General features: G+C 56.4%; 52 protein-coding genes (1 of these 52 running past the window's edge). 39 read left to right on the top strand and 13 right to left on the bottom strand.

The features are described from left to right. Positions 1–46, top strand: partial view of a phosphoribosyl-AMP cyclohydrolase gene (hisI, locus tag GOB85_RS11410; RefSeq protein ID WP_408737067.1) — the final stretch only. It extends 377 nt beyond the left edge of the window; only the last 46 of its 423 coding nucleotides appear in the window; its start codon lies beyond the left edge, outside the window; it ends in the stop codon at positions 44–46. Between the two features lie 93 nt (positions 47–139). Further along, positions 140–550, top strand: coding sequence for an acyl-CoA thioesterase (locus GOB85_RS11405; protein WP_173577577.1), 411 nt, complete (start codon positions 140–142; stop codon positions 548–550). Between the two features lie 95 nt (positions 551–645). On the opposite strand, the gene rplT is transcribed toward GOB85_RS11405, so the two are convergent. Then, the gene (gene rplT, locus GOB85_RS11400) at positions 646–1005 is read right to left on the bottom strand and encodes a 50S ribosomal protein L20 (RefSeq protein ID WP_173577578.1); all 360 of its coding nucleotides are present in this window, start codon (positions 1003–1005) and stop codon (positions 646–648) included. 14 nt (positions 1006–1019) lie between these two features. Then, a complete protein-coding gene (rpmI, locus tag GOB85_RS11395) occupies positions 1020–1223 on the bottom strand; it encodes a 50S ribosomal protein L35 (protein ID WP_173577579.1) in 204 nt (67 codons plus the stop codon). A 270-nt stretch (positions 1224–1493) separates the two neighbouring features. Here rpmI and GOB85_RS11390 point away from each other — a divergent pair, with 270 nt between their 5' ends. The 6 genes from GOB85_RS11390 (at position 1494) to GOB85_RS11365 (ending at position 11354) form a co-directional block, all read left to right on the top strand. Then, entirely contained in the window at positions 1494–2960 is a 1467-nt protein-coding gene (locus GOB85_RS11390; protein ID WP_173577580.1) for a mannitol dehydrogenase family protein, read from the top strand. Between the two features lie 500 nt (positions 2961–3460). Continuing rightward, positions 3461–4798 (top strand): c-type cytochrome, encoded by a 1338-nt coding sequence (locus tag GOB85_RS11385; protein WP_173577581.1) that lies wholly within the window; start codon positions 3461–3463, stop codon positions 4796–4798. 34 nt (positions 4799–4832) lie between these two features. Further along, positions 4833–5318 (top strand): (2Fe-2S)-binding protein, encoded by a 486-nt coding sequence (locus GOB85_RS11380; RefSeq protein WP_173577582.1) that lies wholly within the window; start codon positions 4833–4835, stop codon positions 5316–5318. Then, entirely contained in the window at positions 5311–7638 is a 2328-nt protein-coding gene (locus tag GOB85_RS11375) for a xanthine dehydrogenase family protein molybdopterin-binding subunit (protein ID WP_173577583.1), read from the top strand. The genes GOB85_RS11380 and GOB85_RS11375 overlap by 8 nt, the downstream gene beginning before the upstream one ends. 300 nt (positions 7639–7938) lie before the next feature. Beyond that, on the top strand, positions 7939–9855 hold the full coding sequence (gene htpG / locus GOB85_RS11370) for a molecular chaperone HtpG (RefSeq protein WP_173577584.1): 1917 nt from the start codon (positions 7939–7941) through the stop codon (positions 9853–9855). Positions 9856–10070: 215 nt separating this feature from the next. Next, complete coding sequence (locus tag GOB85_RS11365; RefSeq protein ID WP_173577585.1) at positions 10071–11354, top strand: hypothetical protein; 1284 nt, start codon at positions 10071–10073, stop codon at positions 11352–11354. A gap of 10 nt (positions 11355–11364) precedes the next feature. Here GOB85_RS11365 and GOB85_RS11360 read toward each other — a convergent pair whose 3' ends face one another. Both GOB85_RS11360 and GOB85_RS11355 read right to left on the bottom strand, forming a co-directional pair. Further along, positions 11365–13191: an ABC-F family ATP-binding cassette domain-containing protein gene (locus GOB85_RS11360; RefSeq protein ID WP_173577586.1), complete on the bottom strand. Its 1827-nt coding sequence runs from the start codon at positions 13189–13191 to the stop codon at positions 11365–11367. 80 nt (positions 13192–13271) lie between these two features. Further along, on the bottom strand, positions 13272–14009 hold the full coding sequence (locus tag GOB85_RS11355) for a PhyR family response regulator anti-anti-sigma factor (RefSeq protein WP_173577587.1): 738 nt from the start codon (positions 14007–14009) through the stop codon (positions 13272–13274). 180 nt (positions 14010–14189) lie between these two features. On the opposite strand from GOB85_RS11355, the gene GOB85_RS11350 reads away from it, so the two are divergent. The 12 genes from GOB85_RS11350 to glpK all read left to right on the top strand — a co-directional run bounded on the left by GOB85_RS11350 (position 14190) and on the right by glpK (position 28432). Then, positions 14190–14660, top strand: a complete 471-nt coding sequence (locus GOB85_RS11350; protein WP_408737066.1) for a sigma-70 family RNA polymerase sigma factor — start codon at positions 14190–14192, stop codon at positions 14658–14660. Positions 14661–14816: 156 nt separating this feature from the next. Continuing rightward, positions 14817–15401, top strand: coding sequence for a sigma-70 family RNA polymerase sigma factor (locus GOB85_RS11345; protein ID WP_173577589.1), 585 nt, complete (start codon positions 14817–14819; stop codon positions 15399–15401). A 39-nt stretch (positions 15402–15440) separates the two neighbouring features. Continuing rightward, on the top strand, positions 15441–15680 hold the full coding sequence (locus tag GOB85_RS11340; RefSeq protein WP_173577572.1) for a hypothetical protein: 240 nt from the start codon (positions 15441–15443) through the stop codon (positions 15678–15680). 159 nt (positions 15681–15839) lie between these two features. Beyond that, the gene (locus tag GOB85_RS11335) at positions 15840–17621 is read left to right on the top strand and encodes a sensor histidine kinase (RefSeq protein WP_173578994.1); all 1782 of its coding nucleotides are present in this window, start codon (positions 15840–15842) and stop codon (positions 17619–17621) included. 107 nt (positions 17622–17728) lie between these two features. Further along, entirely contained in the window at positions 17729–19456 is a 1728-nt protein-coding gene (locus GOB85_RS11330) for an ABC transporter ATP-binding protein/permease (protein ID WP_173577591.1), read from the top strand. Then, positions 19453–21195: a thiol reductant ABC exporter subunit CydC gene (gene cydC, locus GOB85_RS11325; RefSeq protein WP_173577592.1), complete on the top strand. Its 1743-nt coding sequence runs from the start codon at positions 19453–19455 to the stop codon at positions 21193–21195. Before GOB85_RS11330 ends, cydC begins: the two co-directional genes overlap by 4 nt. A 116-nt stretch (positions 21196–21311) precedes the next feature. Further along, the gene (locus tag GOB85_RS11320) at positions 21312–21689 is read left to right on the top strand and encodes an OmpA family protein (protein ID WP_173577593.1); all 378 of its coding nucleotides are present in this window, start codon (positions 21312–21314) and stop codon (positions 21687–21689) included. A 60-nt stretch (positions 21690–21749) separates the two neighbouring features. Next, positions 21750–23597 (top strand): DNA helicase RecQ, encoded by a 1848-nt coding sequence (gene recQ / locus GOB85_RS11315; RefSeq protein WP_338421715.1) that lies wholly within the window; start codon positions 21750–21752, stop codon positions 23595–23597. A 2-nt stretch (positions 23598–23599) separates the two neighbouring features. Then, positions 23600–24394, top strand: a complete 795-nt coding sequence (locus GOB85_RS11310; RefSeq protein ID WP_173577622.1) for a DeoR/GlpR family DNA-binding transcription regulator — start codon at positions 23600–23602, stop codon at positions 24392–24394. Between the two features lie 122 nt (positions 24395–24516). Beyond that, entirely contained in the window at positions 24517–26037 is a 1521-nt protein-coding gene (gene glpD / locus GOB85_RS11305; protein WP_173577594.1) for a glycerol-3-phosphate dehydrogenase, read from the top strand. A 57-nt stretch (positions 26038–26094) separates the two neighbouring features. Next, positions 26095–26922: an MIP/aquaporin family protein gene (locus GOB85_RS11300; protein WP_173577595.1), complete on the top strand. Its 828-nt coding sequence runs from the start codon at positions 26095–26097 to the stop codon at positions 26920–26922. A 19-nt stretch (positions 26923–26941) separates the two neighbouring features. Continuing rightward, entirely contained in the window at positions 26942–28432 is a 1491-nt protein-coding gene (gene glpK, locus GOB85_RS11295; protein ID WP_173577596.1) for a glycerol kinase GlpK, read from the top strand. Between the two features lie 37 nt (positions 28433–28469). Here glpK and GOB85_RS11290 read toward each other — a convergent pair whose 3' ends face one another. Further along, entirely contained in the window at positions 28470–29735 is a 1266-nt protein-coding gene (locus GOB85_RS11290; RefSeq protein WP_173577597.1) for a glycosyltransferase family 87 protein, read from the bottom strand. 92 nt (positions 29736–29827) lie between these two features. On the opposite strand from GOB85_RS11290, the gene dnaE reads away from it, so the two are divergent. The 6 genes from dnaE to recO all read left to right on the top strand — a co-directional run bounded on the left by dnaE (position 29828) and on the right by recO (position 37844). Beyond that, the gene (gene dnaE / locus GOB85_RS11285) at positions 29828–33247 is read left to right on the top strand and encodes a DNA polymerase III subunit alpha (protein ID WP_173577598.1); all 3420 of its coding nucleotides are present in this window, start codon (positions 29828–29830) and stop codon (positions 33245–33247) included. A gap of 68 nt (positions 33248–33315) precedes the next feature. Continuing rightward, the gene (locus GOB85_RS11280) at positions 33316–33597 is read left to right on the top strand and encodes a hypothetical protein (RefSeq protein ID WP_173577599.1); all 282 of its coding nucleotides are present in this window, start codon (positions 33316–33318) and stop codon (positions 33595–33597) included. A 277-nt stretch (positions 33598–33874) separates the two neighbouring features. Further along, on the top strand, positions 33875–35002 hold the full coding sequence (locus GOB85_RS11275; protein WP_408737065.1) for a Rieske 2Fe-2S domain-containing protein: 1128 nt from the start codon (positions 33875–33877) through the stop codon (positions 35000–35002). A gap of 173 nt (positions 35003–35175) precedes the next feature. Continuing rightward, the gene (rpsB, locus tag GOB85_RS11270; protein WP_173577601.1) at positions 35176–35994 is read left to right on the top strand and encodes a 30S ribosomal protein S2; all 819 of its coding nucleotides are present in this window, start codon (positions 35176–35178) and stop codon (positions 35992–35994) included. Positions 35995–36099: 105 nt separating this feature from the next. After that, positions 36100–37005, top strand: coding sequence for a translation elongation factor Ts (gene tsf, locus GOB85_RS11265; protein WP_173577602.1), 906 nt, complete (start codon positions 36100–36102; stop codon positions 37003–37005). Positions 37006–37043: 38 nt separating this feature from the next. Beyond that, positions 37044–37844, top strand: a complete 801-nt coding sequence (gene recO, locus GOB85_RS11260; RefSeq protein ID WP_173577623.1) for a DNA repair protein RecO — start codon at positions 37044–37046, stop codon at positions 37842–37844. Here recO and GOB85_RS11255 read toward each other — a convergent pair. Further along, entirely contained in the window at positions 37815–38594 is a 780-nt protein-coding gene (locus GOB85_RS11255; protein ID WP_173577603.1) for a 2-keto-4-pentenoate hydratase, read from the bottom strand. The genes recO and GOB85_RS11255 overlap by 30 nt on opposite strands. Positions 38595–38712: 118 nt before the next feature. Then, a complete protein-coding gene (locus GOB85_RS11250) occupies positions 38713–39159 on the bottom strand; it encodes a hypothetical protein (protein ID WP_242011459.1) in 447 nt (148 codons plus the stop codon). A gap of 43 nt (positions 39160–39202) precedes the next feature. On the opposite strand from GOB85_RS11250, the gene parC reads away from it, so the two are divergent. From parC to GOB85_RS11210, 8 genes are all read left to right on the top strand, one after another. Continuing rightward, the gene (parC, locus tag GOB85_RS11245) at positions 39203–41416 is read left to right on the top strand and encodes a DNA topoisomerase IV subunit A (protein WP_173577604.1); all 2214 of its coding nucleotides are present in this window, start codon (positions 39203–39205) and stop codon (positions 41414–41416) included. 42 nt (positions 41417–41458) lie between these two features. Further along, positions 41459–42310, top strand: coding sequence for a complement resistance protein TraT (gene traT / locus GOB85_RS11240; protein WP_338422448.1), 852 nt, complete (start codon positions 41459–41461; stop codon positions 42308–42310). A 298-nt stretch (positions 42311–42608) separates the two neighbouring features. Continuing rightward, positions 42609–44195, top strand: a complete 1587-nt coding sequence (locus tag GOB85_RS11235; RefSeq protein ID WP_173577606.1) for a hypothetical protein — start codon at positions 42609–42611, stop codon at positions 44193–44195. Beyond that, on the top strand, positions 44192–45208 hold the full coding sequence (locus GOB85_RS11230) for a hypothetical protein (protein WP_173577607.1): 1017 nt from the start codon (positions 44192–44194) through the stop codon (positions 45206–45208). The genes GOB85_RS11235 and GOB85_RS11230 overlap by 4 nt, the downstream gene beginning before the upstream one ends. Beyond that, positions 45205–45804, top strand: a complete 600-nt coding sequence (locus GOB85_RS11225) for a hypothetical protein (protein ID WP_173577608.1) — start codon at positions 45205–45207, stop codon at positions 45802–45804. Before GOB85_RS11230 ends, GOB85_RS11225 begins: the two co-directional genes overlap by 4 nt. Next, positions 45804–47051, top strand: a complete 1248-nt coding sequence (locus GOB85_RS11220) for a hypothetical protein (protein ID WP_173577609.1) — start codon at positions 45804–45806, stop codon at positions 47049–47051. Before GOB85_RS11225 ends, GOB85_RS11220 begins: the two co-directional genes overlap by 1 nt. Beyond that, positions 47048–48670 carry an NADH-quinone oxidoreductase subunit D-related protein gene (locus tag GOB85_RS11215; RefSeq protein ID WP_173577610.1) on the top strand — a complete coding sequence of 541 codons (1623 nt, stop codon included), beginning with the start codon at positions 47048–47050 and terminating at the stop codon, positions 48668–48670. The genes GOB85_RS11220 and GOB85_RS11215 overlap by 4 nt, the downstream gene beginning before the upstream one ends. A gap of 60 nt (positions 48671–48730) precedes the next feature. Next, positions 48731–49240, top strand: a complete 510-nt coding sequence (locus tag GOB85_RS11210; protein WP_338421714.1) for an NADH-quinone oxidoreductase subunit B family protein — start codon at positions 48731–48733, stop codon at positions 49238–49240. Positions 49241–49281: 41 nt separating this feature from the next. On the opposite strand, the gene GOB85_RS11205 is transcribed toward GOB85_RS11210, so the two are convergent. From GOB85_RS11205 to GOB85_RS11195, 3 genes are all read right to left on the bottom strand, one after another. Then, positions 49282–50133, bottom strand: a complete 852-nt coding sequence (locus tag GOB85_RS11205; protein WP_173577611.1) for a CDP-alcohol phosphatidyltransferase family protein — start codon at positions 50131–50133, stop codon at positions 49282–49284. Between the two features lie 104 nt (positions 50134–50237). Further along, positions 50238–50933 (bottom strand): phosphatidylserine decarboxylase, encoded by a 696-nt coding sequence (locus GOB85_RS11200; RefSeq protein ID WP_173577612.1) that lies wholly within the window; start codon positions 50931–50933, stop codon positions 50238–50240. Next, a complete protein-coding gene (locus tag GOB85_RS11195) occupies positions 50911–51075 on the bottom strand; it encodes a hypothetical protein (RefSeq protein ID WP_173577613.1) in 165 nt (54 codons plus the stop codon). The genes GOB85_RS11200 and GOB85_RS11195 overlap by 23 nt, the downstream gene beginning before the upstream one ends. Positions 51076–51101: 26 nt before the next feature. Here GOB85_RS11195 and GOB85_RS11190 point away from each other — a divergent pair, with 26 nt between their 5' ends. Together GOB85_RS11190 and GOB85_RS11185 are read left to right on the top strand one after the other, a co-directional pair. Further along, positions 51102–51848: a lysophospholipid acyltransferase family protein gene (locus GOB85_RS11190; protein WP_173577614.1), complete on the top strand. Its 747-nt coding sequence runs from the start codon at positions 51102–51104 to the stop codon at positions 51846–51848. 317 nt (positions 51849–52165) lie between these two features. Then, a complete protein-coding gene (locus tag GOB85_RS11185) occupies positions 52166–53320 on the top strand; it encodes a DUF2125 domain-containing protein (RefSeq protein ID WP_173577615.1) in 1155 nt (384 codons plus the stop codon). A 21-nt stretch (positions 53321–53341) separates the two neighbouring features. Here the strand turns inward: GOB85_RS11185 and gloB are convergent, their stop codons facing one another. After that, complete coding sequence (gene gloB, locus GOB85_RS11180; RefSeq protein WP_173577616.1) at positions 53342–54070, bottom strand: hydroxyacylglutathione hydrolase; 729 nt, start codon at positions 54068–54070, stop codon at positions 53342–53344. On the opposite strand from gloB, the gene GOB85_RS11175 reads away from it, so the two are divergent. The 3 genes from GOB85_RS11175 to GOB85_RS11165 all read left to right on the top strand — a co-directional run bounded on the left by GOB85_RS11175 (position 54064) and on the right by GOB85_RS11165 (position 56700). Then, entirely contained in the window at positions 54064–54852 is a 789-nt protein-coding gene (locus GOB85_RS11175; RefSeq protein WP_242011458.1) for a class I SAM-dependent methyltransferase, read from the top strand. The two genes, gloB and GOB85_RS11175, sit on opposite strands and share 7 nt — an antisense overlap. Before the next feature lie 5 nt (positions 54853–54857). Then, positions 54858–55385, top strand: coding sequence for a hypothetical protein (locus GOB85_RS11170; RefSeq protein WP_173577617.1), 528 nt, complete (start codon positions 54858–54860; stop codon positions 55383–55385). A 367-nt stretch (positions 55386–55752) separates the two neighbouring features. Next, entirely contained in the window at positions 55753–56700 is a 948-nt protein-coding gene (locus GOB85_RS11165) for a DMT family transporter (protein WP_173577618.1), read from the top strand. 9 nt (positions 56701–56709) lie between these two features. On the opposite strand, the gene GOB85_RS11160 is transcribed toward GOB85_RS11165, so the two are convergent. Continuing rightward, entirely contained in the window at positions 56710–57144 is a 435-nt protein-coding gene (locus GOB85_RS11160) for a group III truncated hemoglobin (RefSeq protein ID WP_173577619.1), read from the bottom strand. 393 nt (positions 57145–57537) lie between these two features. Beyond that, a partial coding sequence (locus GOB85_RS11155) for a transposase (protein ID WP_173577620.1) occupies positions 57538–57671 on the bottom strand: 134 nt, incomplete at its 5' end.

Below are 57671 nucleotides of genomic sequence, written 5' to 3'. Positions count from 1 at the left end.
AATTTCAGATCCTGTCATCACACCTGAAGCGCTATACGGTCACTGAGCGATCCTGTGCTGCCCGCTTATTGTGCGTGAAGGAAATTTCGCTCAGTCTTCACGAAATCAGAATCAAGCAGACCGGAAAGGTCGAAAGAGCATGTTGGAGAACCAGCCGCGTCGTCCGTCAGGCCACCTGACCATTCGGGTGATCGCCATGCCCGGTAATACAAATGCCGCAGGAGATGTGTTTGGCGGCTGGGTGATGTCACAGATGGATCTTGCCGCCGGGTCCGCAGCAGGCACCCGGGCGCGGACCAAGACGGTAACTGTAGCAATTGACGGCGTGTCGTTTCTTGCACCGATGACGGTGGGGGATGAGTTGTCAGTCTATACCAATATCGCGCGCGTCGGCCGGACATCCATGACGATTGAAGTCGAGGCCTGGAGGCGTGTCCGGCAATCAACGGAGACGCAACTGGTAACGCATGGGCGTTTTATTTTCGTAGCGCTTGATCAGAATAATCGCCCGATTACGATTCCACCAGAGGAGTTGTCTTCTGAGGAATAGCTTTCATGCGCATAAAAAAAGCTGCCATTTTGGCAGCTTTTCTCAGATCTGAAAAAGTCCGGCTTGTGCCGAACTTTTTCTGTCGTCTGTCAGGATCAGGCAGCGAGAGCAGCCTGTGCCTTCTTCACGATCTCAGCGAAAGCAGTTGAATCGTCGAACGCGATTGCGGCGAGAACTTTACGATCGATCTCAATGCCAGCTTTATCCAGACCATTGATGAAACGGCTGTATGTCAGACCGTGCTCACGGACAGCAGCATTGATGCGCTGGATCCAGAGGGCGCGGAAGTCACGCTTCTTATTGCGACGATCGCGATAAGCATAGAGAAGGGCTTTTTCGACCCGCTCAAGCGCAATGCGATAGTTCGTGGAAGAACGACCGCGATAGCCCTTGGCAAGCTCAAGGACTTTTTTATGACGGGCGAGGGTGGTAACGCCCCGTTTTACACGTGCCATATTTCAGATGCTCCTCAGGCCAGCCCGTAGGGGGCCCACTGTTTCACGGTCTTCGCGTCCATGTCTGTCATGGTCTGCGGGCCGCGATTCGTGCGCTTCATTTTCTGCGAGCGATTGATCAGTCCATGGCGCTTGTTGCCTGGACCGCAGAGCACCTTGCCGGTCGCGGTGATTTTAAACCGCTTCTTGACCGACGACTTCGTCTTCATCTTGGGCATTTCGGTCTCCCTGACGTTTGGTCGCCTCAGCGGATGAGGCAGACATGTCACGGCCGGGCATGCCCCACAGGCCCGGGCGCGTGAACGAGTGGCGGTCATAACGAACCCACCGCCAGGTTTCAAGTCTGATTGCGGACAGGGTGCCCCGGAACGAACGCAGAGCTTTCGTTTGTGTTATCAGGTGCCAGATCAATGCGGTCCTGTCCCTGTGATGCCATCACAATCGGGCGTGACTGCGCGTAACTCCGCTATTCCTGGGAGACTGCCTGAATGACCGGCCTGTCAAATGCCACTCTGCACACATTGCCCCCGGAGGTAATTACACCCGCATATGACCGGAAGAGTGTGTCGGCGGGGATCGCACATATAGGTGTCGGTAATTTCCATCGTGCTCATCAGGCACTCTACGCTGATCATCTTCTGAAACGTTCCGGGCAGATGGACTGGGGAATTCTGGGAATCGGTATCCGGCACGGTCGCCGTGAAGAAGCCCGGGCCGAAGCTTTCCGTAAGCAGGACGGCCTGTTCACTCTGACTGAGTTCGCACCGGATGACACCAGCACAGTCCGCGCAGTCGGTTCAATTGTACACTATGTGAGTTGCGTCGGTGGTTACGAGCCGATTATCGCGCATCTGGCTGACCCGGCAATCCGTATTGTGAGTCTGACAATCACGGAAGGCGGTTATTATGTTGATGGCGATGGTAAATTTCAGATCGATGATCCGTTTATTGCGGATGACCTGAAACGAGATGTACCGGAAAGTGCTTTCGGACTGGTGACGGAGGCGCTCCGGCGCAGACGGGAATCCGGAGCCGGGCCCTTCACGGTTCTGTCCTGTGATAACCTCCAGCATAATGGTCGCGTTGCACAGACCGCGTTCTGCGGGTTCGCGGAAGCCAGAGATGCCTCTCTGGGGGCATGGATCCGGCAGAATGTCTCGTTCCCATCCTGCATGGTCGATAGAATCGCTCCCTCTGTCACCAATGAGGATATTGAGCGTCTGGATAAGGCCAGCGGAGTTGCTGATCTGATGCCGGTCTATTCCGAAGATTTCACACAATGGGTCATTGAAGACAAATTCTGTGCCGGGCGTCCCGAGTTTGAGGCTGTTGGCGTGCAGATGACTGACAATGTCGAGCCTTACGAGCAGGTTAAGCTCCGTATGCTGAATGCCGGTCATTCTGTCCTCGCGTTCAGTGGTCTCATGATGGGATATCGCAAAGTCGACGAAGCAATGGGCGATGCACATATCGTCAGCCTTCTGGAAAATTTCCTGAATGATGATGTGACGCCGCTGCTGTCTCCTCCTTCGGATGTGAATCTGTCTGCATATGCGGCGCTGGTGCTGCGGCGTTTCCGTAATCATGCGGTCGGTGATCAGCTTGAACGGATCGCTTCGGACAGCTTCTCAAAACTGCCGGTGTTTCTCGGCCAGACAGTCCGTGAGCTTCTGGGCGCAGGGCGTGATACGCACCGCGAGGCCTTTGTGCTGGCCTGCTGGGCAGAATGTGAGCGTGGACGCGACGGGAAAGGCGGATCTGTCGAAATCAGTGAACCGACGGCGACAGACGAACAACTCGCATTATTTAAAGACGATAACCTGCTCGCGGTTCTGGAACTTCCGATATTTGAAGGATGGGAAACTGGTAACCATCAGACATTTCGTGAGGCCTTCCGGCGCTATCGCTCTGATCTCAGAGAAAAGGGGCCGGCACAGGTCATTGCATCGCTGTAATCCGGGCTGAGACTGCCTGGCAGTATTTTCCGGTCCGGTTGCGGGGCGCCGATCGGAAAAGCTGTTCGGTGCTCCGCATTGAATATCGCACGCTGACGGGGGTGAAGAGGTTTGCCCGCCTCCTGTAACCGCAGTTACATGCAACAGCACTTTCGTCTGCGTGCCAGAGAACAAATATAAATGCACTCGTTAGCTTGCTAAGCAGGCGAAAAAACGAAAGTAAGTACAGTTAACTATATTCGTTTGTATATAGACAGAACTCATGAAGGTCTGAGCTCATATGGAAAAATAATCATAGCGGTGGTAAAAATTTCGCTATGACATAAATCATATGCTTATTTTGCAGTTCATCAGATCGAGTTATGCATTTATTGCAGGAGACGGAGCAACGGCACCCGATTCTGCATGCGTGTAACAAGGTCACACTTCATTTGCCGAAGTGTTGTACTGCTATGTGCAACGAAATGTGGCGGGCCGGTTTTCCGGTAGTGAGGGCACAAGTGATTAAACGTATACTCGCAGGCATAGCCGGCGCAGGCATCGTCGGCGGAGCAGGTTTTCTTTGGTACGCATGGTACCCTGCGCTACCTAAAGTGGCGCCTCCGGTGCCTGGTCAGTTCAGCGATGCCCGGATTGAGCGCGGGCGTATCGTCGCCGCGGAAAGCTACTGCGTGGAGTGCCACACTCGCGCAGATCTCGGCGGCGGTCCGAAGCTGGCGGGGGACTACAAAATGGTTTCTCCGTTTGGCGCTATCTATTCGTCGAATATCACGCCTGATCCGGAAACCGGTATCGGCAACTGGTCGGAAGAAGCGCTTCGTCGTGCATTGAGATATGGCGTTTCGCGCGACGGTTCGCACCTGTTGCCAGCGTTTGTGTACGATCATTTCACGAAAATGACCGATGCGGATATCTCGGATCTTTACGCCTGGATCATGACGCGGCCGGCCGTGCATATGACTCGCAGGCCTAACGGTTTCCCGTTGTCCATTTCGCCTCGATTCACGCTGGCAGCCTGGAAGCTGCTCTATTTCCGCCCGGGTATTTACAAGCCCGATCCGAAGCATGACGCAGTCTGGAATCGTGGTGCTTATCTGGCTGAAGGTGCAGCGCATTGTGGTGCCTGTCACACGCCGCGTGGTCTGCTTGGTGCAGAGAAGGTGCCGGATGAGACATATGATGGCGGAACTGTCGACGGCTGGATCGCTCCGCCGCTGAATGACAAGAATCCCACGCCGGTTGTGTGGACGGAAGACGAACTCTACCAGTATCTCCGTAATGGGGTAGCGCCCCTGCATGGGCCTGCGGGTGGTCCGATGTCGCCTGTGGCGCATGACTTCCTGGCTACCGTTCCGGAATCTGATGTTCATGCCATCGCCCACTATTTTGCGGATATTGATCGTGCAGCGCAGCGCGTCAGTGGCGACAAAGCCGCTCTGCAGACGGCGATGGAGCAGTCAAAGCGGGATCTCACGGGCGGAACTCTGAATACTGATCCGGATGCGCGCCTTTATCAGGGTGCCTGTGCCGCCTGTCACTACAACGCAGCTCCGATGCCTGTTCTCGGGCGGCCCGAACTCGCGCTCAACAATGCGCTCTGGCTGGAAGAGCCGACCAATCTGTATCTCGTCATGCTTCGTGGTCTGACAGCAGAAGAGGGGCAGAGTGGCGTCGCGATGCCGAGTTTTTATAACGCGCTGAGCGATCACGATATGGCGCGGATTGCCGCTTATCTGCGTCGCACCCGAACCACGCTGCCGCCCTGGACCGATCTGGACAAGAAAGCCGCGGAAGCCCGCAAGCTGGTGGAAGAGCCGCCAGTTAATTCTTCGCACTGAGTCTCGCCATGAGTTGGGATCACGGAGCCGCATTATGATCAAATTCAAACTCAATGGCCGTGACGTATCGCTCGACGTGCCAGAAGATACGCCGCTTCTCTGGGCCATTCGTGATGACCTGGGTCTGACGGGGACCAAGTTCGGCTGTGGTGTTGGCCAGTGTGGTGCCTGCACCGTGCATGTTGGTGGCCGCGCGACGCGCTCCTGCATCACGCCGGTTTCGTCGGTTGAAGGTGCGGAAGTGACCACGATTGAAGGACTGGATCCCGCCGGAGACCATCCGTTGCAGGAAGCGTGGCGCGATATCCAGGTGCCACAATGTGGTTACTGCCAGTCGGGGCAAATCATGCAGGCCGCGAGTCTGCTGAAGGATTATCCGTTACCGACCGATGAGGAAATTGACGGTGTGATGGGTGGTAGTCTGTGCCGTTGCATGACCTACATTCGTATTCGTAAGGCCATTAAGCAGGCCGCTGCTGCAATGCAGTCGAAAAATTCCGGGGAGACGTCCAATGGGTAGGCTCGAACGCATCGCCGCCGAGCAGGACCGCGCTGCAGGGCGTGGTCTGTCCCGTCGTGGTTTTCTTTCCGCCGCTGCCGGCAGCGCATTGCTGTTCGGCTTTGCCCGCGAGGCAAACGCAGCTCAGCTCTACCCGATGGGAGCTCCTCTTCCACCCACAGAGTTTGAGCCAACGATCTGGTGCTCGGTGGCTCCGGACGGAATCGTCAATGTCAATATTATCCGCGCGGAAATGGGCCAGCATATTGGCACGGCTCTGGCGCGGATAATTGCCGACGAGATGGAAGCCGACTGGGATAAAGTTAAGATCACCTATGTCGACACAGACCCGAAATGGGGTCTGATGGTAACCGGCGGATCCTGGTCCGTCTGGATGACATGGGACGTTTTCCGTCAGGCGGGAGCTGCCGCGAGGACAATTCTCGTCGAGGAAGGAGCTCGCCTGCTCGGCTCCGGAGTGGAGAACTGCACGGCCCGTAATGGCATCGTGTCAGATGGAAAACGCTCAGTTTCGTTTGGTGACATCGTTGCGAAAGCGAAGCCGACCCGCAGCTTCACTCCGGAGCAGATGAAAGCTCTGCCGCTGAAGCCTGCATCTGAGCGGCGCCTTATTGGTAAAGAGGTCAAGGCTCTTGATATCCCGTCCAAGACAGATGGTACGGCGATCTATGGCATTGACGCGAAAATTGACGGAATGGTTTATGGCCGTCCGAAAATGCCGCCAACGCGCTATGGCTCGAAAGTTATCTCGGTCGATGACAGCGAAGCGAAGAAAATTCGTGGTTATCTCCGTTACGTCGTGCTTGATGACCCGTCCGACACCGTTCCAGGATGGGTTGTGGTCCTTGCATCCTCATATCCTGCGGCGATCCGTGCGACCGATGTGCTGAAAGTCGAATGGACCCCCGGGAAGACCGCGCACGTCACGGAAAAGGATATTCTCGATCACGGACGTCAGCAGATCGCCAGCCACGATGGCGGCACGATGGTATTCGATGACCACGGCGTAGATGAGGCTTTCAGCCACGCGCATCGCGTTTTCGAGCGCGAATATACATGCGCTTCCGTAATGCATTATCAACTGGAGCCGACGAACGCGATCGCGCAGCTGAAGGACGGCATCTGGGAGATGCATTGCGGAAATCAGTGGCAGTCGTTGTTTCTGCCGGTGATCGCCAAATCACTTGGCGTGCCGGAATCTAAAGTGAAGATGATGAGTTATCTTCTCGGCGGTGGCTTCGGGCGACGGCTTAACGGGGATTATGTTGTCCCGGCGGCCCTGGCGTCGAAAGCGATCGGAGGCAAACCGGTCAAGCTGATTCTGACACGCTCTGACGATATGATGTTTGATTCTATCCGGTCGCCTTCCGTTCAGACCGTGCGGGTGGGCCTCGACGAGAAGAATAACATCGTCGGCATGCAGCATCACGCAGCAGCGGGCTGGCCGACACAGGTCATGGCCGCTGCTTTCATGCAGAAAGGCGTGGACGGCAAGCCATACGATCAGTTCGCGATTGCCGGTGCTGATCACTGGTACAGTTGCGGTCCGGTTCGGGTGCGGGCACTCAGCAATGATCTTGCCAATGATACATTCCGGCCGGGCTGGCTGCGTTCGGTAAGCTCGGGATGGACTCCCTGGGCCGCCGAGCAGTTCTGGGATGAGATCGCACACGATCTGGGCAAGGACCCTGTTGACCTTCGCCTTTCCATGCTGAATGGCGAAGGACAGGATGGCCGCAACAGGGGCGAGGCTCCGGACTCAACCGGAGGGGCTTTGCGGCAGGCAGCCGTGCTGAAGCGTCTTGCTGAGAAAGTCGACTGGGGTAAGCCTCAGCCAAAAGATACGGGTCTCGGGATCGCGACGACTTTTGGTCAGGAACGCGGGATGCCGACCTGGACAGCCGGAGCCGCCCGGGTGCGCGTGGACCGCAGGACCGGTGTGGTCACCTGCGAGAAGATCTGGCTTGTTCTCGATGCCGGAACGGTTGTCGATCCTGATGGCGCGCGTGCTCAGACCGAAGGCGGAGCGCTCTGGGGGCTGAGTATGGCTCTGTGTGAAGGGAGTGAAATTGTTGACGGCGTTTGCAAAGATCGCAATCTCGATACCTACACGCCGCTTCGGATCGCTGATGTCCCTGAAATGGATATTGAGTTCGTTGAGAGCACGGAAAAGCCTATGGGGCTTGGTGAACCGGGTGTGACAACAATCGGTGCCGCGATTGGAAATGCGATCTTCAATGCCGTGGGCATTCGCCTCAGGCACCAGCCCATCCGCCCGGCGGACGTGCTTGCCGCGTTGAGAGAAAAAGGCTCGGTCTGAGTTGATTACCAGGCACGGACAGCAGATGATACTCTCTGTCGTCCGTGCCATGGATACGGTCTTCCGAGCATCAGCAAGAAGCCGTGCGGGTAGTTCATGCTTCCGCAGAACATTTACACAACAATAAAATTCTAACTGAGGCTTTCTGTTGTTCCTGTTGCATTCTGTGCTCGGGAATATGTGTGTCCGTACGTGGTTGAAAAGAGAATTCCCACACCACACATAGTTCCGGGTAAGCACCGCCTCCTCGGGAGGTGGCAGAATGAATTAAAGAGATGAAACAGAAGGATATTATTATAAATGACTGGGCAGGAGACCGGAAACCCATCGTCCACTGCGCAAACTGGCGCGGAACAGCATGAATTCAGTGCCGAAGTCGGGCGCCTTCTCGATCTGGTCGTTCATTCGCTGTATTCTGAACGTGAGATTTTTCTTCGTGAACTTGTCGCGAATGCGGCGGACGCAACAGATAAACGTCGCTTTGAAGCGCTGACAGACGGCGCCCGGGCGCTGCCTGATGATGCGAAAATTCGGATCAATCCTGATAAGGATGCTCGTCTGCTCACCATCTCTGACGATGGATCCGGGATGAGCAGGGAAGAACTCGTCAGCAATCTGGGCACGATTGCCCGGTCAGGGACGCGCGCGTTCGGCAAGGAGCTGGAGTCTGCGAGACCGGAAGATAAGCCGAATCTGATAGGTCAGTTTGGCGTCGGCTTCTATGCCGCATTCATGGTCGCGGATCGGGTCGAAGTGGTATCGCGCCGCGCCGGATCAGACGATGCGTGGCGCTGGACATCGGATGGGAAGGGTGCCTACACGATTGAGCCTGCTGCGCGGGATAAGGCTGGCACTGATATTACGCTGCACATCAAAGATGATGCGGACGAATTCCTTGAGCCCTGGAAGTTACAGGAAATTATCCGCAAATGGGCGGATCATATTTCCTGGCCAGTCACTATCCTCAAAGACGATGCGGAAAGCCCTGCAAATGAAGGCACAGCTTTGTGGCGGAAGTCAAAGAGTGAATTAACTGAAGATCAGATCAACGATTTCTATCGCCATATTACGCATAATTTTGATACGCCCTGGGCGACTCTGCACTGGCGTGCGGAAGGCACCATCGAATTCAGTGCATTGCTGTTCATCCCGGGTTCGCGTCCTTTCGAGTTTGGCGAGCAGTCTCGTGAGAGTAAAATTCGTCTGCACGTCCGGCGTATGTTCATTACCGATGATGCGATGCTTCTCCCGTCATGGCTACGCTTTGTGCAGGGTGTGGTGGACACGGAAGATCTGCCGCTGAACGTATCGCGCGAAATGCTGCAATCCACCCCTGTTCTGGCGCGTATTCGCAAGGCTGTAACAGGCCGCGTGCTGAACGAACTGAAGTCGAAGTCATCCGATGCGGAATCATTCCTGAAATTCTGGGAGAATTTCGGTTCGGTCGTTAAGGAAGGAATCTGGGAAGACGCAGAGCATCGCACTGAACTGGCGGGGCTCGCCCGTTTCCGCTCAAGTGTTCTTCCTGCTGATGAAAAGTCTGAAGAGGCTGCTAAGTCATGGACTACGCTGGCTGACTATATTTCCCGGATGAAACCTGATCAGGAAGCGATCTATTACCTTACAGGCGACAACGAAGAGGTTCTGGCGAATTCTCCGCAGCTTGAAGGCTTCCGGGCGCGTGGAATTGAGGTTCTGCTCCTGTCGGAACCGGTTGATTCATTCTGGCCGGACCGTTTGACCAGCTTTGACGGCAAAACGTTGAAAAGCGTGACCCAGGGGCATGCTGATCTTGAGACTTTTCCGGTGGAAGGAGAGACCGCAGAGGGTGATGCCGCTGATCTGGATATCCTGATTCCTGCACTGAAGGATGCGCTCGGTAGTGAGGTTTCCGACATTCGCGGAACGGATCGTCTTGTTTCCAGTGCTGTCGTTCTTGCCGCTCCGGAGCATGGGATGGATCTCCAGATGGCGAAGCTGATGCGGCGCAGCGGCCAGAAAGTTCCCGATGCCGCGCCGATTCTTGAGCTGAATCCTCGTAATGCGCTGGTGCGTGAACTTGCGCGTAAAGCTGCCGAGAAGAGCCCGGCTATCGCCGATCTGGCGAGTGTTCTGCTTGATGTCGCGCGTATTCAGGACGGTGAGAGTCCGAAAGACCCGACCTTATTTGCCCGTCGCCTGACGGGATTACTCGCAGACGTAGCCAGAACTGAGTGAGAGTTCTGTTCTTTTTCTGATCTGGCTTGTCGCCCCCGGTCAGAGGCTGTGGTGTTTCTGTCATGAGACGGCCAGACGCTTATCGGTAAAAATTTTTTTACCGATAAGCGTCTATTTTTTATGAGGCTGAGAAACCAGTGTGACCATGATGGTGATTCTCGTTTTATCAGGACTTCGTTACAGGTGGCCTGACCTGTCAGGACGCGGAGCGAGTGATGCACGAGAATACGGTTTCTGTCGTGATCGAAGATGAAGACGATATTTTCAGGCAATTGAACCGCGCTGAAAAACTGGCGGCATCCGGTGAGACTGCTGATGCCATCAATGCCTGCGTCAGAGCGGAAGCGCTTCTGTCTCAGACAAAACGGCTGCGTGACATCATCTTTGTGCTTTTGCCTGAAGCAGATGCAGTCGCTCAGTCTGTGTTGCTTGAGCTTTTGACAAAATCAGATAATCGCGATGATGTGCAGGATGCAAAGCTGGCTGATTTTTTGTGTCAACGTGGCGCGTTCGAAGACGCTTTGCCATTTTTGCGTCGGGCCGCACCGCGGCTGCGAGGAGAATATTTTTCAGCCTGGAATTATATTCGGTGTCTTGAAGAGACGGGTCGCTTTGATGAACTGATTGACTGTGCCGCGTTGCTGGATGATCTGGCAGCCCGGGCGGGTGGAACAGTATCTCTGTACAGTCAGCTTGCGAATGCTCGTCTTGCAAAATGCTTTGACAGAACAAGATTGGTTTCAGAGATTGAAGCTCTTGAGATGTCTGTGTTGTGGATGTCTCCTGAGCAGGTTTTCGACCGGATCAGGATGGCTGTTACGCAGAGCGAGGCCTTTTCGGTTGTGTCGCTGGGTTATAATGAGGCCCGGCTGATCGCTGCTACGAGCCTGCGTGCCAATATTCTTCTGTCTTCCCCGGAAACTGTCAGAATCATCAATTTAGCCTGGACTGAACAGTTTGGAGAACTATTTTTGAGCTGTTCGCCAGCACTTATAGCGCAGCTTGGGCGCACCACACGCGAAGGTGGCAGGGAGGCGGGTATACTTTGTCTCCCTGGAGCGGGTGTTCTGGCGCAGGACAACCCACATTTCGGATTTTTCGCGGTGCAGGATCGTGAAATGCGCGCGGGTCGATACGGGGCATTTGCTGAAATGAACGCCCTTGCACTTCTTGCTTCATCCGATCCAGGTCTGCGAAATCTTTTGGCGGGCCAGCCTTTTCTCGGGGTTGTGTCCGGGGTGCCAGGCCTTGCCTCCCGCATCGGTGATGTCTGTGGCGTGACAGCCGTGACGGAATATCTTCTGCGTGCGCCGGAAACCGGCGCCCCTTTACCCGCCGATGCCACAATCGCGCTTGCGGATGACATATGGGTACCTTTTCCTGGAGCCATATTCGTTATAGCGGCAGGTTTGCTGGGTCCATATGTTTGCGAGCGCGTTCGGCAGAGCGGTGGTATCGCGCTCGATGTGAGTAAATGCCTCAGCACCTGGGACCAGTGAACGGTCTCGGTTAGCTGGTTAAGAGCGCGTCCCGCTTCACTTCAAGTTCCAGCCATTGTTCTTCAGCCGTTGTCAGCGCACGTTCAGCGGTATCAAGTGCTTCGGTATAACGGGAGAAAGCCCCGGGGTCTCGTTTATAGAGATCAGGATCGGCCAGCTTCTCACGGAGTTTTTTGATTTCCGTCTCCAGGTTCGCGATCTGGCCAGGTAATCTGTCCAGTGCGTGCTGATCTTTATATGAAAGTTTCCGTATGCCGCCGACCTTCAGAATCGGGGCCGCCGGAATCCGTCCTTCAGTGGTAATCTGAATCGGTTTTTCCGGCCCGTGTCTTTCGTCAAGAGCCACGCCCGCACGCTGGGCCAGCATGTCGCTGTAACCTCCGGCATATTCTGTCCAGACACCGCCACCCGTCGCAGCCAGAACTGAAGTAGCGACACGATCAAGAAAATCACGGTCGTGGCTGACAATCAGGACTGTGCCATCATACGACGCCAGCATCTCCTGCAACAGATCAAGTGTTTCGAGATCGAGGTCGTTCGTCGGCTCATCAAGGACGAGAAGATTGGACGGTCTTGCGAGTGCGCAGGCCAGCATCAGCCGTCCACGCTCTCCGCCCGAGAGTTGACCAACCGGAGTTCGTGCCTGTTCAGGACGAAACAGAAAATCCTTCATGTAACCGATAACATGGCGTTTTTCGTGTCCGACCTGCACCATGTCGCCACCACCGCCGGTCAGTGTATCGGCGAGAGTGCGGTTCGGATCGAGGGCGCGGCGCTGCTGATCAAGTGTGACCATCGCCACGGACGGGCCAAGGGTAATCGTGCCGCTGTCAGGGGCGTCAATGCCTGTCAGAAGCCGCAGGAGTGTCGTTTTTCCGGCGCCGTTTGCTCCAACAACACCCATCCGGTCTCCGCGCAGCACACGAAGATCCAGATCCTTTACAACCGGCCGTTTGCCCCAGGATTTGCAGACCTGTTCCGCCACGGAAACCTGTTTTCCGGAAGGCCCCGTTGTCTGTGCAGCAAGAGTAATACCACCCTGCGGACGCACGGCCTCCAGACGAGCCGTCCGAAGCGCGCCAAGTTCGGCGACGCGGCGGACATTACGCTTACGGCGTCCTGTGACGCCATAACGCATCCAGTCTTCTTCGCGGGAAATCTGCCGATCGAGTTTGTGGGCGTCGCGTTCTTCCTGTTCAAGAACGTCTTCCCGCCAGGTTTCGAACCGTTCGAACCCCTGATCCAGACGCCGGGTGGTGCCACGGTCGAGCCAGACAACGCTTCGGGACAGCGTTTCGAGCAATCGCCTGTCATGACTGATAATGACCATGGCTGTTCGCAGCGAGAGCAGTTCCCGCTCCAGCCACTCGATGGTCGGCATGTCGAGATGATTGGTGGGCTCATCGAGGAGCAGGACATCCGGCTCCGCCGCGAGAACACGGGCAAGGGCGCAACGCCTCGCTTCACCTCCGGACAGAGTGGCAGGATTATCTTCCGGGCTCATTCCAAGCGCATCGAGCATGACGTTCGCGCGCCATTCGGCAGAAGGATCCGTCAGGCCGGCGATAACGTAATCAAGCGCCGTCTCATAACCCGACAGATCGGGTTCCTGGGGAAGATAGCGTAGAGTAGCGCCTGGCTGGAGGAATCTGGTCCCGGAATCCTGCGTGATTTCCCCGGCCGCAATGCGCAGCAGCGTCGATTTGCCGGAACCATTGCGTCCGACAAGGCATACCCGTTCGCCCGCAGCGACCGAGAAGCCGGTAGAATCCAGCAGCGGTTTGCCGCCAAGCGTGAGGGTGATGTCCTGAAGCAGGAGAAGGGGAGGTGCAGCCATGCCGGGAAAGTGCGGGCAACCGGCGCCGCATGCAAGGCAGTGAGACTGTTTTCATCCCGAATTTCTGGATGGTCCTGATCTCAGGGGAGGGGAACGCCTCCCGTGATTGCCTGATACGTGGCTGTCGCGAGGGTCATTGGTTCAAAGGGTTTGGTAATGACGAATGACGGTTCGACTGTATTGCCCGTCAGAAGACATTCCGGATATGCCGTTACGAAGATGACCGGAACGGTCATGGACTGCATGATTTCGGCAACTGCATCCATGCCATTTCCGCCGTCCCCAAGGTTAATATCAGCAAGAATCAGGCCGGGATGCGTCTTTTTCGCCAGGTCGACCGCTTCTGCCTGCGTATGAGCTACTCCGGCCACGGTGTGGCCGCACCGCAGAACAAGATCCTCAATATCCATGGCAATGATCGGCTCGTCTTCGATAATCAGAATCGAAGTCTGGGAAACAGACCGGATTGTTTCGTGCGCCAGGGCAATCTCAGTATCGGCGTCATCGGAATTCAGTTCGAGAATTCTGGCTGCCTGCGCCGCCGTCAGGCCTTCAAGGGTGGTGAGAAGAAGAAGTTCGCGCTGTAACAGGCTGAGCGCATGGGGTTGATCGGTGTCGGTCAGGCTTGCTGCCTTTTGCGAAATCACGCGATAGAGGCCGAGGCGAGCTGGAAGCGTGCCTGTCGGGCGAGCGGCCAGATCACGAAGGCTCTCGGCCACCAGAAGGTCGCCCCGCGGCTGGCTTCCGGTGAGAGCCCGTGCATAACGTCGCGCATAGGGGAGGGCGCGGATCAGTTCGCTTCGTTGCGAATCGGGCATCGTAGATCTTCCTTACGCGGCAGAAACCGAAATGACAGGCGGTATTAAGTTGGCATGGGTGAGCATGATCAGAAAAGGGCTTGTCTTCTGAGTGCTGCGGCCGATGTCGATCGTGGAGAAGCGCCGGATGACATCGCGACAGCCGGAGAAGCTCGTGCGCCTTCCTGGTTTCGTGACGAAATTGTCGGGCTGTTGCCTGAACTGCGAGCCTTTGCGAGGTTCCTGAGCCGTGACCGCGCACGCGCAGATGATCTCGTACAGGAGGCCATCATGCGTGCTCTGGCGGCGCGGGCGCAGTTTGATCCGGCAACGAATCTGAAAGCGTGGGTGTTTACCATTCTGCGTAATCTGTTCTACGAGCAGGGCCGCCGACGCAAGCGTGAGCAGATCGTTCTTGAAGAATATAGCTCAGATGCCGCTATTGGCTCATCGCCTTCCGCAGATTCTTATCAGTTATCCGACCTGGACCGTATGCTCTGGCAGTTGTCGCCGCTTCTGCGTGAAGCACTGATGCTGGTGGGAGCGCAGGGGATGTCATACGAGGAAGCTGCGGCGATCTGCGGTATCGCCGTCGGTACAATGAAAGCCCGGGTGTCACGGGCGCGCGCCGCCCTCGTTGCCCTTCGTGATAGTGAAACGGGTTCTGGCTGATCGAAGCCGGAAAGGCTCTTTCATTCCGCGCTGATGAATTCGATCTGTCGGGTTGCTACGGAAATCAACCTCTCGTTTTCGTGATGTTTTTCTTCGGAGAAGATGCAACCAAAGCCGTGCCCCATTCATTGGTTAGTCAGAATAAGGGGAAAAATAATGGCTGACACATTTCATACCCAGATCGTTTCCATTCTGCCGAAGCTTCGCGTTCAGGCACTCGCTTTGACCCGCAATCGCGCGCAGTCCGAAGATCTGGTTCAGGATGCAGTGTGCAATGCTCTGAATGCACGTGACAGCTTCATTCCCGGAACGAACTTTGCGGCGTGGATGCATCGTATTCTTCGTAACCGGTTTATCTCAGATCTGCGTAAGCAGCGTGTGACGGCTGATATTGATGATGTGCCGGGTGAACTGCTCTCCAGCAAAGCTGATCACGAGGATCGGCTGGCTGTGAAAGACCTGGGTTACGCACTGGCCCGGTTACCGGATGATCAGCGGGAAGCGCTCATTCTGGTTGTGCTTCAGGGGATGAGCTACCAGGAACTTGCCGAGTCGACGGGATGTGCGGTTGGTACCGCGAAAAGCCGTGTATTCCGGGCTCGTCGCCAGCTTGAAGCCTGGATGACAGGTGATCTTCCCGAAAACGACGGACTGCGTCAGCGTGCGTCTGCTTTGCGCGAGGAAGTTGGTCGTCGCCAGATGGCCGGCAACGCGGCGCGGCCCTCTGTTTCGCATGGGTGAGTAAAGTTTAGGGAATAAAACTTTAAGCCGGGGTATGGTATGGTGACCCATTCTTTCCCGGCATCGCGCCCGGAGCCTTTGGAACATTTGCCGGGATGGTTGTCGATGTCGGCCAGGGACGAAAAGTCCGTAACTGCGAAGAAAAAAAGCAGGAAAAAAGGGGACGATGCCTTTGAATTATGGCTCCGGCGCGGGTTGCATCAACTTTTTGATGATGTAACGAAGGAGCCTGTCCCTGAAGAGCTTCTGAGAATTATTGAAGCAGATAAAGATTCATGACGGTCGTCGCAAAAAAAAATTCCGATGTCGCACGGATGATTTGCGCCGGCTGGATGTGCATGTCCTTATCGGAAGTCTTTGCATTTTGCAGACATCCTGGATTTTCGGATTGTCATGAACTCGGGTGGCGCTCCTGACGCCAGAGGCGGTTCGCGTGTCATGAAAGTGGTTTCGGGCGAGCAGACAGCACAGAAACGTCAGAGTTTCAGGTTGCGTCTCGTTTTTCATTTTGCCCGATTGTTCGATTCCGTCAGGGCCCGGATGGCGACCATTATCATTGGTTCGGTGTTGCCTGTGGCTGTACTGGGAACTGTTCTGATCTGGCAGGACTACGCCAACCTGTCCCGGAGCAGCGAAATACGCAGTGAGGATGCGGTTCGGGAAATTGACCGGCATCTGCGGCATGATGCTGAGCGCACGACCGCAATGCTTGAGACGCTCAGCGAATCGATGGTGGATGACGAATCCGCCCGACGCCTCCTGCAACTGGCGCAGTCTGCAAGCGGAATGCGTTATTGCCTTCTGGCTGTTCTGGATGCGCAGGGCGGTATCGCACATCGGCTGACAACGACTTCCGGCTCATTTGAAGCCTGTGAAGGGGGAGCGCGTTCTGTGGTTCCTCCCGGAAAATTCGCTTTTATATGGGTTGATAAAGGGCGTCCTTATCTCAGTGTCCGTGTTCCGCTCTCCGCAGCGCCTTCCGGTAAAAACGATGGAAAACAGGATTTTCTGATCGCGATTGAACCATTGGATCAGACGGCTGTCGCCGCTCAGAGCCATTTTCCGCCGAACGGAGGCAGCGCGCCCCAGTTGATGAGCAATGCCCATGCCTGGCTTGTCTCCCGAGATGGAAGCCTTGTGTCCTTCTGTCCGGATTGTGGCTGGGTGGCGCCGGATGACGCGACTATTCACAGGCTAAATCAGCGTAGTTCCGAAGATGTTCTTGGCAGGGCCGCCCTGCAGGTAGCCAGTCGTTATTATGCTTATGGTCCCGTTGGCGGAATGGGGATGGTTGTTGTCGAAGCGACCCGCCTCCCGCAGGAAACGCGGACGATGTGGGTGCTTGGCATCTGGATTGTCATGGTGCTCAGTCTGCTGCTGGCTGGTCTTGCAGGCGTCATGATTGCCGGACACCGTCTTGTCATTTCTCCGTTGCGGCGACTGACCGAAGCCGTTCAGGAATGGGAGCGAACTGGCATATTCGACGCGGCGATCAGTCTGGCAGCGCCACAGGAGTATCGAAAGCTTGCGTGGGCTTTCGGGACAGCTACTCGCCGCCTTGCGAGACGGGAGCAGGAACTCCGTAAGGCACTGGAGCATCAAAAAGTACTTCTGGGAGAGATTCATCATCGCGTAAAAAATAATCTTCAGATCGTGGCATCACTGCTCAGTTTGCAGGGCAGCCGAATCAGGGATGATGACGTTCGGCTTGAGTTTATGCTGGCACGTGGCCGCGTAAGAACTCTGGAGACGCTGCACAGGCATCTCTACGTTGAAGGCGAGCTCGAAAGCCTCAACATGAGCAGCTTTCTTTCTGAACTCAGCGCGCAGCTTCTGAATGCCGCCGGGCACGACGTGCAATCACGTATTACAATGCACCTGGACGCCGGCGATGTCGTGTTGCCTCCGGATCAGGCAACGTCGATTGCTCTTATTGTGTCGGAAGTAGTTTTCAATGCTCTGAAATTTGCTTTTCCAGGAAATCGTCACGGAACGATTTCGATATCGATGACGCGTCAGAAAGATGTTGTGACGCTGATTATCGCAGATGATGGAATAGGCCTTTCGGCTTCTTCCGGAAATGATGAACGCGAGGGAATCGGTCTGCATCTGATTCGCGGGTTTGCCCGGCAAATATCAGCTCGCCTGCAGGTCGATGAGGGTGACGGAACGCGATTCATTGTTGAATGCCCCGTCCCATCATCCCGCGGCGCAATGTGAGATGCGACGAGAAGCGATAGCTGATCCGCGCGCCAATGAGGAGCGAAGGACACTGTATCGCGTGATAGGCCCTGTTTTGACGGGACTGTCTTCGATATAGAGGACACATGAACGAGAGCAAGGCGGCGATCCGGGCCTGGACCCGTGCGCAGGCGCGCCTTGGCCTGCGTATGGCCCGGCCGTCTATTTTCCTGGGTGTGGTGTCGAGTCTGCTGGCTGTTGTGCAGATCTGGTGCATTGCAAATATTCTTGGCCCGGCCCTTACGACGCTGCTTCCTGCAGGAGGCGTGGTGTCCGGTGAGGTTCCGATATGGCCATTCGCAGGGTTTATCGGTGCCGCGCTTACGCGCATGGCCGTGAACGCCACCAGTGAAATTTCCTCGGCGGCGGCAGGGCGCGCCGCTCGCAGACGTTTGCGTAGTGAAGTGCTGTCCTCGATTGTCGGAGCCGGGCCCGCTGTTCTCCGGCAGACGCATAGTGGTGCTCTTGCTGCTCTGGCGGTTGACCGGATTGAGGCTCTGGACGGGTATTTTGCCCGCTGGGCTCCCGCATCCGTTCTGTGGATAGCTTCTCCTTTCTGTCTGTTTCTGTCCGTGCTCTGGGTGCAGCCACGAGCTGCTCTGATCCTTGGGCTGTGTGGTGCCGCAGTGCCGGTGGCGCAGGCCGTGTTCGGAATCGGTGCCGCCGTGGCCTCTCGCAATCAGTTTCTTGCAATGACGCGCCTTCAGGCCCGCTTCCTGGATCGCATCAGGGGGATCGCGACAATCGTTTTATCCGGACGTGCTGACGAAGAAACTGCGCGTCTCGCTGAAGCTGCTGATGATCTTCGCGTTCGGACGATGAAAATTCTGCGGGTGGCGTTTCTTTCGTCGGCGTCCATTGATTGCGCGATGATTATTGCTCTGATCGCGATCGCCCTGGCCGACGGTCATCACGCCCTCGCAGCGGCAGATGATGCGGATCGCCAGAATCTTCTGCGTCTTGTGATCAACAGTCTCTTTGCTCTTCTGATCGTTCCTGAATTCTTTGCTCCGTTCCGTGGACTGGCGCTCGCCTATCAGGACCGGGCTCTTGCTCAGGGAGCGGCTGCCGAAATCCTTGCCCTTCCAGAACCACAATCGGTGACGGGGGGACAGCCGGTGCGCACGGTTGAAGCGCATGGCGTGACGATCGCTTTTGAAGACGTGTGTTTTACCTGGGATGCATCGCGTGGTCCGGCACTGGACCATGTATCGTTCATTGCCCCTGCCGGGGAAACAACGGTGCTTGCCGGTCCGTCAGGTGCCGGTAAATCGACTGTCATGGAATTGTTGCTGGGGTTTATCAGGCCGGACAGCGGTCGCGTCACGTTCAATGGTGCGGATATGCAGACCATTGTTCCTGAAGCTATTGCAAAAATGACGTCGTGGATTGGTCAGCGACCGGTGCTGTTTGCCGGTACCCTTAAAGAAAATATTACATTCGCGAAGCCGGATGCTACGCCGGAAGAAATGGCCGCTGCTCTGCGGTCTTCAGCAGTCGACCGCTTTCTTCCTGATCTGCCTGATGGACTTGAGACTGTAATCGGCGAAGGCGGCTTCGGTCTCTCCGGCGGTCAGGCTCAGCGTATCGCAATCGCGCGCGCTTATCTGAAAAATGCTCCGATTCTTCTGCTCGATGAGCCAACGGCTTATCTTGATCCGGTTACGGAAGCTGATGTTTTTGAAAGTCTGAAACGGCTGGCGCTGAAGCGCACTGTTATCCTCGCAAGCCATTCTACAGCTGTTCACATGTTCAGTGGACGCCGTGTCGATCTGGCGCATGGCCGTGTGACGGCACGACAGGGGGCAGCATGAGCGGCTCGCCAGTGAAGGACATTCGATCTGTGCGAGGTTCAGTATCAGGTGGCTCTGCGGAGCGCCGAAGCCGGAGCGAAAGTGCTGATCGCGCGGCACTGTGGAGTATTGTAGAGGTCTGGCGTCCCCATGCTGCCCGTCTTGCGGTCGGTCTCGGTCTGTCGCTGCTGGCTGTGCTGGCTGGTCTGGCATTGATGAGCAGTGCCGGCCTGAGATTTGCTGGGGCCGCTCTGGGCGTCATTGTCGTGACAACAGTGTCGTTGCGTATCCTGGGCATAAGTCGTGTCGGGCTCCGTTATGGCGAGCGGCTTTTTGCTCACGATGCGATGTTCCGGGCACTTGCCACACTTCGTGTCTGGTTCTTCCGGTCTCTTGCTGAAGGCGCGGCCGCTGGTCTGGGATTCCGCCGGGCCGGAGATCTGCTCTCCCGTCTGGTGTCCGATGTGGAAGTGCTGGATGGGCTCTATCTCAGAATTCTCCTGCCTCTTGCGGGTGCGTGCATAACCTTTCCCGTCCTTATTCTTGTTCTGGCGCGGGTAAACCTCCTGCTGGCGGTACTTGTCGGTGTGCTGTTCGCGGCCTCAGCTTTTGCTGTTCCCCTGGCAGCGGCACGTCTGAGCAGAAAAGAAGGTGGTGCCCTGAATCGTGCCCAGGCAGGGCTCCGTGTCGGCGTGCTTGATCTGGTCAGTGGTATGCGTGAGATCCGGGCGTTCGGAGCAAGCCGACGGATGCTGGACCGTATTGCAGCGGATAACGACACATTACTGAGACGTCAGGCCCAGCTCTCCACCCGCATGGCCTGCGTCGGAATTGTTTCGCAATTCTGCGCTCAGCTGGCCATTTTGCTGGTACTCGCTGCTATTTCAGGGGTCGGATTTGCACATATTCCGGTAGTGCAGGGGGTTGGAGCACTGTTTCTGACTGTGGCTGCATTTGAGAGCGCATCCGGACTTACTCGCGCCGGAATGCTGGCAGGAAATATGGGAGCTGCGGCGCGACGTGTCGTTGCCGTCGCTGAAAAACGGAATATCCCGCACATTTCGGTGCCACAGACTACTGAGATGCCGACGGGCTTTGATATCTGTTTTGATGATATTAATTTTCGGTGGCAGCCGGATCGTCCGATGGTGCTTGAGAATTTTTCTCTGGAGATCCCGGCGGGTTCCAGAGTTGCTCTTCTCGGGTCGTCAGGAGCGGGAAAATCTACAGTCGCAGCTCTGTTGCTGAAGGCCGCATTTCCACAGAGCGGACGCATCCTGCTGGGAGGCGTTGATATAGCAGCGTTGCCGGACACCTGGCTGCGGAGGAAGATTGCCTGGCTTTCCCAGGCCACTCATCTGTTTGATGACACCATTCGGAATAATCTGCTTCTGGGCGCGCCGGAGGCATCGGAAGACACTTTGTGGCGTGCACTTGATGAGGCTGCGATTGGCGATTTTGTGAGAAATCTGCCGGGGCAGCTCGATACCTGGCTTGGAGAGGGCGGCGTTAAAGTCTCCGGCGGGCAGGGACGCAGGATTGCTCTGGCGCGCACTCTCTTGTCGGATGCGCCCATTCTCGTTCTTGATGAACCGGCGACCGGGCTTGATGCGCAGACTGAACAGGATTTTTTCCGGACACTGAATGTCGTTGCTGCTCATCGCACTGTCCTGCTCATAGCGCATCGTCTGACAGGTGTGGAGCAACTGGACCGGGTGTGGCGGATTTCGGGCGGCAGAGCCTCTGCCGCCACAGCGTGATTGCGCGCCTGGTTAGTCTTGTTGACGTGGCACGCCTGTGCAGGCACGAAAACATATCGGTGTCCTGCCAGTGACTGGCCGGATCGGAACCTCATTCCTCCCTCAGGAGATTCTTGATGCGTCGGCTGCTTCCTGTCGTTGGCCTCTGCTTCCTCGCCGGCTGTGCGACGGGGCCAGGCAGACAATATGTCGTGTTCTTTGGAGGCGGCTCGACCGCGCTTGATGATTCGGCAAAGAACGTCGTCGCGGAAGCGGCTTCCTGGTCAGCTCGCAGACCGAACCTGATGGTGGAAGTCGAAGGTTATGCCCGCAATGGTGGCGATTTGTCCGCTGATGAACTGCTCGCAATCGACCGGGCCAAAGTTGTGGCACAGCAACTGGTAGCAGACGGAGTTCCGGTCAACCGTATTCTGCAGAAGCCACGCGCGCCATCAAACGCCGATGGCGTGGTCGGATCCCGCCGGGTTGAGATTGAACTTGTTTCTTCATCCTGACATCATTTCGTGTCGGATACAGAACATCCTGAAGAGCAGATCGTAGCGCACGACACTACCGTGCGGCAAAAAGCCGGTCGTGACCGGTTTGTCGGGCTGACACCCATTGATGTGCTCGGTCGTGTCTTCGGATTTCCGGCATTTCGTGGGTTGCAGGAGAGAGCGGTCAGCCGTGTGATGGCTGGTGAAGATACGCTGGTTCTGATGCCAACCGGCGGCGGGAAAAGCATTTGCTATCAGCTTCCCGCATTGTGTCGTCCCGGTATGGGTCTTGTCGTCTCTCCGCTTATTGCTCTGATGGACGATCAGGTCGCGGCTTTGCGTCAACTCGGTGTGAATGCGGCCGCTCTGCACTCCGAGCTGGAAAGCGATGAGTCGTCCCGTATCCGGGCCGAGCTTGCTGCCGGACTGATCGACATTCTTTACGTTTCGCCTGAGAGGCTATTGTCTCCCGGAACTCTCGGTCGTCTCTCGCGCTTGCAGATTTCCGTGATTGCGATCGATGAAGCCCACTGTATTTCGGCCTGGGGACACGAGTTCCGGCCGGAATATCGTGCGCTCGAAACCCTGCCTCAGCATTTTCCTGGCGTGCCACGCATAGCTCTGACTGCCACTGCCGACCCCCGGACGAGAGACGATATTCTTGCGGCTCTCGCAATGCCCCATGCTGTGGTTCTCTCGGCAAGTTTTCACCGACCTAATCTGATCATTGCTGCCCGGCCAAAAGGCAGTGAAATGAAGCAGGTCGTATCCGCGCTTGAACGCCATCAGGGGGAAGCCAGTATCGTCTATTGCGGCTCGCGAGCCCGCACCGAGCGTGTTGCCGCATCCCTTCGTGAAAAAGGGTGGCCCGCCTGCGCCTTCCACGCCGGGTTGTCGCCGATTGAGAAACGCGCCGCCTTGCATCGTTTTCGGTCTGGTGAACCGATTGTGATGGTCGCGACAATCGCATTCGGTATGGGGATCGACCGCCCGGATGTACGGGCGGTCATTCACCTCGATATGCCGTCCTCGCCGGAAGCTTATTACCAGCAGATCGGACGCGCCGGACGTGACGGACTGCCATCTGACACTCTGCTGCTTTATGGCGGCGAAGATATGACCCGCGCCCGGTACTGGCTGGACCAGTCAGCAGCACCCGATAGTGAAAAGCGGGTCATGCGTTCGCGCCTGGAGGCAATGATTGCGTTAACGGAGGCAACGTCCTGCCGTACACGGGCTCTGCTGGCCTGTTTCGGCGAAACGATGAACGAGCCATGTGGCCATTGCGATAACTGCCGTAACCCGGTGCCGACGTTCGATGGAACGGAAGCAGCCCGCATGCTTCTTTCAGCGATCTACCGTACCGGACAGCGTTTTGGTGCGCTTCATGTCATTGGCGTGCTGCGCGGGAAGGTTTCTGAGCCGGCGACCAGAAACGGGCATGATCGTCTGTCGGTCTGGGGCATCGGCAAGGATCGCAGCGAGAGTTTCTGGCGCGGGGTGGTCCGGCAACTCATTGCGCGCGGAGCTCTGATGATGGGGAATGAGCATGGCGGACTGATGCTGAACGAGGATGTCGCGCGTCCGATTCTGCGCGGCGAGGAAGATGTCCGGCTTCGTGAGGATGCTGTTCAGGCCGACGCCAGCAGTAATCGTGGAAGCCGGGGAGGCTCCGTTGCCGAGGATCTGCCCGAAGAGGCTCGTGTGCGATTCGATGCGCTCAGGCAGTGGCGCCGTGATGAAGCACGGGAACAGGAAATTCCGCCTTACGTCATTTTCCATGATGCGACACTGCGTGACATCGCTCTTGAGGCCCCCGGCTCACTGAGTGAACTCGGGCGGATCAAGGGAGTCGGTGGTTCAAAGCTGGAGAGGTATGGTGCCTCGGTGCTGAAGACACTCGGTGACCTGCGCTCTGCCGTATGAGCATGCCGGAGACAGCACCCGGTCTGTCCCGACAGCAGGCGATTGCCGCGACAGTGCGGAAACATGGCTATGTCGCAAATGAAGATCTGGCGCAGTTGTTCGATGTGGCGGTGCAGACAATCCGCCGCGACATTCGTGCTCTCGATGGCGCCGGAGAAGTCGTCCGCCATCACGGCGGAGCAAGCGCTCCGTCCTCAGTCGAAAATATAGCTTACGCACAGAGACAGATCCTGAACCGGAGGGAGAAAGATGCGATCGGGCACTGTGCAGCCGACGCGATCCCCGACGGAGCATCATTGTTCATCAATATTGGCACGACCACGGAAGCCTTCGCGCGGTCCCTGGCAGGTCATCGCGGCCTCCAGGTCATTACAAACAATCTGCATGTGGCGTCGCTGCTTGCCGGCGGTCCGGATTGTCGTGTGGTCGTGACGGGCGGGACAGTTCGTGTGCGGGATGGAGGAATCCTCGGACCGGATTCGCTGACAATGCTTGGCCGGTATCGCGCGGATTATGGCGTCATCGGTATCAGCGGTATCGATGAGGATGGAACGCTTCTGGATTTTGATTCAGACGAAATCAGAGCTTCAGAACAAATCAGGAATAATTCACGACAGATATTTCTGCTGGCCGATCACACGAAATTCGGTCGACGGCCGCTGGTCCGGGCGGGGCATATTTCTGAGGTGAGCGCATTTTTCACCGATTGCCAGCCGTCACCTGCAATTTGTGACGTGTTAGCCGCCGCTGGTGTGGCGCTGCATGTCGCAATTCCAGATGTTCGGAAACGAACATGATGTTTTTAATGCGGCAATGATGTAACTGCGAAGAAGGATCAGAATTATATCCATTGTCAAAAGGTAAGGTGTTCGGATACGAATTTCCACGGCCTATTTGCGAACCTGAAATGGACGATACAATGACAGCAGCTCCCGACGATTCTTCCAGAGTGTTCGATCTGCTGATCGTAGGCGGTGGCGTAAATGGTACCGGGATCGCTCGTGACGCCGCGGGACGGGGGGCTTCCGTAGTGCTCGTCGAGCAGGACGACCTTGCGAGTTACACCTCCTCCGCCAGTACCAAATTAATTCACGGTGGTCTGCGGTATCTGGAATATTACGAATTTCGGCTGGTGCGCGAATCTCTGATCGAGCGGGATCGTCTGCTTGCAATTGCACCGCATATTATGTGGCCGCTGCGTTTCGTATTGCCACATTCAGAGGGGATGCGACCGGTCTGGATGCTGAAGCTGGGTCTTTTCCTTTACGACCACCTCGCACCGAAGATGAAACTGCCGAAGTCCCGTACACTGGATCTGCGCACGCATTCCGCCGGCAAGCCGCTGCAGGACCGGTATAAAAAGGGCTTCGTTTATTCTGACGGATGGGTACAGGACAGCCGGCTCGTTGTGCTGAATGCGATGGATGCCTCGGCACGAGGTGCTGATATTCGTACCCGTCAGCGTCTTATCAGTGCGCGCCGTGTCGATGGTGTGTGGGAAGCTGAAATCGAGGATATGCGGCACGGCGGCACGACAACATTGCGGGCTAAAGCTCTCGTCAACGCAGCAGGCCCCTGGGTGGCGAGGCTGCTGGCTGATCAGCTCGCTGTGCCGAACTCCAAGTCTGTCCGTCTGGTGAAGGGCAGTCACATTGTGGTGCCGCAAATCTTCGATGGTCCTCAATGTTACATTTTCCAGAATCCTGACAAGCGTATCGTATTCGCGATTCCGTACGAGCAGGGTTTTACCCTGATTGGCACAACAGATGTGGCATGGGATGAGGAGCCTGGGCTGGTCGAAATCTCACCACAGGAAGTCAGCTATCTGTGTGAAAGCGTAAACCGCTACTTCAACAAGACTGTTAAACCATCAGATGCAGTCTGGAGTTACGCTGGTCTGCGGCCGCTTTATGATGACGCAGCTGCCAATGCCTCAGCAGTCACGCGCGACTATGTGCTGGATCTGGACACGACAGGGGGAGCGCCACTTCTGTCCATCTTCGGCGGAAAAATCACGACATTCCGTAAGCTCGCAGAACACGCGCTTGAAAAACTGGCTCCGGTACTGCCTGCCGTTTCCGGCCATTCCTGGACAGCAGACGCGGCGTTGCCGGGTGGTGACCTCGGGGCTGGTGGGTTTGAACCTGCACTGCGGCGTTTCCAGGATGCTGCGCCTTTCCTGCCATTGCAACTTGCCTGGCGCCTGATGCGCTCTTACGGCATGCGTGCTTACGATATTGTCGGGAATGCAAAGGAGCTCGACGATCTGGGGGAAGATCTTGGTCAGGGTATGATGACGAGCGAAGTGGATTATCTGATCGAAAATGAATGGGCGACAGCGCCGGAGGATGTTCTCTGGCGACGTAGTAAGATCGGCCTTCACATGACAAAGGAAGAACGTCAGAAAGTGGCTGATTACATGCGTCAGAAACTGGGCTGAACAACCTGGCTTCAATGCATCCGGTTCCTGTAAAAACAAAAATAAGAGCGGGACAACATGACGGTACAAAAGAAGTTTTTTGGAGAACTGATTTCTGAGTGCGTTGCAGTATTCATCATCATCCTTCTGGGTGATTCGGTTGCTGCAATGTATTCGCTTTATGATCCAAGCCCCTATAAGACAGCCTATTGGGGTGTCTGTATCGTCTGGGGGCTTTCTGTCACGATCGCGATTTATGTGACCGGAGCTGTCTCCGGCACACATGCTAATCCGGCCGTTACGTTATCTCTGGCGCTGTTCAGAGGTTTCTCGTGGCGAAAAGTCCCGCTTTATATGCTGGCCCAGATTGCCGGCGGCTTCCTGGGAGCCGCCGTCGTCTACACGCTCTTCGCACCGGTGATCGACCACTTTGCCGCAGCTCATAATCTGGACCGGTTGCACGATGGTGCTGCTGCGGGGGTATTTTTTACCCACCCCGGCGATTTCGTCACGCCGATGCACTCGTTCGTTGTCGAGATTATCCTGACAGGCCTGCTGGTTTTCGGGATTTTCGCGATTACCTGCGAATATAATACTATGGCCCCGCAAGCTAATTCAGGTGCATTGATTATCGGTTTTCTCGTTGCTGCGATCGGTGCGTCTGCCGGCTATCTTGATGGCTGGGCCATTAATCCGGCACGGGATTTCGGTCCTCGTCTCTTTTGTTTTTTTGCCGGATGGGGCGCTTCCGCCCTGCCGTCTCCCGGTAATTACTGGTGGGTGCCGATCGCGGGCCCACTCGTCGGCGGTGTCACTGGTGCTGGTCTTTATCAGACACTGATCCGCCCTTTCATGCCGCGCAACATCCCGGTTGTCGTGGCTTCTTCCTCAGATCAGTCCGCGTGACACCCAAGGAGATGACGTCATGATCAAACAGGATCGTATCCTGGCTATTGACCAGGGGACCACATCCACCCGCAGTATCGTCTTTGATGCCAAAGGGCAGGAAATCTCTGTCGCACGTCAGGAGTTTCCACAGTATTACCCGAATCAGGGTTGGGTAGAGCATGACCCGGAGGACATCTGGCGTGATGCGAAGACGACAGCTCAGGAAGCGGTCGAACGGTCGGGCGGCGTGGACCGGATTGCGGCTGTCGGCATCACAAACCAGCGGGAAACGATCGTCGTCTGGGATCGGGCAACCGGGAAACCGATCCACAATGCCATTGTCTGGCAGGATCGCCGGACAGCCAGGCTCTGTGGTGAACTGAAGAAGGATGGGGCGGAAAAGCTCGTTACTGAACGAACCGGCCTGCTGCTTGATCCATATTTTAGCGCGACGAAGCTGGCGTGGATTCTGGACAATGTCGACGGCGCTCGTGCCCGGGCCGAAAAAGGCGAACTCGCTTTCGGTACGATCGACTGTTTTCTGCTGTGGCGTCTCACCGGTGGTAAGTCTCACGCTACCGATATCACCAATGCCTGCCGTACCCTGCTGTTTGATATCCATCGTCAGCAATGGGATCCCGATCTGCTGAGGCTGTTTCGTATTCCTGAGGCATTGCTGCCCGAAGTAAAAGATAACAGCAGCATCTTCGGCGAGACGACTCCCGACCTGTTCGGGCGCGCTGTTCCCGTTGCCGGGATGGCTGGTGATCAGCAGTCAGCCGTAGTCGGTCAGGCCTGCTTCAAACCCGGCACAGCTAAAGCGACATATGGCACTGGTTGCTTCGTACTCCTGAATACGGGTGATACCCCGATTGTTTCGCGCAACCGGATGCTGACCACGATCGCCTATCGCCTGAACGGCAAGACTGCTTACGCGCTTGAAGGATCAATTTTCGTGGCGGGTGCCGCAATCAAATGGTTGCGTGATGGCCTGCATCTTATCACGCATGCTTCGCAAACCGACGATATGGCTACACGGGTGCCTCATAGTCATGGTGTGTACATGGTGCCGGGCTTTGTCGGACTTGGCGCACCACACTGGGACCCTGACGCACGCGGTCTGATCTGTGGTCTGACGCTTGACGCTACGGAGGCGCATATTGCGCGTGCTGCGCTCGAATCTGTAGCGTATCAGACGCTGGATCTCGTTGCCGCGATGACTCAGGATGGTGGCGGTACAGCCGAAACCCTGCGGATTGATGGTGGAATGTCTGCCAATGACTGGTTCTGCCAGTTCCTGGCGGACATGCTCCAGGCCAGAGTCGAACGACCGAAGCAGCTTGAAACAACGGCACTGGGTGCGGCGTATCTCGCCGGGCTGGGTGTGGGAATGTGGAATAGTCTGGACGAAATTGCCTCCGAATGGGAGCGAGGTGCGCTCTTCGAGCCGGAAATGGATGGCACTCAGCGAAAAACGATGATCGACGGATGGCATATGGCAGTTCGTCGAACTCTTACGCAGCGGTAATTTCTTTCACGCGAATCTGCCAGTTGTTTTTGAAGCATCAGAGGACGCCCGATAGCGCCTCTGGTGCCGGGAAGGAGCTTGCGTTACTCGCTGCAGCGGCTTCCCGCTGATGGCTGCTGAGACATTGTCGCGTGATCCAGATGAACGCAGGCCACAACATGAACGGGGCCAGGCTGAAGCCCAGAAGGTGAGAGGATGATGCACCCGCAACGGGAACCGCTGCGGCGGCCATAAGACAGAGCCTGCCAATCCTGCTGGCATGTGGCCACGCAAGACCGCATGCAAAGGCCAGCATAATACAGTCGTAGTCATTTACGTACGGTGTGCTCGTGAAGCAGGCAAAAATGAGACACGGCACGCGCCACCCGGCCAGCACCGGCCCTGTAACGTTCTTTCGCCACACGAAAATAACAATACTTAAGGAGATCGTGGCTGCGACTATTTGTACGCCATAAGCAACGGCGAGAGAACCGCCTGCCTGTCGAACCATTACAAACGCCGATATCATGCGTGGCCATGTTGCAACGCCTTGCTCAAGAATTATGTGCCTCAGTACGCCTGCTCTCACCAGCCACGCCTGCCATGTGGCGACGCCGAAAAATATCAGACTGGCCAGAACGAGTGTCGATGTTCCCGTCACAAAGCCGGCTAGCGTCCGCCAATGCTTTCCTGCGAGTAATGCTATGGGAAGCAGCCAGATCAGCTGCGGTTTGGCGATCAGAAGAGAAAAAACCATCCCCGAGAGAAATGGGGTTTTGCCTGAGAGAATGAAGCCCCAGCCCACGATGACTGCAGTCCAGCAGCCGTTCTGACCGGAAAGTGTATTGGGCAGAACTGCTGGCCATGCCCCGGCCATCAGCCCCCACCAGCGTGGAACAATTCGCCTGAGTGTCAGTGCAAAAGCGAACCATCCGCCTGTTTGCCAGACGACCCATGCAAGCAGGTAAGGGAGAAGCGCGAATGGTGCTGTTATCAGAGGATAAACCGGGGGGTTGCTGTAGTGATACAGACCGATCTCATGACCGACCACACCCACCTGAAATGCGTGAAAAGCCGCAAAATCATAAACGGCGCTAATCTGCCCCGTCAGCGCCAGACGGGAAGCTGACCAGAAATCCAGAAAATCTTCACCAAAAGGCCTCAGATGTCCGTCTGTCCAGCCCGCCTGGAGTTCAGAGCGCAGATATTCACTGGTCCCCAGGACAGTAAAATAGAGCCAGGCCCACGCTGCCGCTTTAAGCCAGTTGAAGTGCAGGATGCGCTGCCGCTGAGGAATAAAGCTGGTCAGGATACGAGAAGTCATGAGTCGTTTGTATGCCGTCCGGGTAAATCAAAACTTGCGGCCTTCATTATGTGTGGTCCCCGAAACTCACGTGTCCGTGCTATCGTCGTCCCATGTCGTACGCTGATTTCGTTCATCTCAGAGTTCATTCCGCCTACTCACTCAGTCAGGGGGCGATCCGCGTGCCTGAACTGGTCGCTCTGGCTAAAGGCATGGACATGCCGGCGGTCGCTATCACCGATACCGGGAATCTGTTCGGCGGACTTGAGTTCTCACAGTACTGCACCGGCAAAGGCGTGCAGCCCATTATCGGTTGCCAGATCGGCCTTCCGCCACGTGATGATCATCCGGGCAGCACGTCCGAGCCGATTGTGCTGCTGGCACGTGATCAGGCTGGTCTCGCCAATCTCCAGTTTCTGTCCTCGGCCGGTTTTCTTGAGGGAGATGCCGCCGATCCGATGGTCAGCCTCGATCTGCTCTGTGAACGTGCCGGAGGACTGTTTTGTCTGACTGGCGGGACACGAGGGCCGCTTTACAACATGCTCGCCGAAGGCTTCGAAAGCGAGGCTGAGAAGTGGCTTGCTCGTCTCAGAGAAGCTTTTGGTGATTCTCTGGTCGTGGAACTCAACCGTTTCGGGTTGCCAATAGAAGAGGCCGTCGAACCGGGTGTGATTGCGCTGGCGGACCGGTTGCGTGTGCCGCTTGTGGCGACCAATGAGTGCTTTTTTCCGCGTCCTCAAATGCACGAAGCACATGACGCCCTGATCTGTATCGCTCAGGGTCGTACGATGGCCGAGAAGGACCGCTGGAAAGTCTCTCCCGAAAACTGGTTCAAGCCGCCCGCGATGATGCGCGAGCTGTTTGCTGACTTACCGGACGCCTGCGACAATACCCTCGCCATCGCAAAGAGTTGTGCGGTGAAAGTCGAGACCCGGAAGCCTCTCCTGCCCGTGTGCCCGAAAGTTCGCGAAGGCTCGAACGAGGATGAAACGGTTCGCGCCATGGCCCGCGAAGGACTGGAACTCCGGCTCCAGGTGATGAATGCAGATGAGGAAACCCGGCAGAAATATTCGGAACGGCTGGAATTCGAACTCGACATCATTTCTGGCATGGGGTTTCCAGGTTATTTTCTGATCGTTGCGGATTTCATTCAATGGGCGAAGGCACATGACATTCCGGTCGGGCCAGGGCGCGGTTCAGGTGCGGGTTCACTTGCCGCTTATGCGCTGACCATTACCGACATCGATCCGCTTCCGTTTAATCTGCTGTTCGAGCGGTTTCTGAATCCCGAACGTGTCTCAATGCCGGATTTCGATATCGATTTCTGTCAGGATCGCCGCGACGAGGTCATCTCCTACGTTCGTCGTGAATATGGTGCCGACCGGGTTGCGCAGATCATCACCTTTGGAAAACTGCAGGCGCGAGCCGCTGTGCGTGACGTTGGCCGCGTGCTCGGCCTTCCGTATGGCATGGTTAACAGAGTTGCCGAACTGATCCCGAACAACCCGGCAAAGCCCGTTACTCTTAAACAGGCCATTGAAGGCGAGCCAAAACTTCAGGAGATGCGTGAAAGCGACGAAGCGTTGCGCCGCCTGATGGAAATCGGACAGCAGCTTGAGGGGCTGTATCGGCACGCATCCACCCACGCCGCCGGTGTTGTGATCGGTGACCGGCAGCTTGTTGATCTGGTGCCGCTCTACCGCGATCCGAAGAGTGACATGCTGGTCACCCAGTTCAACATGAAGTTCGTTGAGCAGGCCGGGCTGGTGAAATTTGACTTTCTGGGCCTGACCACGCTGACAATTCTCCAGCGTGGCGTCCGCTTCCTTAAAGGGCTTGGCGTTGAGGTTGATCTCGCGCAGATCCCTCTCAATGATCCGCTGACATACGAAATGCTCGCACGCGGCGATACGGCGGGCGTGTTCCAGTTCGAAGGCGCGGGCATGCGGGACGTGCTCAAACAGATGCGTCCGACCCGGCTTGAGGATCTGATCGCTGCAGTGGCGCTCTACCGACCGGGCCCGATGGCGAACATCCCCGATTATTGCCGTAGAAAGCACGGCGAAGCATGGCAGCCGCCGCACGAGGAAATTCGCGATATCCTGGAAGAGACCTATGGCATCATGGTCTACCAGGAACAGGTCATGCAGATTGCGCAGAAAATGGCCGGGTATAGTCTCGGAGCCGCCGATCTGCTGCGCCGCGCCATGGGTAAGAAAATCCGCGCCGAGATGGACCAGCAGCGTGAGATTTTCACCGAGGGCGCGACAAAACGTGGGATTCCGAAGGACAAGGCTGTCGAAGTCTTCGATCTCATGGCGAAGTTCGCCGACTACGGCTTCAATAAATCACATGCCGCAGCCTATGCCCTGGTTTCGTACCAGACTGCGTGGATGAAGGCGAACTATCCTGTTGCCTTTCTGGCCGGCTGCATGTCCCTCGCGCGCGAGAGAACCGAGAAACTCGCGGCCTTACGTCAGGAGGCTGAACGTCTCGGAATTCCGGTGCTGCCGCCCGATATCAATCAGTCCGGAGCAGATTTCAGGGTCGAAAAGCAGAAAGATAACAGCTTTGGTATTCGTTATGCCCTGGCTGCGGTGAAAAGAGTGGGCTTCGCCGCAATGCTGAGTCTGGAACAGGCGAGGGGTGATACGCCATTTCGTAGTCTCGCTGATGTCGCAGCGCGGGTTGATCCGAAACAGCTCAATAAAATGCAGCTGGAAAATCTTGCCCGGGCCGGTACATTTGACTCTCTTGAGCCAAATCGTGCTCGTGTCTTTGGCTCAATTGAGACGATTTTGCGTAGTGCTCAGGCGCGCGCACAGGAAGCTGCGAGCGGGCAGGCCGGTCTGTTCGGCGACACGTCAGAGCCCGAACCTCTGCGTCTGTCGCAGGCACCGGACTGGCCGGAATTTGAAAAACTTTCCTATGAAGCCGATGCGATCGGCTTCCACATGACCGCTCACCCGCTCGATTCCTATCGTCCGTTACTCAGGCGTCTTGGCGTGGTTCCCATGTCACGCCTTCTGACAGCAGCGGAGGGAGGTGTCACACGGGTGAAAATTGCCGGCTGTGTCGTGGATCGGAAAGAGCGTCCAACGCGGAGCGGCAGCAAGATGGCCTGGGTCAGACTCTCAGATGCCAGCGGGAGCTGCGAGATCACGCTCTTTTCCGAAGTGCTTGGTCGGGTCCGTGAACTGCTTGTTGCCGGGCAGGCGGTGCTGGCAACGGCGGATCTCAGGCTTGAAGGAGAGGCTCTCCGGATTACCGCGACCGATCTGGGACAACTGGAAGACGTGGCGGCTCAGACAGGTGGTGAAATGCGGATATGGCTCGACACCATTGATGCTGTCGATGGAATTCAGGCGATTCTGTCCCGACAGCAGGGTGGACGGGGAAGTGTCATTCTGCTGCCCAGTATCGCGGAAACGCAGGAAGTTGAGGTGCGACTCAGGGGCGGATACCGAATCAGTCCCGTAGTCGGACAGGCTCTCAAGACGGTTGCAGGTGTGACGCGTATAGAGTCTGCTTAATGAAACTTCTGATTGTATATTTATTGGGGCAGGTATAAGTTTAAGAAAATTAACCCCAGGGGTGTCAGATGCAGATCTCAGCGAATATCGTGGAGCAGGCATCAGTCTTGTCGTCAGAAGCCGATTCCGCAGCAGGGAACAGCCGTCGTCAGAGTTTGTCGACACCTGTCGCGACGAAAACATCGGTTTTCGTCCCTGTGGTAAATCCGGCATCCCATATCGATCCTGCTCTGGGTATCGTTGTGGTCGAGAGATATGGCTCCGACGGAGAGATCTCCGATCAGTATCCGACGGCGCATATGTTGCAGCAATATTCGCTCTTCGGTTTCAGTTCCGCGTCTGAAAGCTGAATACCAGACGTCAGAGCGTCCGGGACTTTAACTGAACTGACCAAATAAATCCGGCCTCCGTCGTTCAGTTATGCACGGTCTGGCCTTGCATCGTGCAGAAGAGCCGCCCAATCCTGCGCATAAGAGGGCGCTGTCTGTATGCGTCCATAGCTATCGATGGTCCGGAAGCCACTTGCCCGGTCGCGCGGTTAATCCCGCTGCCTGTGCGGGAACCGGAGAATCGTCGTAGTGGATGCGTCATGAAACGTACGCGCGATGTGGAGGCCGGGAAATGTTGATGCAGAAAAACAGGGACGATCAATCCTTAACAGAGCGGCAGTTAGCAAGCGAACAGCCTGCTGTTACGAGCGAACTCTATCAGCGGCAGGGACCGGATCTTCGTCGCATCAATCTGAATCCGAATTTCTGGCATCCGGTCGCCTGGTCGCATAAAATTAAGGCCGGAAAAGCATTTGCGACCCGTTACGCCGGAGATCCTATTGTCATTGTCCGGCCTGAGGACGGTAGCCCCGTCTATGCTCTTGAGGATCGTTGCGCTCACCGCCAGGTTCCCCTCAGTAAAGGTCATGTGGATGGTGAGGTTGTCCGGTGCTGCTATCATGGCTGGGCTTTTGACCGGAAGGGTGACTGTATCACGGTTCCTTATCTGAACAGACCCGGAGTGGGACGTGGCGTGAAGGCTTATCCCTGTCAGGAAAGCGGTGGTCTGGTGTTCATTTTTCCAGGGGACAGGGCTCTCGCAGAGCATGTTCCGGTACCTGTTCCATGCCAGGTAAATAACCCTGAGTTCAAGACACGCCGTTTTGATCCTCGCGTGAACTGTCACTACTCATTCATGCATGAGAACCTGATGGACATGAACCATCAGTGCCTGCACCGAAAGCAGATGGGACAGATTACTTCTCGCTTTATGGGACAGGATAAAGGGGAGAATTTCGTCGAGGCCAGCTACAGCTTTGCCCGCAAGGGTGGCGATCAGCCTCTGGCGGAGCGGTTGCTTTTCGGCAAACACAACGACAGGATCGATGTGAAAGATCAGCCCGTCGATGAAATCGTAACCGTTCGCACGACATATCCATACCAGACGCTGCAGATCCACGATAAAGATGGTGATCTGATAATGGATCTGTGGGCAGCGTATGTGCCGCAGGGTAAAGATGAGGATGAAACACAGACTTTCGGGCTGCTCTCGGTGAAGCGCCCGAAGTGGAAATTTCTGCTTGATCTTGCCTGGCCTGTGCTTGGAATCTTTACCAACCGCATCTTCCTTGAGGACAAGGAGATTGTGGAACTCGAGCAGCGGGCATGGAAAGAGCTTGGAGGAGACCATAATGTCGAAGTCTTCCCTGTAGTGCGCAATCTGCGTGATCTGCTCATGCGTTCCGGAGTTCCTGCTGACGCATGATATCGATGCCCGCATGATCGGAGTGGGCTTGCTTTTCGGGCGGAAAACCGCCATATCCGGTGCCGCTCGTGTCGTGGGACACGGGACTTCACACGCAGTGCGCGTCCTGGTGTCCGGTCTGACCGGACTTTGTGCGCTGCGGAGGAATAACCGGAACGCAAGGATTCTGCATCATGGCGATGCCTGATTTCACTCTGCGTCAGCTGCTCGAAGCTGGCGTCCACTTCGGCCATCACACCCGTCGCTGGAACCCGCGCATGGCGCCGTATCTGTTCGGCGTGCGCAACCAGGTGCATATCATCGATCTGCAGCAGACGGTCGTTTTGCTTGATCGCGCCCTGAAGGTGATCCGTGACACCGTTGCCGGTGGTGGCCGCGTTCTGTTTGTCGGCACAAAGCGTGCGGCGTCTGATATGGTTGCCGAAGCAGCGCAACGCTGTGGTCAGTATTATGTCAACCATCGCTGGCTCGGCGGTATGCTGACGAACTGGAAGACAATCACAGGTTCCATCAAACGTCTGCGCCAGATCGAAGACATGCTGTCCGGTGATACGCATGGCCTGACGAAGAAAGAAATCCTCGATATCACCCGTGATAAAGAGAAGCTTGAGCGCTCCCTCGGTGGTATCAAGGAAATGGGCGGCCTGCCTGACATTCTGTTCGTGATCGATACCACGAAAGAGAAGCTGGCAGTCGAGGAAGCTACCAAGCTTGGTATTCCTGTCGTTGCCATCCTCGACAGTAATTCAAATCCTCAGGGTGTAACTTACCCGATCCCGGGGAATGATGACGCGATCCGCGCCATCGAACTGTACTGTAACCTGGTTTCCGGTGCGGTTCTGGACGGAATCTCGGCTGAGCTGGGTGCTTCCGGGCAAGACTTTGGTGCAGCTGAGGAACTGCCGATTGATCCGGCGATTGAAACGCCGGAACCGGTAGCAGAAGCTGCTCCGGCCCCTGTCGCAGAACCGGCACCGGTCGCAGCGGGCTGATCAGCGGGTGTCCCGCCATTACTGGCGGGACAAAATCAGGCTTTCGGGCATAGGCAAGCACGTCCCGTGCGGTGACGTGCTTGCTGCTATTCTGGAGATTGAAACATGGCGGAAATTACCGCAGCCCTCGTCAAGGAGCTTCGTGAGAAGACCGGCGCAGGCATGATGGATTGCAAAAAAGCGCTGAACGAAGCGTCTGGTGACATTGAAGCAGCCATTGACTGGCTGCGCACGAAGGGCCTTGCTGCCGCTGCGAAAAAATCCGGTCGGGTCACGGCTGAAGGTCTCGTCGGTGTGGTATCCGAAGGCCTTCGCGCCGCGATGGTTGAAGTCAACGCCGAGACTGATTTCGTTGCACGTAACGAAGCCTTCCAGGAATTCGTTGAGAATGTTGCAAAGGCCGCTCTTAAGGCAGGCGACGACCTCGAGAAGGTGAAAGCCGCTGTTCTTGAAAGTGGCCGCACGGTTGCTGATGAACTGACGCATCTCATTGCCACCATTGGCGAAAACATGTCGATCCGTCGCGTTCGCGTGCTGGAAGTGCCATCGGGTGTGGTTGCGACCTATATCCATGGCGCTCTGAAGCCAGGCCTTGGTAAGATTGGCGTTCTGGCAGCGGTCGAAGCGCCGTCTGAGAGTGATGCGATCATCGCTCTTGGTCGCCAGGTCGGCATGCATATCGCGGCAACACGTCCGGCGGCGCTTGATGTCAGTAGTATTGATCCTGCGGCTGTTGAGCGTGAGCGCGAAGTGCTGAAAGAGCAGGCTAAGGCATCAGGCAAGCCTGAGGCTATTATCGAGAAGATGATCGATGGCCGTATTCGCAAGTTCTATGAGGAAGTGGTTCTTCTGGAACAGGTGTGGGTCCATGACGGCGAGAGCCGTGTGAAGTCCGTTCTTGATAAGGCAGGCGTGAAGCTGATTGGTTTCGATCGCTTCCAGCTCGGTGAAGGCATTGAAAAGGAAGAGAATGATTTCGCAGCTGAAGTCGCTAAGGCTGCCGGCGGCTAATTGAGCGCGACGCTGTCATGACAAAGGGCGGGGCATCCCTGAACTGGGAAGCACCCGCCCTTGTTTTATCTGCTTCCCTGTTCGGCGAAGCGAATGCACTTGTCCATCTTTTTACATCAGACCATGGCGTGGCTCACGGGCTGGTGCGGGGAGGAATGGGGCGCCGGGGCGCTGCCACCTGGCAGGCCGGAAATCTTGTGCAGGCTCGCTGGAATGCACGCCTGCCGGAACAACTGGGCACGGTATCGGGCGAAACGATTCAGGCAAATGCAGCCCGTGCTTTTGGATCACGAATAAGCCTGGCGTGTTTGTCGTCGATCTGTGCTGTGACGGATGCAGCGCTGCCTGAAGGTGAAGTATATTCCGGTCTGTTTGACGATACAGAGCGTGTCCTTTCACGCATTGGGACCGGGGTTGGAATACATGGCGAGGCTGCCGAAATCGCGACGCTTCTGCGTTGGGAAATGGTGCTGCTACAGGATCTGGGTTTTGCGCTCGACCTGAGTGCGTGCGCGGTTACGGGCGTCAGGAATGATCTGACCTATGTCTCTCCCCGAACCGGACGCGCCGTTTCCCGGCAGGGTGCCGGGATCTGGGCATCCCGACTGTTGCCGCTTCCGGATTTTTTCCTGAATTTTGAAGATAATGGTACGCCATCGGACTGGAGCGCCGGGCTGCGTCTGACGGGCCATTTTCTGGCACGGGATGTCTTCGGCCCTCTTCACCGCCCTTTGCCAGCCGCCCGGGTAAGGCTGGCGGATATCGTGCAGTCGTTGCCGGGATCCATGACAGAAGGGGATCAGATGCCTTCAGGCAAGGAATGCGGAGACCTGCCCTAGTGTTCCAAATTCAGCGCTGACATGTGTGCGGTGAGGAACAAATTGTGTCCCGGTCACAGATCCGGTTGTCACAATTGTGCCGGCCTCAATGGGCAGTCCGCGCTGTGCGGCATGGCGCGCCAGCCATAGGAGCAGGCGCATCGGATCGCCTGCGGCATTGCCGCCTGTGCGACTTAGCACTTTTCTGTGATCGATGCGCATCGTGACCGGTTCGGAAAGCGGGTCATGACTCCGCCAGCTTTTGATTGCAGGTCCAACGATAAGTGCGCCATGATTCTGCTGGTCGGCCAGGTGCACGAGAGGATGCTGAGAACCGGGTTCCGCAAAACGTGTATCAACGAGTTCTATAACCGGGTGGACACTTCCGATCGCATCCATAACAGCGGTCCGCGTGATGTTTTCGGCTGGTCCGGTGACTCCCTGGCTGAAGCGCCACGCGATTTCTGCCTCGACACCCCGATGACGACAAAGGTCTGCCGGAATTATGGCGCCATTCGGAAAAATTGTTCCGGCGTGCAATGGAGCGGCTGCTGGCTCGGCTTCCGGACTGCTGGCGCCGACTTTCCAGCCACAGACCGGCCCGAGTGCGCGCGTGACCTCATCCTGAACCGAATAGGCTTCAGTTTCATCAGCGGGTATGAAAGCCTTACTCACGCCAGCCAGCGGTGTGGCAGAGGACGTCCGGGCGCTCAGCAGATGTCCGGCAAGAGTGCAGGGAATGAGAGTGGTCGTATCAGTATCTTGCGACATGACAATAAGGTTCAGAGTCCAGAGTGATTGAGCACGGAAGCCGACCCCTTATGATCGGTGATCCGGTCATAATGTCCAGACCGGATTCTACCATCTGATTTTGACGCTCCGACACTGTTTACCACTCTGCTCCGATAACGTGTTTCGGCTGGTTGGGACCAGGGTCTGCACTGGCAGACCAGATGCTCCAGTCCCAGCCGGGATGCTGGTTTATCTCGGCAGTCATGTCGCCATGGGACGGCACAGGATGTGTATGTGCATAGTCGGTGAATGCTGACATGCTACCCATATAGACGCAGCCACAACCGATTCGATCGGCATAAAGATAAACCGGTCCTGTTGTTGTCGGGCGATATGTCAGGATCCCTGCCGGAAGCAGGTTGAGCATCTCATATCGCGCCGTGGTGTCAGCCGAATGAGCGGTAAATCCGCTATGAGCGAGATCGTTGCCCGTATTGAGATAGCGGTCCGCGGGCGAACAGGCCGCAATCGCCGCAAGGAACGACAGGCAAAACATGACGCGCGCCGGACGCTGGCGGGAAAAGCCGGGCTGGACATTGGCCAAAGCGTGTCTCTCCGTTAAGGGTGCGCGAGACGGAGGACAGGACATGAGTGATACGTTCGAAGGCCATATCGAGGATACACGGCTCTCTGACGCACTGAGCGAGCGGTATCTGGCTTATGCGCTGTCCACTATCATGTCCCGCTCGCTGCCGGACGTGCGGGATGGGCTGAAACCGGTGCATCGGCGTCTCGTCTACGCCATGCACCAGTTACGTCTTGATCCTACATCCGGGTTTAAAAAGTGTGCACGTGTCGTTGGTGATGTGATCGGTAAGTATCACCCGCATGGAGACGCGTCTGTTTATGAGGCACTGGTCAGGCTCGCGCAGGATTTCGCTGTCCGCTTCCCGCTCGTGGAAGGACAGGGTAATTTTGGTTCTGTCGATGGTGATAATGCCGCTGCCATGCGGTACACCGAGGCCCGTCTGACTCGTGTCGCGCAGGCTCTTCTCGAAGGGATTGCTGACGACGCCGTTGATTTCCGTGCGACATATGATGGCGAGGATTCAGAGCCGGTCGTGTTGCCTGCCGCGTTCCCCAATCTGCTCGCCAACGGGGCGGCTGGCATCGCGGTCGGTATGGCGACCAGCATCCCGCCTCATAATGCCGGTGAAATCTGCGCTGCAGCCGCTTTGCTGATCCGCAAACCCGATGCATCAGTTGCCGAACTTCTTCAGCATATGCCTGGCCCGGATTTTCCTACAGGTGGAATTATCGTTGAAGAACCGGATGCCATTCTGAAAGCCTATGAGACCGGTCGTGGTGGCTTTCGGATACGGGCGCGCTGGGAGGTTGAGCAGGGCCGCTTCAGCACATGGAATATTGTTGTCACCGAGATTCCTTATCAGGTTCAGAAATCACGGCTGATCGAACAGATCGCTGATTTGCTGGTGCAGAAAAAATTGCCTTTGCTGGCGGATATCCGTGACGAAAGCACTGCTGATATTCGTCTGGTTCTTGAGCCGAAATCGCGTGGTGTCGAGCCGGAAATGCTCATGGAGACGCTGTTCAGGGCAACGCAGCTTGAGAGTCGGTTTTCCCTCAATATGAATGTCATCGGGCCGGATCGCGCCCCCGGTGTGCTGGATCTCCGGCAGGTTTTGCAGGCATGGCTCGACCATCGTCATGAAGTGCTGGAGCGCCGAAGCGCTCACAGGCTTGCGACCGTTGAGCGTCGGCTGGAGATTCTGGAGGGATTCCTCGCCGTCTATCTTAACCTCGACGAAGTGATTCGTATTGTTCGCGAGGAAGATGATGCAAAAGCCAGTCTCATACAGACATTCAGACTGACCGATGTACAGGCCGAGGCCGTGCTGAATATGCGACTTCGCAGTCTGCGGAAACTTGAGGAGATTGAAATCCGCAAAGAGCATGCCGCTCTGAGCGCGGAACAGGACGATCTTCGCACTTTACTGGGAGACGAAAAACTCCGCTGGTCCCGTATTGCCAGCGAGGTAAAGACAATTGGCAAGACATTTGGCACCGGGGCTCTCGGTGCACGTCGCAGCACACTTGGCGTGTCTCCGCCAAAAATTGACATCTCAGCGGCGATTCTCGTTGAGCGCGAACCTTTGACGATGATCCTGTCTCAGAAGGGTTGGGTTCGGGTGGTGCGTGGTCACGGCATCGACGCTGCCGCACAGAAGTTCAAGGAAGGTGACGAACTGAGGCTGGCCCTCCCGTGCCAGAGTACTGACAGGCTTTGTTTCTTCGCCACTGACGGACGAGCCTTTACCATCAGCGTTGCTGATCTGCCTCGCGGTCGCGGTGACGGACAACCGCTTCGCCTGCTGATGGAACTCTCGAATGAGGAGGATGTTCTCGCTGTTTTCGTGCTGGGAGCACAGGAGAAGTGGCTCGTCGCATCGAATGTCGGGCGCGGTATGTTTGTGGCCGATTCCGATTTCTCGGCTGAAAAGCGCAGTGGGCGTCAGATTCTCAATCTTAAGGGCGATGAAAGCGCACGTCTCTGCATTCCGGCTTCCGGCGACCATGTTGCCGTATTGGGTGGTGATAAGCGTCTGCTTGTTTTTCCGGCGGAACAGATGCCAACCATGGCGCGCGGTCTTGGTGTGGCCTTGCAGAAATATCCTGATACGCGGCACGGCCTGAAACAGGCCGTCGTTTTCAAAGAGACGGATGGGCTGCTCTGGCCGGGAGCCGTGCGGGTCCGTGCTTTTGATGATCTGAAACCATGGCTCGGTAAGCGGGGCGCGACCGGAAAAGTTGCGCCGCCCTGGGCTTTACGAAAAACTTAATATGGCGAGTTAAAGGTTTTGGTGAAGATACATTATTAAGGAATGTCTGCCAGTTTCTCTGGTATGCAATCTCCCACGGACAGACTTTTTTTTATCAGATGCAAGACAGAACATGCGATTGCATGGCTCTGTATGTTCCTGATGTCGGTAACGCTCTCTGCATGCGCCAGCGTCGAAGCGGTCACGGCGCATAGCCACCTGACAGTGAATACAAAAATGTCTGAGACAGTCTTCCTCGATCCGGTCGCGCCTGATCAGCGCACGATATATCTCGGCATAAGAAATACATCCGGTTTTCCTTCCATCGATTTCAAAACGCCATTGATGCATGCACTTGAAGCGCGAGGCTATACGCTTGTCGCTGACCCGGATATTGCCCGGTTCGAATTGCAGGTAAATGTGCTCCAGGCAGGACGGATTGGGCAGAAACAGGTCGCATCTCTGTTAGCGCCTGGTTGGGACCAGCCTCTGATGAGAGGATCTGTCCCCGGGGGCATGACCCCGGTTTACGCCGGAAATATCCCGGTCGGTCTTGTGCCCGGCCTGGGGCTTAATGGTGCGCCCGGTCTGCTCGACCAGATCGTCGGCGATGTCACATATGCTGTCACGACCGACATACGTCTGTCTGAGCGGCCTGTAAGCGGACTTGCCGTGCATCAGTTCACGCGGACAAGTCATGAAAGTCCGGATAACACCGGGGCCAGTCTTCCTGACGGTACGACGGACGTCGTAAACTCGAACGCCCGTTATCAGGAAATCGACGAACCGTCGGCATTTAAAACTTATCACGTGCGTGAGACAGCTTACGCTGATCAGGTTAATCTGACAGCCAGGAAGGCGATTCCCATTCTGGAAAATCATCTTGCGTCTTCACTGGCCAACCTGTTCGAATGAACACCTTCATGTTGTGCCATCACAGCCAGTTGCGGGTTTCAGACGCAAAACTTTAGGGTAAATACTCCCCGGTCTTCAGTCTCTTTCGTAACGGACTTTTGCCATCCTGACGATCGTTGCCCTTTTGTCCGTTGTTGCTGCGTGTGGGGTATCCATTGTCCCTGTATCGTGGCTGAAGTTGCCGCCCGGGCGTCTTAACCTGGCTGGGTGTGGCTGCTGGCTTTTTGTTGCTCTGATGGCCCTGGTCGCCCTGATATGGCCTGCCGCTGCCGGGGGCATCCCTGTGCCAGGCATGGGAATGCAAACGGTTGGGACTGTATTTCTGTTCTCCTTTGCAATGACTGGTCTTCTGGTCAATGCGCGAAGTCAGTCCGGATGGCGGGTTTCTCTGGCCTGTGCGGCTGCCTGCTTTGCTGCGCTGGCAGTTCACCCGTTACTTCTGGCTACCGCAGGGGCTGCTGCCCAGCTTCTTGTGTTGCCCTCCAGACAACGTCTTTCCGCAGGCTGCCTCCGCATGCTTTTGTTCGTTTCTGGCTGTGCGCCCGGCGGAGAATGGGCGGCATGCATCGCGGCCCTGACTGCTGGTTGTGCAGCCAGTCGCGGGCGGGGAGCACTGGCTCTCGCGCCTTCTGTCGAAATGGGTTGCAGCCTTCTCATTCTTATCCGTTGCTGTCTTCAGTCACAGGTTATTCCGGCCCGACAAATGGCGTTCGTACTGCTTGTCGGTGGAGTGACGCTCGGCTTTGGCAGGGCTCTCAAAGCCCTTTCAACCCGATATGCCAGCTCTGCATTTGCAAGTATTTTCGCTGCATCACATGCACTGGCTGTTATTGCGAGCGGACTTTTTCTTCTTGCTAGTGCCGCGGACTCTCCTTTGTGTGGTCAGGCTGCGCTAAGCGCGTTTGTGCTTGATCTCCTTTGTGTCTGGCCTGTGGCCGTGGCCCTTCTGCATATCGGTGATCTTACTGTCGCAGGCGGCGGTTCAGATCGCCTTAACCGCCTGGGGGGGCTCATCCTGTTCGCCCCCCGGCTCGCTGCCTTATTTGCCGTTGTGGCATGTGCGTATCTTCTCTTGCCACCGACCGGAGGTTTCAGTGTGCTCTGGTTGCTGGCTGAAACTGCTCTTGGATTGCTTCCGGAAGGCTATGCGCCTGCATTGCCATCAATCGTGTTGCTTGCCAGTCTGGGAGCAATTGTCGCGCTGTTCAGCCTCGCTGTTCTCCGACTGGTGATGCTGGTGATGCTCGGTGGTCCGCGTACGCCCCGGATGGCGGGATGCACGGATATTACGGAGGGAACGATACAGCCGATTCTGGTTTGTCTCGTAGTGACCGCCGTAACATCCTGTGTTCCCGGTCTGATTGCACGCCTGACGCCTCGTTTGATGGGATTTTCTCTCACCTCAAATGAAATGTCAGTGAATGTTTTGACTGCGATCACACTCGTCGGACCAGACGGTTTATCGTCCTGGACGCCGATCGCAGTAATGCTGATGCTTCTGGTCGTTGCAGTTATAGTGATCATCCTGCGCCAGAGAGCCAGAGTTTCTCTTCCGAAGTCTGCGCACATTGTCTTTTCCGATGTGACACCATCAGAGGAAACGCTGTGGTCTGACGGCCTCAGAACCCGGTCTTCCTGGCTTCCGTTTGGCGAGCCTTTGCTCTGGCCAGGGTCTGATGCGGTGGCGGCTATCCTGAAGCAGACAGTGCTCATTTCGTCTGCATCTTTTCGTGATGCCCGGTATCGCGTTTTCAAAGTCTTCGCATTAGCTGTTCGCGGGGGAAAGGTTGCGATTGCCGGCATCCACAGGATCGAAATTCATGGGCTGGCTGTCGTGCTTCTGCTCACAGCTCTTGCTTTGTGGGCAGTGACGGTCAGGCCATGATCAGTCTGCCTTTCTTCCTCTCTATCCTGCTTTCGATGACTCAGCTTGTCGTTGTGGTGATGTTCGCGCCTCTGATAGCGGGTTTTCGCGTCTTTATGTCTGCACGCCTGACAGGTGTTGCTGCACCGCCCGTGCTTCGTCGCTGGTACCTGATTGCTACTCAGTGGTGTGCGGATTCACCGGATCAGAATTCTGATCCTCTGACACCTCAGACCAGTATTGTCGCCAGTTGTGCCACGACTGCTGCAATGACGACAGTTCTGGTCGTTTCATTGCTGGTCCCGATGGCTGCATCCGGCCTTGCTACGGCACACCTGTCGGATATTTTCGTGATCACGCTCTTGCTGATGAGTGCTCAGATAGCCTGTCAGTTGCCCGCCCTGGGAGGGCAGGCAGAGACCGCAACAACTGCTTTTCGCCGCCTGATATCGGCATCGGTTGCTATCCCCGTTCTGTTTCTTATCGCGGTGCTGTTTTTTAGCGTCGGAGCAACGACTAATCTGGATGTCGTGCTGAGTGGTCTCAGAAGCGGAAGTCCTTTCGGAGATGATGCTCCGTTTGTCCTCGCTGCGCTCGCGCTTCTTGTCGCCGGCGCTGCATCGGATTGCACAGTGTCTGATGTCGGCGTGACCGGTACGGACCGGGCTATTCTGATGCTCGCGGCTGACTGCTCTTCCCTTATCTGGCTGACACTGGCCGGAGACCTTTTCTGGCCTGGTTCCCTGGCGCTCATTTCAGAGCATCAGACTGTCACCGGTAGCGTCGGTGCTCTGAGTGTCGGATTTCTGTTGTGGATAGTCCGTTGCTGTGTGCTGTGCGTGATCCTTGCAGCCGGTAATCTGGTTGCCGCGGGGCCGGTCACCAGGATCCGTCTCCGCGGGGCGGGTGCTCTGCTTCTGGCGTTTTTTGCTATTCAGGTTCTGTTCGGATCGCGCTTTCCCATAATGCCATATCGGGGGGCAGTGCATGAGCAGAGTACGTTCGACGATAATACGGGGGGAGGGCCGCTATGACGCTTGCTCTGGCTCTCCTTCCACTGTTTGCATTTTTGACGGTTGTCATCGGTCCGGCGGTCCTGCCTGTGCAAGGCTTGCTGACAGCGATATCCGTCGTAACGCTCCACCATATGAACCCCGACTTCAACACAAGGCGAATGCTGTTCGTCGCATGCGTTGCTCTCGCTATTTCAATAGTGCCGACATGGAAGCTCGGTACTTATATTGAAGAGTCCAGGCGGTCCGGAGCATCTGTAGCCCTCTTTCTCGCATTGTTTCTCAGCTTCGCGGCCTGCGTAAGCCTGCCTGCGGGAGAACTTGTCCATATTTCGTTCATCCTCCCGGTAAACCCCTCTGCGATCACGATATCTCTTATGGTCGTTTTTGCCGGGCTGGCGGGGCTGGCGGTTCGTCCCGGAATCAGAGACCAGTTTGCTGGCCTCCTCACGGCCTGCGACGGGATTCTGCTGGCTGCCGCCAATACGCAGCAGACGCGTGCAGTCTGGATCGTCGGCAGCTGTATTCTTCTTCTCGCAGCAGCAGGTTTATGGCTGACGCAAAGATTGTCGTTGTTGCGAGAAATATCCGCAGCCGAACAGGATGGCGGATCCTGATGGCGTCGTTTGCTGAAATCCTGCTTTTTCTAACACTCTGCTGGCCATTTCTGGCCGGTATTGCTCTGATAGCTACGGGCAGACCAGGCACGGACGAGAGTGGCACCGATCATGACACTGTTATGCTTCGATTGCCTTTTGCGGTAATCGGTCTGTTGCTCACTGTCCTTAACCTTCCGCTCGCGGTTTATATGACTGTGACCGGAAGCAGCACAGCGCATTTCTGGCTGATAGAAACGCCTGTTGCGGTTCTGGGAAGCATGATTCTTTATGGCGGCCTTCTGAGCGAAAATCTGGCGCTATGTCCGCGGACCGGAAGAAGCCTTGCCGTATTGGAACGCGCGCGGCCTTTCTGGACAACGGGTCTGATTGTCGTCGCGGTTTTTTTCGCTGATCCACTGGCAAAAATGGCGATACTGCTTCTGGCATCGATCTTGCGGGTGTTGCTGATTGACGGGGGACAGGGTCGCGCTGTAGCTGGCTGGACTGTACTGCGAACGAAGGCTTCGGGGGCGCTTCTTGTCCTTGCCGGATTGCTGTGTCCCGGGACTTCCGCCAGTGGAGTGCTGGCAGGTATCGGCTATGCAGTTTTAACCGGCCTCTTTCCCGTCTCAGCTTTCCCGGAGGAGGCAGACAACGCCCGATTGCCTGATATCCGAAATATGGGCGAGACAGTCCGTGCGTCAGCCGGTGCTCTTCTTCTTGCCAGTGTTCTGAGCGCGTCTCCGCTTCCCTCTGAAAGCAGCGCGATATTTTCGCTGACGCTCATCAGCTTTGGTTTTGTCACCGTTTTTGTCACGTCGTTTCGTATGCAGTTTGCCGGGGCCAGTGCTGATATCCGATTGAGCCAGGGACTTAATGTTTCGCAAGGATGTCTTGCTCTTGGAGCGATTGCGGCGGGACTCAACCTGCCAATGGTGACATGTTTCGCGTTGATCCCGCCTGTACTGACATTGCCCTGGCTTGCTCGCAGTGAAATGACGGCTGCATCTGATCTGTCGGGCCGGCTTGCTGAATGGACTGCCGGTTTGCTGCCTTTCATAACTGTTCTGATTATTCTGTATGTGATGACGACGTATTCCGTCATTCTGGCGCTTGCTCTGACGATCATTGTGCTCCCCGCGATCCGGCGTGGAGGTCGCGATCTGATCCCTCTTATGAACGGTATCAGACCGGGGGCTTTTTCCCGGTCAACTGTCGCACAGCGTGATGCTCCGATCTCATCAGTGCCGGAGTTGCGGGATTGAGCGGCGGTCCGATCATTTTTGGTGGCGTGCCCGCTCTGGTCAGCGTTGGAAAACCGTCCGTCAGCCAGATTATTCGTGCCGGCGAGAAGACGGCGTGTCGCTGGCGTTTTCAGCTCGACGAATTCACCTGGCACAGCTTTGTCGAACACCTCGCTGATGATCCCGCTGTTTTCGTCGGTTTGTGGTGCGATGGCAGCCAGATCCATGTGCTTGTTAATGATGGAAGCAGTGCTGAAAGCGGGGTTCGACCAATTATGGCATCCTGCACATTAGACGGTCCGCGCTATCCGGGGGTGTCCCATGTCCGTGTTGCAGCCGTTCCATTTGAACGAATGATCCGGGATCTCTATGGCGTGGAGGCCATGGATGCTGTGAATGCACGCCCGCTTATTGATCATGGGATGTGGACTTCCACGGCACCGCTGGCCAGGAGATCTGGTCCCAGGTCTTTTGGCACTGATCTGCCGGAGTTTGACCCGCCGGACGAGTGGGTGGCCGCACATGGCATGGTGTTCGGAAAAGGACCAGCAACCGGAAGCACAGAAGGACCGGTTCATTTTCGTCTCGGTGTCGCGGATGGTGTGATCCGCACAGTCGAAACCCGTGCGGGTTACGCCCATCGCGGGCTTATCGCACGAATGCGCGATGCGACGATCACCGGTGCACTGGAACTTGCAGGGCGGATTGGTGCGGGATCCGCCGTTGCGCACCAATGGGCATTTAGCGCCGCAGTCGAGAATGCGGTCGGTATATCGTGCCCGGTTCCCGCTACCTGGTGCAGGGTCATTTTTTGTGAGACCGAGCGCATCGCGATGCATCTTCTCACGCTTGCCCGTACGGCCAGGGCAGCAGATGCAGAACTCGTGTCGTCAGGACTTTATCGTTTGCGTGAACAGATTTTGCGTTTGTGCGGAGAGGCGAGCGGCCGGAGACTGCTCATGGATTGCGTGTGCGTCGGCGGCGTGATCGTAACACGTCATCAGGAACGGGGAGACCCGATCGGGCCGCTTCAGACAGTCGCCGCTCTCGGCCGCGAGATTGTGTGCCTGAGTGAAGTCAGGATCAGAGAATTGCACTCTTTATGGCGGGTCATCCCTGGTTTGAAGCATCGTTTGCAGTGCGCCGGACGACTTACCGGTGAACAGGCGAAAAAGCTTGAGCTGCAGGGGGTGGCGGGCCGGGCCTGTGGCTATGGCGGTGATTTTCGTCTTCATATGGACGCTTATGAGGATGTTTCGTTCCGACAGGCGATCTCAACAGGTGGAGATGTCGCGGCACGTTGCGAGATTATGTTTGAAGAAATCGGTGAGAGTCTGAAAATTCTGAAGACTTTAGCTGACCGGATTTCTGCCGGAGAGGAAAAAGGGCCGGAAGATCTGTGTGCTGTTGTTCCTGTGCGGCCGGAGCACTCCGAAGGATACGCCGTTATTGAGGGGCCGCATGGTCCCGTATGGCATGTTGTCACCGTGCAGAATGGCCTGGTGGAGCAATGCTTTATTGCTGACCCGGCATCCACATTGCTGATGGCTGCAGAACAGGCGATTTTAGGAACCTCTCCCGATAATTTTGATCTGGTGCGATGCTCTTTCGGCGTTTCGATTGCCGCCGCAGACCTGTAATAAGGATCTACGTGCGGGTCGCTAAGGGAAGTGCCCCACATCGGAGGGAGATCGGATACCGTGTCGACCATTCTGATGCGTGCGCTTTTTGCGTCTTTGCTGGGGCCGTCAGGCCCGGCCCTGCCGCCTGTGGCGTCACGGTCGCCCTTGATGCTGTTTCATGTCGACAGCGGAGGGTGTGAGGCCTGTGGTTTCGAGGTTGAATCTCTGATCAACGGGGGGTTCGGTCTCGCCGAAGCCGGACTCGGTTTCGCCAGCACACCCCGGACGGCCGATATGCTGCTCGTAACAGGTGCCTGTTCGCGCATGATGGCACCAGTGGTCAGAGCAGCGTGGGAGGCCATGCCTCAGCCCAGGGGCCTGCTGGCTGTGGGGGCCTGCGCGATCGATGGTGGACCATTCTCAGCGAATTACGCGATGCTGGGCGGTCTCGCCGGACAGTCTTCGGTCGACTGCGCCATCCCCGGCTGCCCTCCCTCTCCGCGCGATATCCTTGATGGCATTATCGCGCTGATTTCGACAACACAGCTGAATCCTGAATCTTCAGGGCCGATAACGGCTGAAGGTTGAGATAACAAGCTACACGAAATTTCGTGGAGACACAGGGTTCATTACTCTGCTGTGTCTTCCTCCTCCTGCAGGGCTTCCGCTGCACGCCTGAGGCGTAGAAAACTCACCCGGCTCAGGGGCAGCAGAGCAACATAAATGATGCCCATACCCGCCAGAACTCCCCATGGGTCTGCGACGAGGGCTACAACGTAGGCACCCGAACCAAGCATGACCGGAAGTACGAATTTTGCCGGCACCTTGAAGTTTTTAAAGGACCAGACCGGGAGTGTCGAAACAAGCAGAAGAGCCGTGCTGATGAGCGTGAGAGCAGGGAGCCACGGCAGGCGGGTGAGATCATAAAGACCAGAATAACCGAGTTTTTCAGCCTCAAGCCCTAAAAAAACCGGGAACAGGGCAAGGCCAGCACCTGCGGGCGCAGGAACACCTGTAAAAAAGTTGCTGGCATATTTTGGTTTTTCTTCTTCCCCATCCAGACTTGCGTTGAAACGAGCCAGCCTTAACGACATGCAGACGGTGAACAGAATGCAGGGAAGAAAGGCATATCGCCCGGCATCTCGCAGTGCCCACAGGTAAAGCACGAAGGATGGTGCAACACCGAAGCACAGGAAATCCGAAAGGCTGTCGAATTCTGCGCCAAAGCGTGTTGAGCCACGCAGCAGACGGGCAATGCGTCCGTCAAGCCCGTCAATAACCGCCGAGATGAGCAACGCAATGGCTGCATTCTGGAATCGTCCATCCAGCGCAAACCGCATACCCATCAGGCCGCTGCACAGGCCAAGCATGGTAAGAAGGTTAGGAATCAGCCGATTGAAAGACGGCCCGCGGACACGCGTGCGTGGTGAGCGCACGGCTCTGAGGCGCCGCCTGCGGCGATGGGGAGGGATTTCGGCCATCTCAGTCAGTCGGCGTCGCGGCGCGAACCGTCAGGCCGAAACGGTACGCTGTCGCCAGTGCAGAAGACCATCGATTTGTATCGCGCTTCAGCCACCCGCGCGGTTTACGACGCAAGCTGTGCCACGACGGTTTCCCCGCCAGTCATCGTCTGCCCGACCTCAACCAGAGGGATCACTCCTGGTGGCAGATAGACATCAGTCCGTGAACCGAAGCGGATCAGGCCAAACCGCTCTCCGGCCTCAAGACGATCTCCCGGTTTGACTGAGCAGACAATCCGGCGAGCAATAAGACCGGCAATCTGAACAACCGCAACCATGCGTCCGTCAGGCAATGTCACACTGAGGGCATTACGTTCGTTTTCGACCGATGCTTTATCAAGGCTTGCATTCAGAAATTTTCCCGGATGATAAGCCACGCGTGTCACTGTGCCTGCGACCGGCATGCGGTTCACATGCACATCCAGAACGGAGAGGAAGGTCGCCACACGCCAGACTGGCGTATCGCCCATTCCGAGTTCGACTGGCGGCGCAATTTTCTCAACTGACACGACGCGTCCGTCTGCCGGTGCCAGAACCAGGCCCTCCCGCGCTGGAGGCACCCGGTTCGGGTCGCGAAAAAAATACAGACAGAAGCCAAAAAACAATCCGCTCACCGTTCCGGCTTTGCGCAGAACAGGGCAGTTGAGGCGCCAGCCAAGATAGCGTGCAACAATCATCGCGGCCCCGGACGCGCCCAGAAACGGGCGGGCCTCAGGATGAGGGCGGGAAAGGACGAGTTTAATCGAGCTGAGAAGCGACATGAGCACGTTCCTGGCCGGTCGGCGCGGGATAATCAAGTGTCATATCGCGGCGACCGGGCCACAGGGTTGCACGGTTGCGAATTTTCTGGTCTCCATCCGTCGCTTCCCGGTACCGGGCAGGGGCAGGAGAAGCCTGTCTCAACCGGTCACACTCCGGAGGTTTCCATAATGATCGTGCTCCGTTCCATCATGTTCCGGGCCTGTCTTGTGGTCGTGACCATTCTGCTGGGACTGGTCTCTCTTCCGCTACGCGCTTTCGCTCCTGCCCTTGCTCTGCCCTTTGCCCGTTTGTGGAGCGCTCTGCTTCTTGGGGGTATGCGACGGCTTTGCGGCATTAAAACACGCGTTATCGGGCTGGAAAAACTCCCGATTGATCAGCCATTTATCATCGCGTCACAGCATCAGTCGGCTTTTGACACCCTGATCTGGATGACACTCGTGCCGCGACCTGCCTATGTCATGAAGCAGGAACTTCTGCGTGTTCCTTTCGTGGGGCCTATGCTGAAGTTAACCGGAATGATCGCCATCGAGCGTACCGGAGGAAGTAAAGCGATGCGCGCATTGCTGCGCGAAACCGACAGGGCAGCAAAGGACGGTCGGCAAATGATTATTTTTCCGGAAGGCACACGCTCTGCTCCGGGCGGGTGGGCGTCGCTCAAACCGGGCATCGTCGCAATGGCCCGGCATACCGGACTGCCTGTCTATCCCGTCGCCACCGATTCGGGGCTGTGCTGGGCTAATAAAGGCTTTCTCAAGCATCCAGGCACGATTTCGATTGTCGTCTGCGATCCGGTCGGGGAAGGGAAGCGCAGTGCCATGCTGGGAGCAATCGAACAGGCCTGGCGTCAGGCTGAACCACTTCTGGCCAGTGACGGATCAACGAAGATGGCTGTTGTGGATAACTCTGTGGGATAAAATCAGCCATTTGAAGCTGGCATGCAATGCAGTCTTGCATGTGTGGCAGAATCAGGGGGTTTGCTAAGTCAAGATTGTTTTTTCGCTTTGGGTTGAGTTTGTCTGTGAGTAGCTGAAAATAGCCATTTTCTGGCGATTCGCGGATCAATTTGCAAGAGATGAACAAAGAGAGGGCCTGTCTGGGATAACTTCCGTTTTTCGGTGGATGAGTGGCATGGAGCTCTGTGGATAAAATCCGGTAAGTATTCATCGCCTGACAGGGAGAGGGAGCCGGATTCCGTAATGAGTCCATTGATTTGCTTGCGGAAGATGAGGTTATGGACGAGCCAGAAAACCGACGGTGGAAGAAATGGATGTTCATTCCGCTGCTTGCGGGTATGGCCGGCTTCGCAGAGGTGGCCTGGAATCTGTCGGAGAATCGCTCTGCGTTGCAGGCTCTGGCAGATAAACAGAAAGACTTGGCCCGTGCGGGGTGGACGCTGAACTGGAGTACGGTAACGCCGCGCTGGGCAGTTCTCGCAACGGTCATGGATATACGGGATGTCAGAGTTTCTGGTCGTGCTGGCAGTTATCGGGTGTTGTATGGCTGTGATCGGATAACGGTCCGGACATCGTGGTTTCAGCCCGGCCGTATGAGGCTGACATTCGGCGCTCCGCAGGCTTTCGCAATCTCAGACGGAAGCAGCCCTTCGGCTCCTGTGCTGTTTGCGATGCGCCTGAGCAGCAGCAAAGAAAGTCTGTCTGTTATTGCTCCGGGTGGCCGCCCCGAAGACAGCGGGAAAGCTGTTCTTTCAGTGCCCGACGCCATTGTCGAGGTAGAGGTTTCGCCGATCCGTTTTGGTTCTGTTGTCGCGCCATTCGCGTTGCGGCTTGCAAACCTGCACTCGGTCATTGTGTCAGGGGTGGCCGGTGAAAGTCAGCGCACAATGACAACAGACACGACCCTCTCCGGAGTGACTTTGCCGTTTGCCGTCGCGGGGTTCGGTAATCAGGTGACAGACCTGAGGGGGGCTGTTTCCGCCAGCGGTGTATTCCGTGATTTCAATGATAGTGCCGCAGCGAACGGCAGCACGACAGTTATCCTTCATATGGGGCAGGCACGTTTCGGTCCGCTCTCGGCCACTCTTGCCGGGCATCTTGTCCATGACGGACAGAGTAACGGCGATTTTGACCTCACACTGCATGGGCTCGATCGAACAGCGGCTCATCTCGCAGACGCCGGTGTCATCGCGCCATCAGTTGCGCAGATTGCACAGGTGCTCGGCGAGGCGGTTGACCGCGCGGAACAAGGCAAACCTCTCCGGAAAAATGCTGGCGGAGAAGAATATTACGCTAACGCGCAGTCAGACGGGGATAGCAGCGCTACCCTTATGCTTCCTCTGCGTCTTCGCAGCGGTTTCTGGACCTTAGGCAATATGCCTCTTGAGGCTGCCGGGTCCCTGCTATCGGGCAGCACACGTGCCGTTCCCTGAAAGGCCACATGCTGATACCTTTTATCTGGCGTGATCTTTTTCACGTCTGAGACGAGCAAGTGTTTCATAATCAGGAGCCCGCAGGAACGGATTGCAGGCGCGCTCGCTGCCCAGTGTGGAGGGCACGGTTGATTTATGTTCAGCACGCAAAGCGAAAACTTCGCTGGCCCGTTTTTCCAGCGCCGTGTTGTCCGGGTCGACGCGCAGGGCAAAGCGTGCGTTCGATTCGGTATATTCGTGCCCGCAATACACATGCGTCTGGTCAGGTAAGGCATCGAATTGCCGAAAGCTGTTGAACAGGTCCTTCGCCGTGCCCTCGAACAGTCGTCCACACCCAAGACTGAACAGGGTATCGCCGCAAAACAGTGACGGCGGATCATCGAAATAATAGCTGACATGACCGATGGTGTGCCCCGGCGTTTCAATGACTAATGCCGAACTGTACCCGAATGCCACATGATCTCCGGCCCGCACGGCCTGGTCCAGCCGGGGCAGGCGGGCTTCGTCCGCGACTGCGCCGACCATACGAGCGTCATAGCGGTCACGCAGAATTTCCGCGCCTCCGATATGGTCAGCGTGATGATGAGTCAGAAGGATCAGATCGAGCCTCCCGCCATGAGCTTCAATTGCGGCGCGAACCGGAGCCGCGTCACCCGGATCGACAACCGCTACGGCCGCAGTGTCTTCATCTTTCAGCAACCAGATATAATTGTCTGACAAAGCCGGAACCGGCAAAACTGTGATTGGCACGGGCTGATCTCCACCTGAGCAGTTATCGCTTCCTGGTAACGCTTTCTGGTAGTGTACGCATCATGCAGGACGAAGTTCGCACAGCAGCAGCATTTTACACGGGTTCGGCAGGAGAACGCACCGTTCACCTGCTTGGCCCCTATCTCACGCAGCGCTGGCCTGATCTGAAAGGACAGCGCCTGCTCGGGCTTGGTTTCGCCGCGCCTTACCTGCCACTCTGGGATGGACAGACCGCGCTCTCGGTGTCGGCTCGCCTGGATTCGGCAACGCAGTGCGAGGCTGGCAGGATGCAGTATTGCCGGGAGTGCGTGGTCAGCGGCAGGCAACTTCCTTTTGACGATTTGTCTTTCGATCGCGTTTTGATGATTCATGCGCTGGAAACGAGCCATGCCGGCCATGAATTGCTTCGTGCCGTGTGGAAAGTATTGCGTGATGATGGCAGGCTTCTGCTGGTGGTGCCCAATCGCCGGGGTGTGTGGGCTTTCAGTGACACGACACCGTTTGGCCAGGGCACGCCATTCTCACAACGCCAGTTGCGTGTCAGGCTGGAGCAATCGATGTTTCATGTCGAGAACAGCCGGACCGGCCTCTATCCGCCGCCCTTTCCCCGGCTCGGTGGGCGCAGGGCAGGAGAGGCGATTGAGAAAGCGGGCCGTTCTGTTCTTCCGACCTTTGGTGGCGCCGTCATCGTCGAAGCGGTGAAAAATATCTGGGGTGGGCTGCCGTTACTGACGGCGAAATCCTGCCGTCCTGTTGGTCGCCGGATCTTCGAAACCGGGTAAGCAGAGTGATACATCTGTCTTCAGACCAGTCCCGGTTGCTGCAATGTCTCGATGAGGCTCTGCTTGCTGCATCCAGTGCGACGCGTGCGCTGGAACTCTGGTGTGAGGAGCGTCGGCTGTTTCCCGCTCCGGTAAGGATTATAGCGTCTGTCGAACGTAACAGTGAGGGCATACCTCCGGCTTATATCCGTGACTCGCTGGATGTCAGGGCTGGTGAGACGGTCCGGTATCGGCGTGTTCATCTTTCGTCGTCTGGCTGTGTTCTGTCGCGAGCCGAAAACTGGTATGTGCCGGCGCGGCTGACAGCCAGTATGAATCATAGTCTCGAGACGACAACCGAACCTTTCGGTCGTGTTGTGTCGCCCCTCACAATCTCTCGCACGACACTGGAAAACCGGAGACTTCGGTCTGATGCCGGGCTGGATGAACTTCTGCGGCATGTCGCGGTGCTTCGCCGCGGGGATGGAACGCCGATCAGTATTGTCAGTGAAGTCTACACAAAGGCACTGTTAGCGTTGCGTGTCGATCTGTGATTTTTCAAAGGGCTGGCGGAATCCGGGCTCTGCCCGAACCCGGCAGGGACCGTCACGCGAAGGCGTGCTGCGCACGACGGCCACTGCACCCCATTGATTAATAATAAAATGGTTTCCAAAGGTTCGTGACCTTTGGTGGGTTCCAGGGCAAAGCCCTGAGACTGTGCCAGTCCGTAACGCGAACAGAGCCTGTGCAAAGGTGTTGATTCAGTCGGCGGCATGACGCCCGGACGTGTGTTGTGCTCTTGCCTGATATGCCGTGATCGTTAGGATTTAAAGCCGTAATGTGGCCGGTTATCTGAGGTATGATGAAGGAAATGTTATACTTCAGTTTAAAACAAGATTCAGACGATAAGCGTGGCTTTGCATGACTTTCACATGTGAAGAGCGGGATCCGTCTGTTTCCGCAGGACAGAGCTGGCTTGTGCTCGGATTCCTCTCAGTGCTGTGGGGCGGCTCATTCTTTTTTTATAAGGTGCTGGCTCCCGTTTTGCCGCCAGCCACCCTCGTGCTGGGCCGCGTGGGACTTGCTGCGCTGACTCTGCACGTCGTCCTGCGTCTGGGTGGCAGCCGGTTTTCGCTTACATCTTATACGGCGCGATGGTTCCTGATTCTCGGCATATTTAACTGTGCTCTGCCATTCAGCCTCTATGCATGGAGTGAGCGTTTTGTGCCAAGCGGCGTGGCAGCCACTCTCAATGCAACGACACCGATATTCACGGCAATCGCCATGCACCTGACGACAAAGGATGAACGCCTCACCCGATCTGTGGTGATAGGTATAGCCTGTGCATTCGCAGGCGTGGCCGTGCTGATCGGGCGTAATCTGGCGACAGGTTTGTCTCTGACAGAACTGCCTGGCGAACTCGCCTGTCTGGGTGCGACAACCTCCTACGCGATTGGAAACGCTCTGTCCCGAAAGCTGAAAGGAGTACAGCCGCTTCTTCTGGCGACCGGACAATTGACCGGAGCGACCGTTGCCGTCGCGCCGTTTGCGATCGTGCTGGACCGATTCTGGACACTCCCGACACTTACATTTTCCGGCTGGGCAGCTCTCCTAGGCATCGCTTTACTGAGTACAGCTCTTGCTTATCTGATCTATTTTCGAGTTCTCACAGTCCATGGTGCCACACGGGCTGCCCTCGTCACGTTTCTGGTGCCGGTCAGCGCTCTTATTATGGGAGCTCTTTTTCTTGGGGAACCGATTGCCTGGAATACGGTTGCGGGCGCTGGTCTGATAGGTCTTGGCCTCGCTGCGATCGATGGTCGCCTGATGCGGCGACTCTGGGGGCGGGAAGACCCGACAGCAGCCTGAATGTCGTAGTCAGAGATCATCCTGCCGGGCGTGAAGCTGTTTTGCTTCTGTAAGAAAGTCATCCATGCTGCCAAACAATACGGTCTGAAGACTCCCTGAAATACGAGCGGTCTTCCTGAGGATATGGCGGACATCATCTGCATCGAAAACCTGATGCAGGCTCTGGCCCCACAATGTTTCCCATCGTTTAAACAGTTCGGGGCAGAGTTGATGGCGAAAGACATAATGCCTGGCCACCGGGTTCCCCTTGTAATCCCCTGTGGCGAGCAGGACGGAAGACCAGAAACGCGTGATTTTTTCGATATGGGCATCCCAGTCATGAACGCGGGCGGCGAAAATCGGAGCCAGCCTGTGGTCCGCCCGAACGGCAGCGTAAAATAATGAGACGGCTTCGCGCAGTTTGCTTTCATCATTGCGAGAGCTCTCGCTGTCCGACTCAGGCATGGTGTGGCAGCCTCTGAAAATTATTGAGGTTTATGGTAGCGAACTGAATGAGGAGCGCAGAGTATTTTTCGCGTGATTACTATCGGTATGCAGCGGGAAATCGCACAGGTTCTGTTGAAAACCGCCAAAAATCGTTGGCTATCTGACATTTTGTTTATTTTTAATGATGTCGTGAATAAGAACTGACGGACTCCCGCCATGTTCAGATAGTGCCGGGCGGTCTTTTTAAGAGGCTGTTTCAAAATCCCCTCTGCCAGCGATCCGAAGCGCGTTTTCTGCGCTCCGATGCTCACGGCCCGCACGGTCGCCCCGCTTACGTGCTCAAAAACACACGCCGGTCACGCCTCTCAGGGGCGTTCTCGCCCGGCAGTAAGAGCCCGATTCGAAAGTTTTTCAAGCTTGACAATGCCTTGCTGTCAATGTCCATGCGGTTGAGGACGCAATGGATTGTTCCCAATCTTTGGCGAGCCGCCTGCACCGTCCCAGCCAGGCGAATGTCCGTTCAACCACCCAGCGGCGCGGCAGGA

The organism is Acetobacter fallax, from assembly GCF_011516735.1.
In the GTDB taxonomy this organism is placed as follows: domain Bacteria; phylum Pseudomonadota; class Alphaproteobacteria; order Acetobacterales; family Acetobacteraceae; genus Acetobacter; species Acetobacter fallax.
This window is presented reverse-complemented; position numbering and strand designations above follow the sequence as displayed.

Coding starts and splice junctions, on each gene's coding strand:
- GOB85_RS11405 (WP_173577577.1), top strand. CDS start 140: ATGTTGGAGAACCAGCCGCGTCGTCCGTCAGGCCACCTGACCATTCGG.
- rplT (WP_173577578.1), bottom strand. CDS start 1,005: ATGGCACGTGTAAAACGGGGCGTTACCACCCTCGCCCGTCATAAAAAA.
- rpmI (WP_173577579.1), bottom strand. CDS start 1,223: ATGCCCAAGATGAAGACGAAGTCGTCGGTCAAGAAGCGGTTTAAAATC.
- GOB85_RS11390 (WP_173577580.1), top strand. CDS start 1,494: ATGACCGGCCTGTCAAATGCCACTCTGCACACATTGCCCCCGGAGGTA.
- GOB85_RS11380 (WP_173577582.1), top strand. CDS start 4,833: ATGATCAAATTCAAACTCAATGGCCGTGACGTATCGCTCGACGTGCCA.
- GOB85_RS11375 (WP_173577583.1), top strand. CDS start 5,311: ATGGGTAGGCTCGAACGCATCGCCGCCGAGCAGGACCGCGCTGCAGGG.
- htpG (WP_173577584.1), top strand. CDS start 7,939: ATGACTGGGCAGGAGACCGGAAACCCATCGTCCACTGCGCAAACTGGC.
- GOB85_RS11365 (WP_173577585.1), top strand. CDS start 10,071: ATGCACGAGAATACGGTTTCTGTCGTGATCGAAGATGAAGACGATATT.
- GOB85_RS11360 (WP_173577586.1), bottom strand. CDS start 13,191: ATGGCTGCACCTCCCCTTCTCCTGCTTCAGGACATCACCCTCACGCTT.
- GOB85_RS11355 (WP_173577587.1), bottom strand. CDS start 14,009: ATGCCCGATTCGCAACGAAGCGAACTGATCCGCGCCCTCCCCTATGCG.
- GOB85_RS11345 (WP_173577589.1), top strand. CDS start 14,817: ATGGCTGACACATTTCATACCCAGATCGTTTCCATTCTGCCGAAGCTT.
- GOB85_RS11340 (WP_173577572.1), top strand. CDS start 15,441: ATGGTGACCCATTCTTTCCCGGCATCGCGCCCGGAGCCTTTGGAACAT.
- GOB85_RS11335 (WP_173578994.1), top strand. CDS start 15,840: ATGAAAGTGGTTTCGGGCGAGCAGACAGCACAGAAACGTCAGAGTTTC.
- GOB85_RS11330 (WP_173577591.1), top strand. CDS start 17,729: ATGAACGAGAGCAAGGCGGCGATCCGGGCCTGGACCCGTGCGCAGGCG.
- cydC (WP_173577592.1), top strand. CDS start 19,453: ATGAGCGGCTCGCCAGTGAAGGACATTCGATCTGTGCGAGGTTCAGTA.
- GOB85_RS11320 (WP_173577593.1), top strand. CDS start 21,312: ATGCGTCGGCTGCTTCCTGTCGTTGGCCTCTGCTTCCTCGCCGGCTGT.
- GOB85_RS11310 (WP_173577622.1), top strand. CDS start 23,600: ATGCCGGAGACAGCACCCGGTCTGTCCCGACAGCAGGCGATTGCCGCG.
- glpD (WP_173577594.1), top strand. CDS start 24,517: ATGACAGCAGCTCCCGACGATTCTTCCAGAGTGTTCGATCTGCTGATC.
- GOB85_RS11300 (WP_173577595.1), top strand. CDS start 26,095: ATGACGGTACAAAAGAAGTTTTTTGGAGAACTGATTTCTGAGTGCGTT.
- glpK (WP_173577596.1), top strand. CDS start 26,942: ATGATCAAACAGGATCGTATCCTGGCTATTGACCAGGGGACCACATCC.
- GOB85_RS11290 (WP_173577597.1), bottom strand. CDS start 29,735: ATGACTTCTCGTATCCTGACCAGCTTTATTCCTCAGCGGCAGCGCATC.
- dnaE (WP_173577598.1), top strand. CDS start 29,828: ATGTCGTACGCTGATTTCGTTCATCTCAGAGTTCATTCCGCCTACTCA.
- GOB85_RS11280 (WP_173577599.1), top strand. CDS start 33,316: ATGCAGATCTCAGCGAATATCGTGGAGCAGGCATCAGTCTTGTCGTCA.
- GOB85_RS11275 (WP_408737065.1), top strand. CDS start 33,875: ATGCAGAAAAACAGGGACGATCAATCCTTAACAGAGCGGCAGTTAGCA.
- rpsB (WP_173577601.1), top strand. CDS start 35,176: ATGGCGATGCCTGATTTCACTCTGCGTCAGCTGCTCGAAGCTGGCGTC.
- tsf (WP_173577602.1), top strand. CDS start 36,100: ATGGCGGAAATTACCGCAGCCCTCGTCAAGGAGCTTCGTGAGAAGACC.
- GOB85_RS11255 (WP_173577603.1), bottom strand. CDS start 38,594: ATGTCGCAAGATACTGATACGACCACTCTCATTCCCTGCACTCTTGCC.
- parC (WP_173577604.1), top strand. CDS start 39,203: ATGAGTGATACGTTCGAAGGCCATATCGAGGATACACGGCTCTCTGAC.
- traT (WP_338422448.1), top strand. CDS start 41,459: ATGTCTGCCAGTTTCTCTGGTATGCAATCTCCCACGGACAGACTTTTT.
- GOB85_RS11235 (WP_173577606.1), top strand. CDS start 42,609: ATGCAAACGGTTGGGACTGTATTTCTGTTCTCCTTTGCAATGACTGGT.
- GOB85_RS11230 (WP_173577607.1), top strand. CDS start 44,192: ATGATCAGTCTGCCTTTCTTCCTCTCTATCCTGCTTTCGATGACTCAG.
- GOB85_RS11225 (WP_173577608.1), top strand. CDS start 45,205: ATGACGCTTGCTCTGGCTCTCCTTCCACTGTTTGCATTTTTGACGGTT.
- GOB85_RS11220 (WP_173577609.1), top strand. CDS start 45,804: ATGGCGTCGTTTGCTGAAATCCTGCTTTTTCTAACACTCTGCTGGCCA.
- GOB85_RS11205 (WP_173577611.1), bottom strand. CDS start 50,133: ATGGCCGAAATCCCTCCCCATCGCCGCAGGCGGCGCCTCAGAGCCGTG.
- GOB85_RS11200 (WP_173577612.1), bottom strand. CDS start 50,933: ATGTCGCTTCTCAGCTCGATTAAACTCGTCCTTTCCCGCCCTCATCCT.
- GOB85_RS11190 (WP_173577614.1), top strand. CDS start 51,102: ATGATCGTGCTCCGTTCCATCATGTTCCGGGCCTGTCTTGTGGTCGTG.
- GOB85_RS11185 (WP_173577615.1), top strand. CDS start 52,166: ATGGACGAGCCAGAAAACCGACGGTGGAAGAAATGGATGTTCATTCCG.
- GOB85_RS11165 (WP_173577618.1), top strand. CDS start 55,753: ATGACTTTCACATGTGAAGAGCGGGATCCGTCTGTTTCCGCAGGACAG.
- GOB85_RS11160 (WP_173577619.1), bottom strand. CDS start 57,144: ATGCCTGAGTCGGACAGCGAGAGCTCTCGCAATGATGAAAGCAAACTG.